The sequence below is a fragment of the Geodermatophilus sp. SYSU D00814 genome (assembly GCF_054050055.1).
On record NZ_JBJGYP010000035.1, the window covers coordinates 1 to 48,314 of the forward strand.

40 protein-coding genes, 2 tRNA genes and 1 pseudogene are annotated in these 48,314 nt (G+C 75.6%); 12 read left to right on the forward strand and 31 right to left on the reverse strand.

Translation table 11 applies throughout. The annotated features are described in order from the left end of the window. Window positions 1–67: 67 nt before the first annotated feature. From ACI780_RS20930 to ACI780_RS20970, 9 genes are all read right to left on the reverse strand, one after another. Window positions 68–382, reverse strand: a complete 315-nt coding sequence (locus tag ACI780_RS20930; protein ID WP_456870429.1) for a hypothetical protein — start codon at window positions 380–382, stop codon at window positions 68–70. Between the two features lie 16 nt (window positions 383–398). Further along, window positions 399–2,078 (reverse strand): sodium:solute symporter family protein, encoded by a 1,680-nt coding sequence (locus tag ACI780_RS20935; RefSeq protein WP_456870428.1) that lies wholly within the window; start codon window positions 2,076–2,078, stop codon window positions 399–401. Window positions 2,079–2,100: 22 nt separating this feature from the next. Then, window positions 2,101–3,279 carry a galactokinase gene (gene galK / locus ACI780_RS20940; protein WP_457005506.1) on the reverse strand — a complete coding sequence of 393 codons (1,179 nt, stop codon included), beginning with the start codon at window positions 3,277–3,279 and terminating at the stop codon, window positions 2,101–2,103. Then, entirely contained in the window at window positions 3,276–4,376 is a 1,101-nt protein-coding gene (gene galT, locus ACI780_RS20945) for a galactose-1-phosphate uridylyltransferase (protein WP_457005508.1), read from the reverse strand. The genes galK and galT overlap by 4 nt, the downstream gene beginning before the upstream one ends. 133 nt (window positions 4,377–4,509) lie before the next feature. Beyond that, a tRNA-Glu gene (locus ACI780_RS20950) sits at window positions 4,510–4,582 on the reverse strand. Window positions 4,583–4,625: 43 nt separating this feature from the next. Then, window positions 4,626–4,697: transfer RNA gene (locus ACI780_RS20955), tRNA-Gln, on the reverse strand. A gap of 62 nt (window positions 4,698–4,759) precedes the next feature. Continuing rightward, a complete protein-coding gene (locus ACI780_RS20960) occupies window positions 4,760–5,995 on the reverse strand; it encodes a CPBP family intramembrane glutamic endopeptidase (protein ID WP_457005510.1) in 1,236 nt (411 codons plus the stop codon). Next, window positions 5,992–7,461: a glutamate--tRNA ligase gene (gene gltX, locus ACI780_RS20965; protein WP_457005512.1), complete on the reverse strand. Its 1,470-nt coding sequence runs from the start codon at window positions 7,459–7,461 to the stop codon at window positions 5,992–5,994. Before gltX ends, ACI780_RS20960 begins: the two co-directional genes overlap by 4 nt. Continuing rightward, the gene (locus tag ACI780_RS20970) at window positions 7,458–8,270 is read right to left on the reverse strand and encodes a fumarylacetoacetate hydrolase family protein (RefSeq protein ID WP_457005514.1); all 813 of its coding nucleotides are present in this window, start codon (window positions 8,268–8,270) and stop codon (window positions 7,458–7,460) included. The genes gltX and ACI780_RS20970 overlap by 4 nt, the downstream gene beginning before the upstream one ends. A 55-nt stretch (window positions 8,271–8,325) precedes the next feature. Here ACI780_RS20970 and ACI780_RS20975 point away from each other — a divergent pair, with 55 nt between their 5' ends. Next, window positions 8,326–8,706 carry a VOC family protein gene (locus ACI780_RS20975; protein WP_457005516.1) on the forward strand — a complete coding sequence of 127 codons (381 nt, stop codon included), beginning with the start codon at window positions 8,326–8,328 and terminating at the stop codon, window positions 8,704–8,706. A gap of 118 nt (window positions 8,707–8,824) precedes the next feature. After that, window positions 8,825–9,154, forward strand: a complete 330-nt coding sequence (locus ACI780_RS20980; RefSeq protein WP_457005518.1) for a putative quinol monooxygenase — start codon at window positions 8,825–8,827, stop codon at window positions 9,152–9,154. A 67-nt stretch (window positions 9,155–9,221) separates the two neighbouring features. Here ACI780_RS20980 and ACI780_RS20985 read toward each other — a convergent pair whose 3' ends face one another. The 4 genes from ACI780_RS20985 to serA form a co-directional block, all read right to left on the reverse strand. Further along, window positions 9,222–10,133, reverse strand: a complete 912-nt coding sequence (locus ACI780_RS20985) for a DUF559 domain-containing protein (protein ID WP_457005520.1) — start codon at window positions 10,131–10,133, stop codon at window positions 9,222–9,224. A gap of 118 nt (window positions 10,134–10,251) precedes the next feature. After that, window positions 10,252–11,856: a citramalate synthase gene (cimA, locus tag ACI780_RS20990; RefSeq protein ID WP_456870419.1), complete on the reverse strand. Its 1,605-nt coding sequence runs from the start codon at window positions 11,854–11,856 to the stop codon at window positions 10,252–10,254. Between the two features lie 159 nt (window positions 11,857–12,015). Next, on the reverse strand, window positions 12,016–13,038 hold the full coding sequence (locus tag ACI780_RS20995; RefSeq protein ID WP_456870418.1) for a 3-isopropylmalate dehydrogenase: 1,023 nt from the start codon (window positions 13,036–13,038) through the stop codon (window positions 12,016–12,018). Between the two features lie 15 nt (window positions 13,039–13,053). Continuing rightward, window positions 13,054–14,652 carry a phosphoglycerate dehydrogenase gene (gene serA / locus ACI780_RS21000; protein ID WP_457005523.1) on the reverse strand — a complete coding sequence of 533 codons (1,599 nt, stop codon included), beginning with the start codon at window positions 14,650–14,652 and terminating at the stop codon, window positions 13,054–13,056. A gap of 186 nt (window positions 14,653–14,838) precedes the next feature. Here serA and ACI780_RS21005 point away from each other — a divergent pair, with 186 nt between their 5' ends. The 3 genes from ACI780_RS21005 (at window position 14,839) to ACI780_RS21015 (ending at window position 16,909) form a co-directional block, all read left to right on the forward strand. Next, on the forward strand, window positions 14,839–15,750 hold the full coding sequence (locus ACI780_RS21005; protein WP_457005525.1) for a hypothetical protein: 912 nt from the start codon (window positions 14,839–14,841) through the stop codon (window positions 15,748–15,750). A 56-nt stretch (window positions 15,751–15,806) separates the two neighbouring features. Further along, window positions 15,807–16,169: a hypothetical protein gene (locus ACI780_RS21010; protein WP_456872403.1), complete on the forward strand. Its 363-nt coding sequence runs from the start codon at window positions 15,807–15,809 to the stop codon at window positions 16,167–16,169. Between the two features lie 119 nt (window positions 16,170–16,288). Further along, window positions 16,289–16,909, forward strand: coding sequence for a hypothetical protein (locus ACI780_RS21015; protein ID WP_457005527.1), 621 nt, complete (start codon window positions 16,289–16,291; stop codon window positions 16,907–16,909). Between the two features lie 67 nt (window positions 16,910–16,976). Here the strand turns inward: ACI780_RS21015 and ilvC are convergent, their stop codons facing one another. The 6 genes from ilvC to ilvD all read right to left on the reverse strand — a co-directional run bounded on the left by ilvC (window position 16,977) and on the right by ilvD (window position 27,883). Further along, a complete protein-coding gene (gene ilvC / locus ACI780_RS21020; RefSeq protein ID WP_456872401.1) occupies window positions 16,977–18,005 on the reverse strand; it encodes a ketol-acid reductoisomerase in 1,029 nt (342 codons plus the stop codon). A gap of 62 nt (window positions 18,006–18,067) precedes the next feature. Further along, window positions 18,068–18,595 carry an acetolactate synthase small subunit gene (ilvN, locus tag ACI780_RS21025; RefSeq protein ID WP_089402463.1) on the reverse strand — a complete coding sequence of 176 codons (528 nt, stop codon included), beginning with the start codon at window positions 18,593–18,595 and terminating at the stop codon, window positions 18,068–18,070. Window positions 18,596–18,607: 12 nt separating this feature from the next. Next, window positions 18,608–20,476: an acetolactate synthase large subunit gene (locus ACI780_RS21030; RefSeq protein WP_457005530.1), complete on the reverse strand. Its 1,869-nt coding sequence runs from the start codon at window positions 20,474–20,476 to the stop codon at window positions 18,608–18,610. Between the two features lie 230 nt (window positions 20,477–20,706). After that, a complete protein-coding gene (locus tag ACI780_RS21035; protein WP_457005532.1) occupies window positions 20,707–23,397 on the reverse strand; it encodes a putative bifunctional diguanylate cyclase/phosphodiesterase in 2,691 nt (896 codons plus the stop codon). Then, window positions 23,390–26,101: a putative bifunctional diguanylate cyclase/phosphodiesterase gene (locus ACI780_RS21040; protein WP_457005534.1), complete on the reverse strand. Its 2,712-nt coding sequence runs from the start codon at window positions 26,099–26,101 to the stop codon at window positions 23,390–23,392. The genes ACI780_RS21035 and ACI780_RS21040 overlap by 8 nt, the downstream gene beginning before the upstream one ends. A gap of 78 nt (window positions 26,102–26,179) precedes the next feature. Further along, window positions 26,180–27,883 carry a dihydroxy-acid dehydratase gene (gene ilvD, locus ACI780_RS21045; RefSeq protein ID WP_457005536.1) on the reverse strand — a complete coding sequence of 568 codons (1,704 nt, stop codon included), beginning with the start codon at window positions 27,881–27,883 and terminating at the stop codon, window positions 26,180–26,182. 83 nt (window positions 27,884–27,966) lie between these two features. Here ilvD and ACI780_RS21050 point away from each other — a divergent pair, with 83 nt between their 5' ends. Then, window positions 27,967–28,803, forward strand: coding sequence for a helix-turn-helix transcriptional regulator (locus ACI780_RS21050; protein WP_456872396.1), 837 nt, complete (start codon window positions 27,967–27,969; stop codon window positions 28,801–28,803). On the opposite strand, the gene ACI780_RS21055 is transcribed toward ACI780_RS21050, so the two are convergent. Further along, the gene (locus ACI780_RS21055) at window positions 28,785–29,165 is read right to left on the reverse strand and encodes a PH domain-containing protein (RefSeq protein WP_456872395.1); all 381 of its coding nucleotides are present in this window, start codon (window positions 29,163–29,165) and stop codon (window positions 28,785–28,787) included. The genes ACI780_RS21050 and ACI780_RS21055 overlap by 19 nt on opposite strands. A 31-nt stretch (window positions 29,166–29,196) precedes the next feature. After that, window positions 29,197–30,156, reverse strand: coding sequence for a 2-hydroxyacid dehydrogenase (locus ACI780_RS21060; protein WP_457005538.1), 960 nt, complete (start codon window positions 30,154–30,156; stop codon window positions 29,197–29,199). Window positions 30,157–30,235: 79 nt separating this feature from the next. Between ACI780_RS21060 and ACI780_RS21065 the strand changes: the two genes are divergently transcribed. Then, on the forward strand, window positions 30,236–31,408 hold the full coding sequence (locus ACI780_RS21065; protein WP_456872393.1) for a PQQ-dependent sugar dehydrogenase: 1,173 nt from the start codon (window positions 30,236–30,238) through the stop codon (window positions 31,406–31,408). Window positions 31,409–31,441: 33 nt separating this feature from the next. On the opposite strand, the gene gatB is transcribed toward ACI780_RS21065, so the two are convergent. The 4 genes from gatB to gatC are packed head-to-tail and all read right to left on the reverse strand — an operon-like array spanning window position 31,442 to window position 34,933. Continuing rightward, window positions 31,442–32,941: an Asp-tRNA(Asn)/Glu-tRNA(Gln) amidotransferase subunit GatB gene (gatB, locus tag ACI780_RS21070; RefSeq protein WP_456872392.1), complete on the reverse strand. Its 1,500-nt coding sequence runs from the start codon at window positions 32,939–32,941 to the stop codon at window positions 31,442–31,444. Then, complete coding sequence (locus tag ACI780_RS21075; protein WP_456872391.1) at window positions 32,938–33,117, reverse strand: hypothetical protein; 180 nt, start codon at window positions 33,115–33,117, stop codon at window positions 32,938–32,940. The genes gatB and ACI780_RS21075 overlap by 4 nt, the downstream gene beginning before the upstream one ends. Then, window positions 33,114–34,607, reverse strand: coding sequence for an Asp-tRNA(Asn)/Glu-tRNA(Gln) amidotransferase subunit GatA (gatA, locus tag ACI780_RS21080; RefSeq protein ID WP_457005541.1), 1,494 nt, complete (start codon window positions 34,605–34,607; stop codon window positions 33,114–33,116). The genes ACI780_RS21075 and gatA overlap by 4 nt, the downstream gene beginning before the upstream one ends. Next, window positions 34,604–34,933 (reverse strand): Asp-tRNA(Asn)/Glu-tRNA(Gln) amidotransferase subunit GatC, encoded by a 330-nt coding sequence (gene gatC / locus ACI780_RS21085; protein ID WP_456872389.1) that lies wholly within the window; start codon window positions 34,931–34,933, stop codon window positions 34,604–34,606. The genes gatA and gatC overlap by 4 nt, the downstream gene beginning before the upstream one ends. A 193-nt stretch (window positions 34,934–35,126) precedes the next feature. Here gatC and ACI780_RS21090 point away from each other — a divergent pair, with 193 nt between their 5' ends. From ACI780_RS21090 to ACI780_RS21110, 5 genes and pseudogenes are all read left to right on the forward strand, one after another. Beyond that, window positions 35,127–35,795, forward strand: a complete 669-nt coding sequence (locus ACI780_RS21090) for an ACT domain-containing protein (protein ID WP_457005543.1) — start codon at window positions 35,127–35,129, stop codon at window positions 35,793–35,795. 61 nt (window positions 35,796–35,856) lie between these two features. Next, window positions 35,857–37,740 carry a DUF222 domain-containing protein gene (locus ACI780_RS21095; RefSeq protein WP_457005545.1) on the forward strand — a complete coding sequence of 628 codons (1,884 nt, stop codon included), beginning with the start codon at window positions 35,857–35,859 and terminating at the stop codon, window positions 37,738–37,740. 107 nt (window positions 37,741–37,847) lie between these two features. Continuing rightward, window positions 37,848–38,003, forward strand: a pseudogene (locus ACI780_RS21100) (class I SAM-dependent methyltransferase); the annotation flags it as partial. A gap of 86 nt (window positions 38,004–38,089) precedes the next feature. Continuing rightward, window positions 38,090–38,608, forward strand: a complete 519-nt coding sequence (locus ACI780_RS21105) for a hypothetical protein (protein ID WP_457005554.1) — start codon at window positions 38,090–38,092, stop codon at window positions 38,606–38,608. 61 nt (window positions 38,609–38,669) lie between these two features. After that, window positions 38,670–39,245, forward strand: coding sequence for a class I SAM-dependent methyltransferase (locus tag ACI780_RS21110; RefSeq protein ID WP_457005556.1), 576 nt, complete (start codon window positions 38,670–38,672; stop codon window positions 39,243–39,245). Between the two features lie 6 nt (window positions 39,246–39,251). Here the strand turns inward: ACI780_RS21110 and ligA are convergent, their stop codons facing one another. The 6 genes from ligA to ACI780_RS21140 all read right to left on the reverse strand — a co-directional run bounded on the left by ligA (window position 39,252) and on the right by ACI780_RS21140 (window position 48,255). After that, window positions 39,252–41,402, reverse strand: coding sequence for an NAD-dependent DNA ligase LigA (ligA, locus tag ACI780_RS21115; RefSeq protein ID WP_457005547.1), 2,151 nt, complete (start codon window positions 41,400–41,402; stop codon window positions 39,252–39,254). Window positions 41,403–41,461: 59 nt separating this feature from the next. After that, a complete protein-coding gene (locus ACI780_RS21120) occupies window positions 41,462–42,487 on the reverse strand; it encodes a methionine synthase (RefSeq protein WP_456872383.1) in 1,026 nt (341 codons plus the stop codon). Window positions 42,488–42,526: 39 nt separating this feature from the next. Next, window positions 42,527–44,410 (reverse strand): bifunctional metallophosphatase/5'-nucleotidase, encoded by a 1,884-nt coding sequence (locus ACI780_RS21125; RefSeq protein WP_457005549.1) that lies wholly within the window; start codon window positions 44,408–44,410, stop codon window positions 42,527–42,529. Between the two features lie 192 nt (window positions 44,411–44,602). Next, window positions 44,603–45,673 (reverse strand): tRNA 2-thiouridine(34) synthase MnmA, encoded by a 1,071-nt coding sequence (mnmA, locus tag ACI780_RS21130; RefSeq protein WP_456872381.1) that lies wholly within the window; start codon window positions 45,671–45,673, stop codon window positions 44,603–44,605. 6 nt (window positions 45,674–45,679) lie between these two features. Next, complete coding sequence (locus ACI780_RS21135) at window positions 45,680–46,861, reverse strand: cysteine desulfurase family protein (RefSeq protein ID WP_456872380.1); 1,182 nt, start codon at window positions 46,859–46,861, stop codon at window positions 45,680–45,682. Beyond that, entirely contained in the window at window positions 46,858–48,255 is a 1,398-nt protein-coding gene (locus tag ACI780_RS21140) for an MFS transporter (RefSeq protein WP_457005552.1), read from the reverse strand. Before ACI780_RS21140 ends, ACI780_RS21135 begins: the two co-directional genes overlap by 4 nt. Between the last annotated feature and the right edge of the window lie 59 nt (window positions 48,256–48,314).

The window sequence follows — 48,314 nt, forward strand, 5'->3', positions numbered from 1 at the left end:
CCGGCGCCGCGTTCCAGCACGTGGAACGCGGCGCCGGCGCACACGCTGCCGTCCGGCGTCGCCGGGCTCAGTGCCCCCGGGCCTGCGGCGTGCCGCTCCCGTCGTCCTCGGGGTCCTGCCGGTCCGGCGGGGCCTCGACGACGATCGGGCGCAGCCGCGACCACAGCACGAAGGCCGCGGCGAAGACGACCATCGCGAGTCCGGCCCACAGGTTGGCGTTGAGGCCGCCGGTCAGCTCCTGCTCTTCCTCGGTGTTGCCGAACAGGCCCACGAGGACCAGCACGATGCCGTAGGCGCCGATGAGGAACGCGATGACGTTGCGGACGTCGAAGGCGCCGGCCGCGTGCGGCGACCCGCCGGTGTGCGAGGTGCTGCTGCTCATGACCGTGCTCCTGACGTCAGCGGAAGATCACGTTGAGGATGATGACCATGACCAGCGCGATGCCGGCGAGCTTGGTCGGCGACTGGTACCACGGCAGCCGGTGCGCGTCGGGGTCGGTGCGCTGCTCCTTGGGCGTCTCGGAGTAGACCAGGCCGGCGAGCTGGGCCACCGGCTTGGGCGCGGTCACCTGGCTGACCGCGACGCTCACGATGATGTCGACGACGAACGCGGCGCTGGCGGCGACGAAGCTCGCGCCCTGCCCGGTCAGCGGGAGCACGCCCACCGACACCGTCCCGAACGCGTCCTCGCTGAGGAAGGCGACGGCGACCGCGGCGAACGTGCCGGACACCAGGCCCGCCCAGCCGGCGGTCGGCGTCATCCGCTTCCAGAACATGCCGAGGATGAACGTGGCGAACAGCGGGGCGTTGAAGAACCCGAACAGCGTCTGCAGGTAGTCCATCAGGTTCGTGTAGCCCGACGCGATCAGCGCCGTCCCGATGGCGGCCACGGTGGCGCCGACCGTCGCCCACCGGCCCACGGCGAGGTAGTAGCCGTCGGGCCGGTCCTTCTTCACGTACTGCTGCCACAGGTCGTAGCTGAAGACGGTGTTGAAGGCGGAGATGTTGGCCGCCATGCCCGCCATGAACGCCGCCAGCAGACCGGCCAGGGCCACACCGAGCAGGCCGTTGGGCAGGGTGTCGCGGATGAGCAGCAGGATCGAGTCGTTGTAGTCGAAGTCGGTCGAGGAGCTCGCGCGGGCCTCGGCGACCTCCGGCACCAGCAGCGTGGCGATCATCCCGGGGATCACGACGATGAACGGGATGAACATCTTCGGGTAGGCACCGATGATCGGCGTGCTGCGGGCCGCGGACATCGACTTGGTCGCCATCGCCCGCTGCACCTCGACGAAGTTCGTCGTCCAGTAGCCGAACGACAGCACGAAGCCCAGGCCGAAGACGATGCCGATCACCGACAGGACGGGGCTCTCGATGCCGGAGAGCTCCGTGGCCGGCCACGAGGTGAGCTCCTCGGCCCGGCCGGAGCTGTTGTACCCGTCGATCAGCCCGCCGACGCCACCGACCCGGTGCAGGCCGATGAGGGTGAGCGGCAGCAGCGCGGCGACGATGACGAAGAACTGCAGGACCTCGTTGTAGATGGCCGCCGACAGCCCGCCGAGGGTGATGTAGCTGAGCACCACCGCGGCCGCGACGATCAGCGACAGCCACAGCGGCCAGCCCAGCAGCGCCTCGACGATCGTGGCCAGCAGGTAGAGGTTGATGCCGGCGATGAGGATCTGCGCCAGGGCGAAGCTGAGCGCGTTGACCAGGTGGGCGCCGGTGCCGAACCGGCGGCGCATGAACTCGGGGACGCTGCGGACCTTCGACCCGTAGTAGAAGGGCATCATCACGACGCCGAGGAACAGCATGGCCGGGACCGCGCCGATCCAGAAGTAGTGCATGGTGGCCATGCCGTACTGCGCGCCGTTGGCCGACATGCCGACGATCTCGACCGCACCGAGGTTGGCCGAGATGAACGCCAGCCCGGTCACCCACGCCGGCAGCGAGCGGCCGGAGAGGAAGAAGTCGAGGCTGTCGGACACCCGCCGCCGCGCCGCGAAGCCGATCATCAGCACCACGCCGAAGTAGGCGGCCACGAGCAGGTAGTCGACGAAGGTCGCGTCGAGTCTCAGGTCCACGGAGGCCTCCAGTCCGGGTCGGTCAGGTCAGGCGCCGGGCACCCGCCGAGGGGACCACGACGAAGGAGCGGGGGGCACTCGCACGTTCGGTGACGGCCGTGCCGACGGCGTCCACGGCGTCGGCGTCGACCAGGGCGACGGCGCTGCCGCCGAAGCCGCCGCCGACCATCCGGGCACCGTGGGCGCCGGCGCCCAGCGCCGCCTCGACGACGGCGTCGAGCGCGGGCACCGAGACCTCGAAGTCGTCGCGCAGCGAGACGTGCCCGGCGGTGAGGACCGGCCCGATCGCGCGCGGGTCGGCGCCGCCGCGCAGCAGCGCGACCACCTCGGCCACCCGCGCGTCCTCGGTCACGACGTGGCGCGCCCGGCGCAGCAGCACCGTGCCCTCCTCGCTGCCGTCGTCGAGCGGGGCGAGGTCGGCCACGTCGTGCACGTCGCACAGCAGCTCGACGCCGAGGCGCCGGGCGGCCTCCTCGCACTGCCGGCGGCGCTCGCCGTAGCCGCTCTCGGCGTGGTCGTGGGTGGTGCCGGAGTCGACGACGAGCAGCGCCAGGCCGGCGGCCTCGAGGTCGAGCGGCACCTGGTCCCAGCTGCGGTCGCGGGTGTCGAGGTGCAGGGCGTGGCCGGCGGTGCACAGCACCGACGCCGACTGGTCGAGGATGCCGGTGGGCGCGCCGACGAAGTCGTTCTCGGCCCGCCGGGCGACGTCGACGAGGTCGTCGGGGCCCAGCCCCAGGCCGAGCAGGTCGCTCACCGCCAGGGCGACGGCGCACTCCAGGGCCGCCGACGACGACAGCCCGGCGCCGGAGGGCACGTCGCCGTCGACGACCAGGCTCAGCCCGCCGGGCACGGACGCGCGCACCTGCTCGACGACGCCGGCCGGGTAGCCGGCCCAGCCGCCGGGCGTGCCGGGGGTGAGGTCGGCGACCGCGACGTCGGCGTCGGACCCCGGGTGCTGCAGGGAGGCGAGGACCAGCCGGCCGTCGTCGCGGCGGGCGACGGCGGCCCGCGTGGTGTGCGGCAGGGCGACGGGCAGCACGTGCCCGCCGTTGTAGTCGGTGTGCTCGCCGATGACGTTGACCCGGCCGGGCGCGGCCCAGACGCCCTCGGGCGCGGCGCCGAAGCGGTCGGTGAAGGCCTGCGCCGCGCGGGCCGCCGCCGTCGCGTCGTCGGGGACGCCGGTGTCGGGGGCGGCGCTCACGGGACCACCACGGCCCGCAGCTGCTCGGCGACGTCCTCGGGGTTGGTGTCGGTGATGAACGCCCCCATGCCCGACTCCGAGCCGGCCAGGTACTTGAGCTTGCCCGGCGCGCGGCGCAGCGAGAACAGCTGCAGGTGCAGCCACCAGTCCTCGCGGCCGGTGTGCACCGGGGCCTGGTTCCAGGCGGCGATGTAGGGCATCGGGGTGTCGAAGCGGTGCGCGAAGCGGCCGAGCACGTCCAGGTAGATCGCGGCGAGGTCGTCGCGCTCGGCGTCGTCGAGGGCGGGCAGGTCGGGCACCCGGCGGGTGGGGAACAGCTGCACCTCGTAGGGCCAGCGGGCCGCGGCGGGCACGAAGGCCACCCACGAGTCGTTGGCCGCCACCACCCGCGGGCCGCTGCGCTCGGCCTCGACCACCTCGGCGAACAGGTCGCCGCCGGTGGCCTCCCGGTGCCGGCGCACCGAGGTCAGCAGCCGCTCGACCCGCGGCGTCACGAACGGGTAGGCGTAGATCTGCCCGTGGGGGTGCGACAGCGTCACCCCGATCTCCTCGCCGGAGTTCTCGAAGCAGAACACCTGCTCGACGCCGTCGATCGCGCCCAGCTCCGCGGTGCGGTCGGCCCACACGTCGACGACCAGGCGCGCCCGGTCGCGGCCCAGGCCGGCGAAGTGCTGGTCGTGGTCGCTGGTGAACAGGACGACCTCGGTGCGGCCCAGCCCGGGGCGCAGCTCGGCCAGCGGGGCCCCGGGCGCGGTCGGCGGGAGGTCGGTGTCGACCCCGGTGGACAGCGACGGGAAGCGGTTCTCGAAGACGACGACCTGGTACTCGGAGTCGGGCACCTCGGTGGGCCGGCCCGGCCGGGAGGGGTCCAGCGGGCACTGGTCGGCCGGCGGCAGGAACGTGCGGGTCTGCCGGTGCGCGGCGACCACCACCCACTCGCCCAGCAGCGCGTCCCAGCGCAGCTGCGAGCGGGTGCTCACCGGCGGCAGGTCGCGGGTGTCCTCGGCGGCGTGGGCGCCCTCGGCGGGAACGCTGCCGTCGGCGTCGAAGTAGATGATCTCGCGGCCGTCGGCCAGCCGGCGAGAGGTCCGGATCACCCTGCGCTACCTCCGTCCACGGGCCCGGTGAGGAGGGGCCCCGCGAACGCTATTCCCCCCGCCGATCACGGTCCACTCGGGCCCGGGGACGGCGAGAGCCCCCGGTCGGTGACCGGGGGCTCTCGCTGCGCTGTAGCCCCGAAGGGATTCGAACCCTCGCTACCGCCGTGAGAGGGCGGCGTCCTGGGCCGCTAGACGACGGGGCCGTGCGGTGGTGCGGTCGTGCTCTGAGGAGGTGGTGCTTCCTCGCTGGGGTACCAGGACTCGAACCTAGACTAACGGAGCCAGAATCCGTCGGGCTGCCAATTACCCCATACCCCAAGGTCTTGGCCGGCACCTCGCGGCGCCGGGGAGAACGATACCCGACGTCCCGGACGCCCGTGTCACCACCCCCGGGCCCGCGGGTCGGGGGCCGGGACGCGCAGGTCCCGCGCGCCGGTGAGCAGCTCGTACCGCAGCCGCCGGCGCGAGCCCGCGACCGCCGCCACGTAGGCCCCCATCGCCAGGACCGTGAGCAGCAGGGACACCAGCCCGACCCCGGGTGCCACCTCGTCGGTGGCCACCCCCTCCCCCAGCGTCCCGGCCAGGATGAACACCACCACGTTGTTGACCGCGTGCAGGACGATCGCCGCCTCCAGCCCGCCGGTGAGCCACACCACGGCCGACGCGGCCAGGCCGAAGACGAACCGGTCGAGGAAGGTGACGACGTCGCCGGGCGCGTGCGCCAGCGAGAACAGCGCGGCGGTGACGACCGCGGCCGTGACCGCCCCGGTGCGCGGGTTCCCGAGCCACCCGGCGATCGCCTGGCTGAGGTAGCCGCGGAACACGTACTCCTCGGCGGCCGACTGCAGCGGCGTGGTGAGCACCACGACCAGCAGCAGCCAGGCGAGGTCGTCGACCGGTCCGGTGGCGCCGGTCTCGCCGAAGGCGAAGCCCAGTCCCACCGACACGGCGATGCCGACGCCGAGGGTGGCCAGCGCCAGCAGCGTCAGCGGCGCGAGCAGCCGCCAGCGCACCCGCGCCAGCACCGACGACGACCAGCCCGGCCGCATCCCGTGGGCGACCACCCACAGCAGCCACACGATGGGGATCGCGACGATCAGCGAGAGGTTGGTGAGGAGCAGCACACCTGGGTCGACCAGGTCCAGCAGCTGCAGGTCGGGCTCGACGCCGGTCAGCAGGACGGCGAGCACGACGACGAACGCCGCCACGGCGTAGGCGACGGTGAACAGCAGCAGGCCCAGCAGCGGCCGCCACCACGCCCAGTCCCGCGCGCGCATGACCAGCAGGTAGGGCACCGGCACGTCGTGCGGTGGGGTGCCCGGCGGCGGCGCCAGCACGACCCCGGGCGGGAACGGGGCGGGCCCGTGCGGGCCGGGCGGGGGTGGTGCCGGCCAGGCGTGGCCCGGCGGCAGGGGCACCGGTCCCAGCGGCCACGGCACCGGCCCGGCGGGGGCGCCGGGACCGGCGCTCGCCCAGGGCGGCAGTCCCGCGCCGAGCGTGCCGGGCACCCGCGCCGGCGCCCCGTAGGGACCGGTGGGCGGCGGGCCGGTGTAGGGCTCGTCGGCCGGGTCGCCGGTCCACGGCCCCCCGGGGAGGCCGCCGGGCGGGGTGCTCATCCGCGGGTGTGGGTCTCGCGGGCGCTCTCCAGGCGGCCGACCGTGCGGTCGCGGCCGAGCAGCTCGATGGACTCGTAGAGCGGCGGGGAGACCGTGCGGCCGCTGAGCGCCACCCGCACCGGCCCGAACGCCTGGCGCGGCTTGCGACCGAGGCCCTCGACTAGCGCCTCCTTGAGCGCCTGCTCGATGCGCGGCGTCGTCCACTCGTCGAGGCCGCGCAGCGCGGCCGCGGCGGCGTCGAGCACCTCGCCGTCCTCGGGCCGCAGGTTCTTGGCCGCGGCCGCGGGGTCGACCTCGACGTCCTCGGTGAACAGGAAGCCCAGCAGGCCGACGGCGTCCGAGAGCACCACCGTGCGCTCCTGCGCCATCGGCGCGATCGCGCGCAGCACCCGGTCCTGCTCGGGCGTGGGCGGGTCGGTGACCAGGCCGGCGCGGGCGAGGAAGGGCACCACCCGGGCGACGTAGTCCTCGACCGGCAGCGCGCGCACGTGCGTGGCGTTGATCGCCTCGGCCTTCTTCAAGTCGAAGCGGGCCGGGTTGGCGCTGACCCGGGTGACGTCGAAGGCCTCGACCATCTCGGCCGGGGAGAACACGTCGCGGTCGTCGGCGATGGCCCAGCCGAGCAGCGCCAGGTAGTTGACCAGGCCCTCGGGCAGGAAGCCCCGCTCGCGGTAGACGTCGAAGTTCGACTGCGGGTCGCGCTTGGACAGCTTCTTGTTGCCCTCGCCGAACACCAGCGGCAGGTGCCCGAACCGCGGGGTGCCCGTCGCGACGCCGACGTCGGTGAGCGCCTGGTACAGGGCGAGCTGGCGGGGGGTCGAGGGCAGCAGGTCCTCGCCGCGCAGCACGTCGGTGACGCCCATCAGGGCGTCGTCGACCGGGTTGGTGAACGGGTAGAGCGGCACGCCGTTGCCGCGCAGCAGCACGAAGTCGGGCACCGACCCGGCGGCGAAGCGCACCTCCCCGCGGATGAGGTCGGTCCAGACCAGGTCGGTGTCGGGCATCCGCAGCCGCAGCACCGGCTCGCGGCCCTCGGCGCGGAAGGCCGCCTTCTGCGCGTCGGTGAGGGAGCGGTCGGCGTTGTCGTAGCCGAGCTTGGGGTCCTGCCCGGCCGCCCGGCGCCGCGCCTCGACCTCCTCGTTGGTGGAGAAGGACTCGTAGACGTGCCCGGCCGCCACCAGCTTCGCGGCGACCTCGCGGTACACCTCGTGCCGCTCGGACTGCCGGTAGGGGCCGTGCGGGCCGCCGACCTCGGGGCCCTCGTCCCAGTCCAGGCCCAGCCAGCGCATGCAGTCGAGCAGGTGCCGGTAGGACTCCTCGGAGTCGCGGGCGGCGTCGGTGTCCTCGATGCGGAAGACGAAGGTGCCGCCGGTGTGCCGGGCGTGCGCCCAGTTGAACAGCGCCGTGCGCATGGCGCCGACGTGCACCAGGCCGGTCGGCGAGGGGCAGAAGCGGGTGACGGTCACCGGGCACCGCCGGCGGTGGAGACGGTGTCGGCGCCGCTGACGCCGTTGACCAGCGAGCCCAGGCCCTCGACGGCGCACTCGACGCGCTGGCCGGGGCGGATCGGGCCGACCCCGGCGGGGGTGCCGGTGAGGACGACGTCGCCGGGCAGCAGCGTCATGACCTGGGAGATGTAGGAGACCAGCGTCGGGACGTCGAAGAGCAGCTGGCTGGTGCGGCCGGCCTGGCGCTGCTCGCCGTCGACGGTGCAGGTGATCTCCAGGTCGGCCGGGTCCTTGCCCAGGCCGCGCAGGTCGGTCTCGATCCAGGGCCCCAGCGGGCAGAAGGAGTCGAAGCCCTTGGCGCGGGTCCACTGCCCGTCGGCCTTCTGCATGTCCCGCTCGGTGACGTCGTTGCCGATCGTGTAGCCGAAGACGGCGGCCGGGACCTGCTCGGGGGTGAGGTTGCGGGCGCCGGTGCCGCCGATGACGACGGCGAGCTCGACCTCGTGGTGGACGTTGGTGCTGCCGGCGGGGATGCGGATGGCGTCGCCCGGGCCGATCACCGACGTCGAGGGCTTGAGGAACAGCAGCGGCCGCTCGGGGGCGTCCCCGGTGTCCATCTCCTTGACGTGCTCGGCGTAGTTCTTGCCGACGCAGACCACCTTGCTCGGCAGGATCGGCGAGAGCAGCCGCACGTCCGCCTGCGCGAAGCGCCGGCCGGTGAAGGACAGGGTGGCGAAGGGGTGGCCCTCGACCTGGGCGACCTGGCCGTCGCCGTCGAGGACGCCGAAGGACAGGCCCGAGGGCGAGGCGAAGCGGACGATGCGCACGCCGTCGAGGCTACTGACCCCGCGGGGCGCCGCCGTGCGGCCTACGGTGACCGTCGTGGCCTGCCGCCTGAGCGAGATCGTCGTCGACAGCCGCGACCCCGAGGCGCTGGCCGCCTGGTGGGCGGAGGTGCTCGGGTACCGGGTGCTCGGCCGGGACGAGGACGGCGCGGTCGAGATCGGCCCGGAGGCCGGGTTCGGCGGTGCGGCACCCACCCTGGTCTTCGCCCCCGTCGAGCACTGGGAGCCGGGGAAGCCGCGGCTGCACCTCGACGTCAACGCCACCGACCGCGACCAGGACGCCGAGCTGCAGCGGCTGCTCGACCTCGGCGCCACCCGCGCCGACGTCGGGCAGAGCGGGGAGGAGAGCTGGCACGTGCTCGCCGACCCGGAGGGCAACCCCTTCTGCCTGCTGCGCCGCCGGCTCGACCCGCTGTGACACTGTCGTCCTCCGGACGACACCGCGGCCAGGAGCCGTCCCCGACCGGGCGGAGCCCCCTCGGCCGCTCCTGCGCGGAGCCCTCCGGGCCCCACTCGGATCGACCACAGGAGATGCCGTGATCCTGATCGTCATCAAGTTCCCCGTCCGCCCCGACCGGATCGAGGAGTTCCGGACGAAGGCCGACGAGTACGCGGCGGCGGTGAACGCCGAGGAGGGCAGCCTCTTCTTCGAGTGGTCGCGCAGCGTGCTCGACCCGAACACGTTCGTCTGCGTCGAGGGCTTCCGGGACTCCGACGCCGGCGCCTCGCACGTGGCCACCCCGCACGCGAAGGCGGCGTTCGACTGGATGTCGGACCTGGTCGCCGAGCAGCCCCAGATCATCTACGTGGACGCGCCGGAGGTCAGCGGCTTCGGCCCGATGGGCGAGGTCAGACCCCGCGGCTGAGTCCCGGGGCCGACTCCGGGTGCGACAGCGTGCGCTCAGGTGCAGGCCGTGCGCTCTCCGCTGCACCTCAGCGCACGCTGTCCCCGCCCAGCAGCCGACGGCGGGCCCGGTACGTCGCCAGGACGTCGCGCCGGCACTCCCCCGGCGCCGTCGTCAGCCTGCGGTAGCCGTAGCGCAGCGTCTGCCAGCCGACCGCCGCGAGCAGCGAGTCGCGGCGGATGTCGGACTCCCGCTGCCGGTTCGAGCCGTGCCAGGCGGCGCCGTCCAGCTCCACCGCGAGCATCGCGTCCTCGTAGGCGGCGTCCAGGACGAACGTCTCCGGCCCCACGGCGATCCGGCGCTGCTGCGTGAAAGCCGGCATGCCCGGCGCGCGCAGCACGTGGAGGCAGCCCCAGATCTCGAGCTCGCTGCGGCACCCGTCGGCCAGCAGGCCCACCAAGCCGGCGAGCTGCGCCCGACCCGGCAACCGCGTGCTCAGGTCCAGCTCGTACGCGAGGTCGGCGGGGCGGCACAGCCGCTGCCGGACCGCGGTGATCGCGGCGGCCCGGACCTCGCTCCTCGCGGGCGGCGGGTCCCCCCACGCGTCGACGACGGCCCGCTCGACCGACGTCACCGGCAGGCCGTCGACGCGCCGTCGGTCGGCCAGGGCCCGGGAGTTCCGGTGCAGCACGACGCCGGCCGACCCCCGGGCGCTGCGGCGGTCCTCGACGGTGACGTGCACCGGGCCCGCCGGCGGGGGCACGAGCCCCCACGGCGCCAGCGCCGTCCCGTGGCTGGCCACCCCGCCGCGGTCGGTGAGCGCCGCCGCCACCCGCACCCGCCACCTCCGGGCCGCTGCGGGCGTGGCGAACACGCCGGGCTGGAGCCGGACCAGCTTCCCGCCGGTCACCCACGCGAAGAGGGTCCGCGCGCTCGTGCGACCGAGCAGTTCCGCCCGGGTGGCCCAGCCTGCGGGCCCGACGACGGCGTCCACGTCCATGCCGGGCACCCTGCGCGAGCACGGCACGCAGGGTGCCCGGCCGGCGGGATCTGTGGACGGCCGGCGACGGTGTGCGCGGCGGTGCGGCACCGGCGCCGGAGGTGCACCAGCGCTGTCGTCAGCGGCAGTGGACGGCGTAGGTGAGGGCGTCGACGAGGGCGTGCCAGGAGGCCTCGACGATGTTGGCGTGGACGCCCACGGTGGTCCACTCCCCCACGCCGTCGGTGGTGTCGACCAGCACCCGCGTGGTGGCGCTCGTGCCGCCCTTCCAGCCCAGGATGCGGACCTTGTAGTCGGCCAGCGAGACGTCGGCCAGCTCCGGGTGGCGGCTCACCAGCGCCTGCCGCAGCGCGTTGTCCAGCGCGTTGACCGGGCCGTTGCCCTCGGCGGTGCTGATCACCCGCTCGCTGGTGCCGTCGGGGCCGGGCAGGTGCACCTTCACCGTCGCCTCGCTGACGACGACGCCGTTGCCCCAGTGCTCGACTGTCGTCCGGTAGCTCTCCAGCGTGAACAGCGGCGCCGGGGCACCGGGCAGCTGGGAGCGCAGCAGCAGCTCGAAGGAGGCGTCGGCGGCCTCGAACGACCAGCCGTCGGCCTCGAGGACCTTGACCCGGTCGACGACGCGGCCGACGGCGTCGGCGTGCCCGGCCAGGTCGACGCCGAGCTCGCGGCCCTTGAGCTCGACGGAGGCCCGGCCGGCCATCTCGGTGACCAGGATGCGCATGTCGTTGCCGACGACGGACGGGTCGAGGTGGTTGTAGAGCTCCGGGCTGACCTTGATGGCGCTGGCGTGCAGGCCGGCCTTGTGCGCGAACGCCGAGGCGCCGACGTAGGGCTGGTGGTCGTCGGGGGCGATGTTGGCCAGCTCGGCGATCGCGTGGCTGACCCGCTGCAGCTCCGCGAGGCACTCCGGGGGCACCACCGGCAGGCCCATCTTGGTCACCAGGTTGGCCACCAGCGCGAACGTGTCGGCGTTGCCCGCCCGCTCCCCGTAGCCGTTGGCGGTGCCCTGCACGTGCGTCACGCCGGCCTCGACGGCGGCCAGCGAGTTGGCCACGGCGCAGCCGGTGTCGTCCTGGCAGTGGATGCCCAGCCGCCCGTCGACGCGGGAGCGGACGTCGGCGACCACCCGGCCCACCCCCATCGGCAGCATCCCGCCGTTGGTGTCGCACAGCACGCCGACCTCGGCGCCGGCGTCGAAGGCGGCCTGCAGCACCGCGACGCCGTGGTCGGGGTCGGCGGCGTACCCGTCGAAGAAGTGCTCGCAGTCGACGAACACCCGGCGGCCGTGCGCGACGAGGAAGGCGACGGTGTCGGAGACCATCGCCAGGTTCTCCTCGAGCGTCGTCCGCAGCGCGTCGCGCACGTGCCGCACGTCGGACTTGGCGACGAGGCAGACCACCGGCGTCTCGGCGTCGAGCAGGGCGCGTACCTGGGGGTCGTCCTCCACCCGGACGCCGGCCTTCCGCGTGGCGCCGAAGGCGACGAGCACCGCGTGCCGCAGCTTGAGCTCGGTGCGGGCGCGGGCGAAGAACTCGGTGTCCTTGGGCAGCGCCCCCGGCCAGCCGCCCTCGATGTAGCCGACGCCGATCTCGTCGAGCAGGCGGGCGACGGCGAGCTTGTCGGCGACGGAGAAGCTGATCCCCTCGCGCTGGGCGCCGTCGCGCAGCGTGGTGTCGAAGACGTGGAGGTCGGCGGGGGTGGCGGGGCGGTCGGTGGCCACGGGTGCTCCCGGGGGTTCGACGGCGATCAGGCCCCTCACACGAGAAAGACCCCCCGGGAACGGGAGGTCTGCGCGCGGTCGGGGAGGTGACCGCGCGCTAGCAGATGATGAGGGTGCTGCCGGTGAGGTGCATCACCGCGGAGTCTAACCCCGGGTCCCTCACCGGCCGGCGAGGGCGGCCAGCCGGTCGCCGACCTCGGTGGTGCGCACCGGGCCGCGGGGGTCGCGGGTGGACAGGTCGAAGGCGACGGCGGCGTCGACCCGGCGCGCGAGGTCGGCGTGGCCGAGGTGCTCGAGCAGCAGCCCGATCGAGAGCACGGTCGCCGTCGGGTCGGCGACGCCCTGCCCGGCGATGTCGGGCGCCGAGCCGTGCACCGGCTCGAACATGGCCGGGTTGGTGCCGGAGACGTCGAGGTTGCCGCTCGCCGCCAGGCCGATGCCGCCGGTGACCGCCGCGGCGACGTCGGTGACGATGTCGCCGAAGAGGTTGTCGGTGACGATGACGTCGTAGCGGCCGGGGTCGGTGATGAAGAACATCGACGCCGCGTCGACGTGCTGGTAGGCGACGGTGACCTCGGGGAACTCCGCGGACACCTCCTCCACGGTCCGCGACCACAGCGACCCGGCGTGGGTGAGCACGTTGGTCTTGTGGATCAGGGTGAGGTGCCGGCGGGGCCGGGCGGTGGCCCGCTCGAACGCGTAGCGCACGACCCGCTCGACGCCGAAGGCGGTGTTGAGGCTGACCTCGGTGGCCACCTCGTGCGGGGTGTCGCGGCGCAGCACGCCGCCGTTGCCCACGTACGGGCCCTCGGTGCCCTCGCGCACGCACAGCATGTCGATCTCGCCGGGCTCGGCCAGCGGGCTGCGGACGCCGTCGAAGAGCCGGGCCGGGCGCAGGTTGACGTGGTGGTCGAGCTCGAAGCGCAGCCGCAGCAGCAGCCCCCGCTCGAGGATGCCCGGCGGCACGCCCGGGTCGCCGATGGCGCCGAGCAGGATCGCGTCGTGCCCGCGCAGCTCGTCGAGCACGGTGTCGGGCAGCAGCTCCCCCGTGCGCTGCCAGCGGGCGGCGCCGAGGTCGTAGGCCGTCGTCTCCAGGTCGGGCGTCACCGCACCGAGGACCTTGAGGCCCTCGGCGACCACCTCGGGGCCGATGCCGTCTCCCGCGATCACAGCCAGGCGCATGGCGAGGACCCTAGGTCAGCGCGGGTCCAGGTCGGCCGAGCGGGCCTCGCGCGCGCCGATGCGGCCGGCGATGTCGCCGAGCAGCTCCGCCCCGACCGGGCTGTCGACGACGACGGCCATGAGCGCCTCGCCGCCGCGGGTGGTCCGGCTGACCTGCGCGCCGGCGATGTTGATCCCGGCCTCGCCGAGCGCCGCGCCGACGGTGCCCACCACCCCGGGCCGGTCCTGGTAGAGGAAGAACAGCAGGTGACCGGACAGGTCGAGGTCCATGTCGAACCCGTCGACCTCGACCAGCTTGGGCACCTGGTTCTTGCCGAAGAGGGTGCCGGCGACGGCGACCTCGCGGCCGTCGGCCATCACCCCGTGCACCCGCACCAGGTTGCGGTAGTCGGGGCTCTCGACGTCGCTGGTGAGCGACACCTCCAGGCCGCGCTGGGCGGCCAGCAGCGGGGCGTTGACGTAGGTGACCTGCTCCTCGACGACGTCGGAGAACACGCCCCGGAGGACGGCGAGCTGCAGCACCGAGGCGTCGAACTCGGCCAGCTTGCCCCGGACGTCGACGGTGACCGACTGCGCCAGCCCGCCGGCGACGGCGGTGAACACGGTGCCCAGCTGCTCGGCCAGCGGCAGCCCGGGCCGGACGTCCTCGGCGACGACGCCGCCGGCCTGCACGTTGACCGCGTCGGGGACGAACTCGCCCTGCAGCGCCAGGCGCACCGAGTGGGCCACGGCGGTGCCGGCCTTGTCCTGCGCCTCCGTCGTCGAGGCGCCCAGGTGCGGGGTGACGACGGTGGTGGGCAGCCCGAACAGCGGGCTGTCGGTGGTGGGCTCCTGCGCGTAGACGTCGATGCCGGCGGCGCCGACCTGCCCGGAGCGCAGCGCGTCGGCGAGCGCGGCCTCGTCGACCAGCCCGCCGCGGGCGGCGTTGACCAGGATCACGCCGCGCTTGGTGGTGGCCAGCTCCGCGGCGCCGATGAGGCCGAGGGTCTCCGGCGTCCTCGGCAGGTGGATCGTGATGAAGTCCGCCTCCCGGAGCAGCTCCTCCAGCGACACCATGCGCACGCCCAGCCCGGCCGCGCGGCCGGGCTGGATGTAGGGGTCGTAGGCGACCAGCGTGGTGCCGAAGGCGGCCAGCCGCTGGGCGACGAGCTGCCCGATCCGGCCGAGACCGACGATGCCGACGACCTTGTCGGCGACCTCGACGCCGGTGAACCGCGACCGCTCCCAGGTGCCACGGCGCAGCGAGGCGTCGGCGGCCGGGATCTGCCGGGCGGCGGCCAGCAGCAGCGCGACGGCGTGCTCGGCGGCGCTGACGACGTTCGACGTCGGGGCGTTGACCACCATGACGCCGCGCTCGGTGGCCGCGGCGACGTCGACGTTGTCCAGGCCGATGCCGGCGCGGGCGACCACCTTCAGGCCCGGCGCGGCGGCCAGCGCCTCGGCGTCGATCCGCGTCGCGCTGCGGACGAGCACCGCCGCCGCGTCGGCGAGGGCGGGCAGCAGCGCGGACCGGTCGGCGCCGTCGACGTGGCGGATCTCGACCTCGTCGCCGAGGACCTGCAGGACGCTCGGGGCGAGCTCCTCGGCGATCAGGACGACGGGGCGCTGGGTCACGGGACCCCAGCGTAGGGAGGAACGCCGGTCCGGGCCGGTCACGGGCCGGTCACGGGCGGGGAACTTCCCGTCCCAGGGGCCACGACACCCCGCCGACGGGGTAGGACCTGTTTGCCGTCGTCCGGGGCGCCACAGCATCCTGGCGGCCAGCAGCGCCGGCACGGGCCGACGCCTCCGGAGGGGACCATGACCGACTTCAGCAAGGACCAGGGCCAGGGCCGGGACCCCGGGCAGGGTGGCGCCTCGCCGTACGGCGGGCAGGACCAGCCGTACCGCGGGCAGGAGCAGCCGACCGGCTCGTCGCAGTACGACCCGCAGGGGCAGTCGTCCGGCCAGACCCCGGACCAGCCCTCCGGGCAGCAGCCGGGGCCGTACGGCCAGCCCGGGCAGTACACCCAGCCCTACACCCGGCAGCCGCAGCCCCCGCAGCAGGAGTACGGCCAGCAGTACGGGCAGGGCGGCTACGGGCAGCAGTACGGCCAGGAGCAGTACGGCCAGCAGGGGTACGGGCAGCAGGGGTACGCCCAGCAGTACGGGCAGCAGGGCTACGGCACCGAGCAGTACGGCCAGCAGTACGGGCAGCAGTACGGCCAGCCCGGGTACGCCCAGCAGTACGGGCAGGGCGGCGTCCCGGCCAAGCCCGGCAGCGTGGTGACGGCGGTGGTCCTCGGGTTCGTCTTCGGTGCCATCGGCGTGCTGTTCAGCCTGCTGCTGCTGTTCGCCGGAGCGGTGACCAGCAGCGCCGGCAGCGACGTCGAGAACGAGATCCCCGGCTTCGAGGCCGTCGCCGGCGCGCTCGGCGGCGTGCTCCTGGTGTTCGGCCTGCTGGCGCTGATCTGGACGGTCCTGATGATCTGGGGCTCGGTGTGGGCGCTCACCGGGCGCAGCCGCGTGCTGCTGCTCGTGGGCGGCGCGATCGCCCTGGCCGTCACGCTCCTGGGGCTGGTCGGGAACCTCGCCGACTCCCAGACCGCGGGGGCCGGCGGGATCATCACCAGCCTGCTGTTCTTCCTGGGCGCGCTGGCGATCGTCGTCCTGCTGTCCATGAAGCCGGCGGCCGCCTTCTTCGCCGCGCACCGCGCCCGCCGCGGCCGCTGACGGTGGGCGGCGGTCCCGTCCCCGGCCCCGGCAGGCCGGTCCCGCGTCCGGGGCCGGTGGTCGCCGCGGGGGCGCTGGGGCTGCTGCTGGCCGTCTACACGCTGGTGTACGCGCTGCTGCTCTTCTCCGCGGTGTCGATCAGCCCCGGGTACGCCGTGTTCGGCGTCGTCTTCCTCGCCATCTCGGGGCTGGCCGCCGGCGGCTCCGTGCAGACGCTGCGCGGCAGGGGCGGCCGGCTGCTGACGGCCGCCGGTGCGGCGTTCGCGCTGCTCACGACCCTGGGACTGGTCACGGCTCTGGTCAGCGGCGGCGTGGGGCTGCTGCCCGTCGCCCTGCTCGCCGTGGGAATCGCCGTCGCGGTGCTGCCCAACCGGCCGGCGTCGCGGTCCTGGTTCGCCGCCGTGCGCGACCGCCGCTGACCGTCCCCCGGAGGAGGGAGCGGCCGCGCCGCGCGCTCCCCACGGATCGTGTCCCCCGCCCTACACTCCGCCGACCGCCGACCCGGCGCCCGTCCCGTCCAGAGGAGATCCGCAGGCACATGACCAGCCCGAGCTTCGACAAGAACACGCCGCCGGGGGGTCAGCCCGGAGCCGGGGCGCCCGGCCAGCCCTACGGCCAGCAGCCCTACGGCCAGCAGCCCTACGGCCAGCAGCCGTACGGACAGCAGCCCTACGGCCAGCAGGCGTACGGGCAGCAGCCCTACGGCCAGGCGGCGGCGCCCTACGGCGGCTTCGGCGGCCCCTCCCCCTCCGGCGGCCCGGCCGGGCAGCGTCCCGGTCAGGTCACGGCCGCGGCGGTCATCGGTGTCGTCATCGGCGGCCTGGGGTCGCTGTTCGGCCTCCTGGCGCTGCTGGGCATCGGCCTGCTGTTCGCGCTGAGCCCGCTGCTCGGGCTGGTCACCCTCCTGGCGATCGCCACCGCCGTGGTGGTGCTCGTGGGCGGCATCCAGGTGCTCACCGGCAAGGGTCCGCGGCTGCTGCTGCTGGGCAGCTACGCCTCGGTCGGCATCCAGCTGCTGACCCTGGTCGTCTCGCTGGCCGTCGGCGGCGGGTTCGAGTTCTCCGCGCTGCTCGGCTTCCTGCTGCCGGGGCTGATCATCTTCCTGCTGCAGCAGCCGCAGTCGAAGCAGTACTTCGCCTCGCGGGGCCTGTCCTACTGAGCCCCCGGGCCCGGACGCACGACGGCCCCCGCTGCCACGGGCAGCGGGGGCCGTTCGGTGTCCGGGCTCAGCCGCGGTCGGCGGTGCCGGTGTAGTCGTCGGAGGCCGACACCCAGCTCATCAGGCCGCGCAGCTGGCGGCCGGTCTCCTCGATGGGGTGCGCCTCGGCCTCGGCGCGGCGGCGCTTGAAGTCGGGGGCGCCGGCGTCCTGGTCGGCGATGAACTCCGCGGCCCAGGAGCCGTCCTTGATGCGGGCCAGGACGTCCTTCATCGTCTCCTTGACGCGCGCGTCGATCACCCGCGGGCCGGAGGTGTAGTCGCCGTACTCGGCGGTGTCGGACACCGACCAGCGCTGCTTGGCGATGCCGCCCTCGTACATGAGGTCGACGATCAGCTTCAGCTCGTGCAGGCACTCGAAGTAGGCGATCTCGGGCTGGTAGCCGGCCTCGGTCAGCGTCTCGAACCCGGCGGTGACCAGGTGCGACATGCCGCCGCAGAGCACCGCCTGCTCGCCGAACAGGTCGGTCTCGGTCTCCTCGGCGAACGTGGTCCGGATGACGCCGGCGCGGGCGCCGCCGATGGCCTTGGCGTAGGACAGCGCCAGCTGGAGCGCCTCCCCGGTGGCGTCCTGCTCGACGGCGACCAGGCAGGGCACGCCCTTGCCGTTCTCGAACTCCCGGCGGACCAGGTGGCCGGGACCCTTGGGGGCGACCATGGCGACGTCGACACCGGCCGGGGGCTTGACGTAGCCGAACCGGATGTTGAAGCCGTGGCCGAAGAACAGCGCGTCGCCGTCCTGCAGGTTGGGCTCGATGGACTCGGTGTAGAGCGTCCGCTGCACGTGGTCGGGCGCGAGGACCATGACAAGGTCGGCCTCGGCGGCGGCCTCGGCGGGGGTGACCACCCGCAGGCCCTCGGCCTCGGCCTTGGCCCGGCTCCTCGAGCCCTCGGGCAGGCCGACGCGGACGTCGACGCCGGAGTCGCGCAGCGACAGCGCGTGGGCGTGCCCCTGGCTGCCGTAGCCGATGACGGCGACGGTGCGCCCCTGGATGATCGACAGGTCGGCGTCGTCGTCGTAGAAGATCTCGGCGGCCATGCGGTGGTGCTCCTCTGGTGTGGTGCCTTCATCGTGCTGAAGGCCGGTTCGGACGGTCGGGTTCAGGCGCTGCGGTCGACCGGGCGCAAGGTACCGGCGCCGCTCATCGAGCGCGGTCCACGGCCCAGGGCGACGGTGCCCGACTGCGCCATCTCCTTGATCCCCAGCGGGGCGAGGACGGCGAGCAGGGCCTGCAGCTTGTCCGGCGTGCCGGTGGCCTCGAGGGTCACCGTGTCGGTGTTGACGTCGACGACGCGGGCGCGGAACAGCTCGGCGGTCTGCAGCACGGTGGTGCGCTCGGCCAGCGGCGCGCGCACCTTGACCAGCAGCAGCTCGCGCTGCACCGCCGCGCCGCCGTCCAGCTCGACGATCTTGATGACCTCGACCAGCTTGTTCAGCTGCTTGGTCACCTGCTCCAGCGGCGCGGACTCGGCGTCGACGACGATCGTCATCCGCGACAGGTCGGGGTTCTCGGTGGGCCCGACCGCGAGGGACTCGATGTTGAACGCGCGCCGGCTGAACAGCGCCGAGACGCGGGCGAGGACACCGGCCTTGTTCTCGACCAGGACCGACAGGGTGTGGCGGGACATGCGCGTACTCCCTCAGACCTGGTTGTCGCCGAAGACCGGGCGCAGGTCGCGCGCGGCGAGGATGTCGTCGTTGCTGGCGCCCGCGGCGACCATCGGCCACACCTGGGCGTCGGCGCCGACGACGAAGTCGATGACGACGGGGGCGTCGTCGATGGCCATGGCCTTCTCGATGACGGCGTCGACGTCGTCCTTGGTCTCGCAGCGCAGCCCGACGCAGCCGAGCGCCTCGGCGAGGGCGACGAAGTCGGGGATGCGCACCGGCTTCGGCGTGCCGTCGGCGTTGCGCGCGTGCAGCCGCGTGTTCGAGTAGCGGCCCTCGTAGAAGAGGGTCTGCCACTGCCGGACCATGCCGAGGTTGCCGTTGTTGATGACGGCGACCTTGATCGGGATGCCCTCGATGGCGCAGGTGGCCAGCTCCTGGTTGGTCATCTGGAAGCAGCCGTCGCCGTCGATGGCCCAGACGGTGGCCTCGGGGCGGCCGTACTTGGCGCCCATGGCCGCGGGGACGGCGTAGCCCATCGTCCCGGCGCCGCCGCTGTTGAGCCAGGTGCCCGGCTTCTCGTAGCGGATGAACTGCGCGGCCCACATCTGGTGCTGGCCGACGCCGGAGGTGTAGACCGCGTCGGGCCCGGCGATCGCGCCGAGCCGCTCGATGACGTACTGCGGCGACAGCGAGCCGTCCTCGGGCCAGTCGTAGCCCAGCGGGTAGCGGGTGCGCCAGTCGTCGAGCTGGGCCCACCAGGCGGTGAGGTCGGGCCGGCGGCCGGCCTCGTGCTCGGCGCGCAGGGCGCCGACCAGCTCGGCGATCGTCTCCTTGGCGTCCCCGACGATCGGGACGTCGGCCCTGCGGTTCTTGCCGATCTCGGCGGGGTCGATGTCGGCGTGCACGACCAGCGCGCCGGGCGCGAAGGTGGACAGCTTCCCGGTCACCCGGTCGTCGAAGCGGGCGCCGAGGGCGACGAGGACGTCGGCCTTCTGCAGCGCGGTGACCGCGGCGACGGTGCCGTGCATGCCGGGCATGCCCAGGTGCTGCGGCGAGCTGTCGGGGAACGCGCCGCGGGCCATGAGCGTGGTGACGACGGGCGCGCCGGTGAGCGCGGCGAGCTCGGCCAGCTCCCCGGTCGCGCCGGCCTTGAGCACCCCGCCGCCGACGTAGAGGACCGGGCGGCGGGCGCCGGCGATCAGCGTCGCCGCCTCGCGCACCTGCTTGCCGTGCGGGCGGGTGGTCGGCTTGTAGCCGGGCAGGTCCAGCCGCGGCGGCCAGGCGAAGTCGGTGGTGGCCTGCAGGACGTCCTTGGGGATGTCGACCAGGACCGGGCCGGGGCGGCCGGTGGCGGCCAGGTGGAAGGCCTCGGCGATCCGCTGCGGGATCTCCGCGGCGTCGGTCACGAGGAAGTTGTGCTTGGTGATCGGCATCGTGATGCCGCGGATGTCGGCCTCCTGGAAGGCGTCGGTGCCGATCGCGGCGCTGGGCACCTGGCCGGTGATGGCCACGATCGGGACCGAGTCCATGTAGGCGTCGGCCAGCGGGGTGACCAGGTTGGTCGCGCCCGGGCCGGAGGTGGCCATGCAGACGCCGACCCGGCCGGTGGCCTGCGCGTACCCGGTGGCCGCGTGGCCGGCGCCCTGCTCGTGCCGCACCAGGACGTGGTGGACGTGCGAGTCGAACAGCGGGTCGTAGGCCGGCAGGATCGCCCCGCCCGGGATGCCGAAGACCACCTCGACCCCCACGGCCTCCAGCGAGCGGACCAGGCTCTGCGCGCCGGTGATGCCCTGCGCGGGCCGGGCGGCGGACTCGGCGATCGAGCGGGCCGTCGTCTCGACGCCGGTGAGGGCGGCGGCGGCCTCTCGGCTTGCGGACTCACTCGGGGTGGTGGTCATGCGGGGCGTCTCCTGGGCCGGACGTGCGGGGGCGTGCGGTTCGGGTGCCAGCTCGGGCAACAAAAAACCCCTCGTGCCGCGGGCACAGAGGGGGACAGCGCGTCGGTCGGGCGACCGGCGCGCTAGGCGACTACGAGGAGCTGGCAGGCGGAGGGCACGACGACACTGTGCGCCTCCGCCGCCGCGACGTCAACCAGACCGTCCCATCCAGTGGGACCGTGTCGGCCGGTTCATGGGACGGCGACGGGGACCGGGACGGCCCCGGCGAGCGGTGCGGGGTCGAACCCGTCGACGAGCGCGGGCAGCTCGGCGGCCGGCACCGGGCGGCCGATCAGCCAGCCCTGCAGGAAGGCGCAGCCCAGCCGGGTGAGCACCGCCAGCTGCGCCGGGGTCTCGACCCCCTCGGCGACGACGTCCATGCCGAGGGTGCGGCCGAGGTCGACGACGCTGCCCACCAGCGCCGCCCCGCGCGGGTCGGTGTCGATGCCGGAGACGAAGCCGCGGTCCATCTTCAGCACCTGCACGGGCAGCCGCGCCAGGTAGGCCAGCGACGAGTACCCCTTGCCGAAGTCGTCGAGGGAGACGATGCAGCCCAGGGCCGACAGCTCGGCGAGCTCGGCGAGCAGCCGCTCGTCGTCGTCCATGAGGACGCTCTCGGTCACCTCGATCATCAGCAGGTGCGCCGGCAGGCCGGAGCGGTGCAGGGCGCGGGTGACGTCCTCGACCAGGCAGCGGGCCTGCAGGTGGCGCACGGAGATGTTGACGCCGAGCTTGAGGTCGCGGCCGCCGGCCAGCAGCCGGGCGTGCTCGGCGGTCGCCGTCTGCAGCACCCAGCGCTGCAGCGGGACGATCAGCCCGTCCTCCTCGGCCAGGCCGATGAACTCCTCCGGGGACACCGGGCCGAGCTCGGGGTGGTCCCAGCGGACCAGCGCCTCGACGCCGAGGACGCGCTGCTCCACGGTGCCGGCGACGGGCTGGTAGACCAGCCGCAGCTGGCCGCCGGTGATCGCGCCGGGCAGGTCGCGGGCCAGCCGGCTGCGGCGGGCGACCTCCTCGACGAGGGCCTCCCCCGACGCCCGCACGCCGTTCCTGCCCTGCGCCTTGACGGTGCGCAGCGCCAGGTCGGCCTCGCGGACGGTCGCCGAGACGTCGGCACCGGGCAGCACCTCGGTGACGCCGACGCTGGCCGAGACGTGCAGCAGCGGGCCGGCCTCGCCGTGGCGGCGGGTGTGGTCCAGCCGGGCGACCAGCCGCTCGGCGAGGACGAGCGCGTCCTCGGGACCGGCGTCGACGACGAGGGCGAACTCGTCGCCGCCGAGGCGGGCGACCAGGTCACCCGCCCGGGCCTCGGCGCGCAGCGCGTCGGCCACCTCGCACAGCAGCCGGTCCCCCGCGTCGTGGCCGGCGACGTCGTTGACGGCCTTGAAGCCGTCGAGGTCGACCAGCAGCACGCAGGCGCTGCGGCCCCGGCCGGCGCGGTCGAGGGCGGCCTCGAGCGCGGCCATGAACCGGGCCCGGTTGGGCAGGCCGGTCAGCGAGTCGGTGTAGGCCATCCGCTCGAGCTCGCGGTGGGTGGCGCGGCGCTCGGTCACGTCGCGCAGGTGCAGCACCAGGCCGTCGCCGGCGCGCCGGTCGCCGGTGCGGGCGGCCCCGGCGACCTCCACGTCGCGCCAGGTGCCGTCCTCGGTGCGCAGCCGGCCGGTGGCGGGCAGGCCCTCGGGGGTGCCGTCGCGCAGCGCCGCGGCGACCCGGACGAGCAGGTCGTGGTCCTCGGGGTGCAGCAGGTCGGCCAGCGCCCGGCCGCGCAGGTCGACCTCGGCGCGACCGAGCTGGTCCTGCACCGGCCCGGTCGCCGAGGTGATGGTGCCGGTGCCGTCCAGGACCACGGTGACGGCGTCGCCGCTGTGGACCAGCGCGCGGAACCAGCCCTCGGTCCGCTCCAGGCGGCGGGTGAGGCGGGCGGCGTCGAGGGCCCAGCACAGCGTGCGGGCGGAGGTGAGCAGGAGCAGGACGGCGGCACCGGCGGCCTCGGCGGCGGTCAGCGGCCGGCCGGCCACCACGCCGGCGCTCAGGCTGACCAGCGCGGCGGTGGCCGCGACGTGCGCGAGCACCCCGCCGCGCAGCGGCAGCGCGCGGCGCCGCCCGCCCTCCGGGTCGGCCGCGCCGGTGCCGGTGCGGTCGGCGGCGGCCGCGCACAGGACGGCGCCGAGCGCCCCCAGCCAGGCCAGCACGGTGAGCACGCCCCACAGCCGGGCCTGCCCGGCGTCGGGGACGGAGCGGAGGGCGGCGTTGCCGAGCGCCCCCGCGGCCATGGCCGCGAAGGCGGTGAGCAGCCAGCCGGCGGAGCGGCGCCGCCACTCGGACACCGCGGTGACGGTGACCAGCCCGACGCCGCACAGCAGCGCCCCGGCCAGGAGGTGGCCGCGGGTGACCAGGCCCGGCCCCGGCGTGCCGACGGTGCGGACGACGCCGGCGAGCAGGACGCCGACGAGCAGCACCACGGAGGCGGTGACGACCAGGCCGTCGAGCAGCACCCGGCTGCCGAGCCGGCGCTGCGCGCGGGGCGGCAGCAGGCAGAACGCCGCGGCGACGGCGACCGGGCCGGCGAGCAGCGTGGCGAGGCCCCCGGCGCCGCCGGTGACCGGGCCGCCGGCCGGGGCGGTGACGGTGAGCAGCTGGCCCAGGGCCAGCAGGCCGCCGGCGGCGGCCAGCACCCGCCACGGCCGGCCCGGCCGGCCCGGCCGGCGGCCGGCCGACCCGGCGAGGACGGCGGCGACGGTCCCCGCGGCCAGCGCGAGCGCGCCGTGCACGAGCGCGGCGCTCCCGGGGGCACCGGTCAGCTGGACGGTGGTCGCGCCGGCGGCCAGCAGGGCGAGGAGTCCCAGCGCGGCGGGGACAGCGCGCGGGCGCGGGTCAGGCACCGCGGACCACCGGGACCACCCGCGTCTCGTCCCCGTCGGCCGACAGCCCGACCAGGCCGGGCCACAGCGCGCCGGCACCCTCGCTCAGCACCTGCACCAGCTCGGCCGGCGGCAGCGGGCGGGACAGCAGGAAGCCCTGCGCGAAGCCGATGCCCAGGCCGCGCAGCACGCCCAGCTGCGCGGGGGTCTCCACGCCCTCGGCGACGACGTCGAGGCCGAGCGTGCGGCCGATGGTCACCACCGACTCGCACAGCGCGCGGCTCTGCCGGTCGCGGTCGACGCGGGAGACGAAGGCGCGGTCGAGCTTGAGCACGTCGATGGGCAGCCGCACGAGGGTCACCAGCGAGGACGAGCCGGTGCCGAAGTCGTCGAGCGCCACGTGCACGCCCATGAGCCGCAGCGCCTGGATGTCGCCGGCCGCCGGACCGTCGTCGGCGAGCACGGTCTCCTCGGTGATCTCCAGGACCAGCCGCTCGGGCTCCAGGCCGGCGGCCGACAGCGCGGCGGCGACGTCCTCGACCAGGGTGCGGGCGGCGACGTGCGCGGCGGAGATGTTGACGCCCAGCCGCAGCGGCAGGCCCTGCACGAGCGGCAGCGCGGCGGTGACCGTGCAGGCCTCCCGCAGCGCCCAGCGCTGCAGGTCGGCGATGACGCCGGCGCGCTCGGCGACCGGGACGAACTCGCGCGGCGGCACGTCGCCGAGCTCGGGGTGCCGCCAGCGCAGCAGCGCCTCGACGCCGGTGACCCGCTGCTCCTCCATCGACACGATCGGCTGGAAGGCCACCCACATCTCGCCCCGTCCGGCGGCGCCGGCGACGTCCTCCCGCAGCCGGTCGCGGCGGACGGCGGCCGCGCCGAGCGCCGGGGTCCACACGGTGGCGCGGGCCGAGCCGGAGGTGCGGGCGGTGGCCACGGCCAGCTCGGCGCGGGCGGTGAGCTCGGCGACGTCGAGGCCGGGCTCGGCGAGGACGACGCCGACGTCGCCGGTGAGGTCGAAGACGCCCGCGGGCGTGGGCACCGGCTGCTCTACCACCGCCAGGCAGCGGTCGGCGAGCAGGGCGGCGGTGTCGGACGGGCCGGCGGCGAGGACGCCGAACGTGCCGCCGGCGATGCGCGCGACCACCTCGTCGCCGCGGACGGTGGCGCGCAGCCGTCGGCCGAGCTCGACCAGGACGGCGGACACCGTGTCGCGGCCGGCGTCCTCCCGCACGGCGTCGAGTCCGCGGACGTCGACCAGCAGCACGGCCGGCCGGGGTCCGGTCGGCTCGGCGGTCAGGGCGGCGGTCAGCGCGGCCTCCCAGCCGGCCCGGTTGGGCAGGCCGGTGAGCCCGTCGGTGTAGGCGACCTCCTCCAGCGCGCGCTCGCGGGCCTCGCGCTCGGTGACGTCGCGGCAGTGCAGCACGACCACGGCGACGGCGTCGTCGGCACGCAGGTCGGAGACGCTGGCCTCCAGGTGGCGGGTGTCCCCCGCGGCGTCGCGCAGCCGCAGCAGGACCAGCCCGCCGGTGCCGTCGGAGGCGCCGTCGAGGGCGCGGCGAAGCCGGGCGGCGTCCTCGGGGTCCATCGTCCCGGGCCGGCCGGGGGCGCCACCGAGCAGGTCGCGGCCGGCCAGCTCGCCCGGCGCGACACCCAGCAGCTCGGCCAGCGCCGGGGACGCCCAGTCCACGCGCAGCCGGCGGTCGAGGACGAGCACCGCCTCGCGGGTGGAGTGCAGCAGGTTGCGGAAGTAGGCCTCGTCGTGGCGGAGCCGGGCGCTGCGCTGGTGGTCCTCGCGGGCGGTGACCCAGCGGTGCGCCGCCGACAGCGCCACGCACAGCAGCGCGCCGGCGAGGGTGACCCAGGTGGGCCCCGTACCGAGGGCGAGCGACCCGACGACGATGGCGACCACCACGACCAGGGCGAGCTGGGGCAGCACCGACCGCAGCTGGACGGCGGGACCGCTGAGGGGCACGCGGACCGCGTCGGGGTCGGCGGCCGGGCCGGTGTCGAGCGAGCGGGCCAGCACCAGCAGCGCCAGCCCGACGACGACGGCGACGCGGGTGGCCGCGACGACGTCGGGCGCGCCGAGCAGCGCGGCGGAGGTCCCGGCACCGCGGGCGCTGGCGAGCAGGACCAGCGCGCCGAGCAGCACGGCGGCCATGCGCTGGCGGTGGGCCTCCACGGCCCCGAGGACGGTCAGGGCGGCGGCCATGACCGCGCCGGTGGCCACGACGGCGGCACCGAGGACGAGCTGCGCGCCGAGCGAGAGGGCGGTCCAGCTGTTGCCGGGGCCGACCATGAGCACCTGCATGACCACCAGCGCCGCCGCGCCGAAGAGGGCCAGCTCGAGCACCGTGCGGGGGTCGGTGCGGCGCAGGCCCGCGCGCCCGGCCATGCCGAGCAGCGCGGCGACGGTGACGACGTAGCCGGGGACGGTCGGCAGCCAGCGCAGCACGACCTGGTGCAGCACGGTGTCCGGCTGCACCGTCCACGAGACCAGCAGCGCGAGGACGGGGAACAGCGGCGCGAGGGCGAGCAGCCGCCACGGGCGGTCGGCGGCCTCGCCCGAGCGGCTGGCGGCCCACAGCGCGGCCGCCGTCGCGACCCCGGCGAGGCCGGCGACGACGTCCCCGGACAGGTGCAGGGCCGGGTCCACGGCGGCGGCGACGCACACCGCGACGGCCGGCACGGCCGCCGCGAACAGCCACCTCGTCCGTCGGTCCACACCCGGGGTGTCGGCACCCCGGCCGACCGGGGACACCCGCCGGGGCGCCCGCTCACCCCAAGGAGGGGGTGGCGGGCCCTAGCCGCAGATGGCGCCCGAGGCCGCCGAGCCGACGAGCTTGGCGTACTTGCCGAGGACGCCGGTGGTGTAGCGCGGGGGCAGCGGCGCCCAGTCCGCGCGGCGGCGGGCCAGCTCGTCGTCGTCGACCAGCAGGTCCAGCGTGCGGGTGGTGAGGTCCAGGCGCACCGGGTCGCCGTCGCGGACCAGCGCGATCGGGCCGCCCTCGGTGGCCTCCGGCGCGACGTGGCCGATGCACAGGCCGGTGGTGCCGCCGGAGAAGCGGCCGTCGGTGAGCAGCAGGACGTCCTTGCCCAGGCCCGCGCCCTTGATCGCGCCGGTCACGGCGAGCATCTCGCGCATGCCCGGTCCGCCCTTGGGGCCCTCGTAGCGGATGACGACGACGTCGCCGGCCCGCAGCGTGCCCTCGGTGACCGCGTCCATGGCGCCCTGCTCGCCGTCGAAGACGCGGGCGGTGCCCTCGAAGACGTCGCGGTCGAAGCCGGCGGACTTCACCACCGCGCCCTCGGGCGCCAGCGACCCGCGCAGGATCGTCAGCCCGCCGGTCGTGTGGATCGGCTGGGACATGGCGTGGATGATCGCGCCGTCGGGGTCCGGCGGGGCGATCTCGGCGAGGTTCTCGGCCATCGTCCGCCCGGTCACGGTGAGCGTGTCGCCGTGCAGCAGGCCGGCGTCGAGCAGCGCGCGCAGGACCACGGGGACGCCGCCGATGCGGTCGACGTCGGTCATGACGTAGCGGCCGAACGGCTTGACGTCGGCCAGGTGCGGGGTGCGGTCACCGATCCGGTTGAAGTCGTCGAGGGTCAGCTCGACGCCCGCCTCGTGCGCGATCGCCAGCAGGTGCAGCACGGCGTTGGTGGAGCCGCCCAGCGCCATGACCACGGTGATCGCGTTCTCGAACGCCTCGCGGGTCATGATCTGCCGCGCGGTGATCCCCTTCCGCAGCAGGTTGACCACGGCCTCGCCGGAGGCGACGGCGAAGGCGTCGCGGCGGCTGTCCGGCGCCGGCGGTGCGGCGCTGCCGGGCAGCGCCATGCCCAGCGCCTCGGCGACGCTGGCCATGGTGTTGGCGGTGTACATGCCGCCGCAGGAGCCCATGCCGGGGCAGGCGGCGCGCTCGACGGCGCCCAGCTCCTCCTCGGTGATCAGCCCGCGGGCGCAGGCGCCGACCGCCTCGAAGACGTCGATGATCGTGATGTCGTCGCGGTCGCCGAGCCGGCCGGGCAGCGTGGACCCGGAGTAGAGGAAGACGCTGGCGAGGTCGAGTCGCGCGGCGGCCATGAGCATGCCCGGCAGCGACTTGTCGCAGCCGGCGAGCAGCACGGTGCCGTCGAGTCGCTCGGCGAACACCACCGTCTCCACCGAGTCGGCGATGACCTCGCGGCTGACCAGCGAGGCGCGCATGCCTTCGTGGCCCATGGAGATGCCGTCGGAGACGGAGATGGTGCCGAACTCCAGCGGGAAGCCGCCGGCGGCGTGCACGCCCTCCTTGGCGCGCTTGGCCAGCCGGTCCAGCGAGAGGTTGCAGGGGGTGATCTCGTTCCAGGACGAGGCGACGCCGACCTGCGGCTTGTCCCAGTCGTCGTCGCCCATGCCGACCGCGCGCAGCATCGCGCGCGCCGGGGCGCGGGTGATGCCGTCGGTCACCTCCCGGCTGCGGGGCTTGACGTCGGCGGTGGCGCGGGGCTCCTCCACGGTGGTCACGGAACAGCAGGGTAGGCCGGTCGGCGGGGCCGTCCCAGGCGCGCTTGATACTGGTACCGGTACCACCACCGAGGAGGCCGGCCGTGCCCACTCCCGCCCGCCGGGAACTCGCGGAGTTCCTCCGCTCCCGCCGCCGGCAGGTCGACCCGCGGGCCGCCGGGCTGCCGGCGTCCGGGGCGCGCCGGACGCCGGGGCTGCGCCGCGAGGAGGTCGCGCTGCTGTCCGGGGTGAGCCACACCTGGTACACGTGGCTGGAGCAGGGCCGCGACATCCACCCGTCCCGTCAGGTGGTCGACGCGCTGGCCCGCACGCTGCGGATGTCCCCGGCCGAGCACGGCTACGTGCTGGGGCTGACCGGGCACGGCGGCCCCGCCCCGGACGGCACCGCCGGGGGGATGCCCGGGCACGTGCAGCGGCTGCTCGACGCGCTGGGCCCCTCCCCCGCCTACGCCATCACCGCGGACTGGTCGATCGCTGGGTGGAACCGCGCCTACGAGCGCCTCTACCCCGGTGTCGCCCGCGTCCCCGCCGCCGGGCGCAACCTGCTGTGGCTGGTGTTCACCGACCCCGCGGTGCGCGCGCTGCTCGGCGACTGGGCCACCGACAGCCGCCGGTTCCTCGCCCAGTTCCGCGCGGAGGTCGGTCCGCGGCTGGCCGACCCCGCCGTCGTCGACCTGGTGTCCCGGCTGGAGGCGGCCAGCCCGCACTTCCGCGCCGGGTGGGCCAGCCACGACGTCGACCGGTTCAGCTCCGCCGAGCGCCGCTTCGAGCACCCCGAGGTGGGCACGCTGTTCCTGGAGCACCACCAGCTCGCGCCGGCCGACGCCCCCGGCCTGCAGGTCGTCGTCTACACCGCGGCCGAGGGCAGCCGGACCGCCGCCCGGCTGCAGGTGCTCGCCGGTCAGGCCGACGGCGGCTGAGGGACGTCGAAGCGGCCGCCGGACCACCCGGCCAGCCGCGGCAGGTCGCGGGCGCGCAGCACCGGCAGCGGCACCTCGCCGCCCTCGCGGGTGACCAGCCGCAGCCGCGCGTTGCGCCCGACGCGGATGCCGGCCAGGTCGTCCCACGCCACCCGGCGCTGCCCGAGCAGCCCGCGGGTGGTGATGCCGGCGTCGTCGACGTCGACCCCGACCCGCAGCACCCACGCCGCCGCGGCCAGCGGCAGCAGCAGCACGAGTGCGGCGGCGGGCGACGCGGCGGCGAACGGCAGCACGCAGACGGCGAGGAAGACGACGGGCAGCAGCGCGACCTTGCTCAGCCGCAGACGTGCGAGGACAGCCACGTCTGCCGATCATCCCCGCTCGGCCGGCGTCTCAGTACGCGTCGACGACGTCGGCCAGCGGCTCGCCGGCCAGCACCCGCCGCAGCTGGGCGAGGACGGCGGCCTGCGCCCGGGGGCCGGCGTCGGGCACCGTGCCGGCCACGTGCGGGGTCAGCAGCAGCCCGGGCGCCGACCACAGCGGGTGGCCCTCGGGCAGCGGCTCGGGGTCGGTGACGTCGAGGGCGGCGCGCAGCCGGCCGGCGGTGAGCTCGGCGAGCAGGGCGGACGTGTCGACGACGACCCCGCGCGCGGCGTTGACCAGCAGGGCACCGTCGGGCATCGCGGCGAGGAAGGCGGCGTCGACCAGGCCGGTGGTCTCGTCGGTGACCGGCACGAGGACGACCACGACGTCGGCGTGCGGCAGCAGGCCCGGCAGCTCGGCGGTGGCGTGCACGCCGTCGCGGGCGGTCCGCCCGACGTAGGTGAGCTCGACGTCGAAGCCGGACAGCATCGCGCCGACCCGGCGGCCGATGTCGCCCGCGCCGACGACGAGCACCCGCGCCCCGACCAGCGAGGAGAAGGTGCGCGGCGACCACCGCCCGGCGTCCTGCTCGCGCACCAGGTCGGGCAGCCCGCGCTGTGCGGCCAGCGTCGCGGCCACCACCCACTCGGCCGTCGCGGGGGTGTGCGCGCCGCGGGCGTTGGACAGCGCGATGCCGTCGGGCAGCCGGCCGGCGAAGCGCTCGGCGCCGGCGCTGAGCAGCTGCACCAGCCGCAGCCGCGGCAGCGCGTCGAGGAACTCCGGCGGGGGGACCGACCCGCCGAAGGGCGGCACCCAGACCTGCGCCTGCGCGGCCTCCCCGGTCGGCGGGCCGTCGCCGGGGTCGGCGACCAGCGCGCGCACCCGCGGGGACAGCGCGCCGGCGGCGTCGGCCAGCTCGGGGGTGGGGACCAGGACGGTGAGCGTCTCGTCGGGTCCGGCGACGTCGGTACCGCGGATCTCGGGGGCCACGGCACCCGAGACTGGCACCCGCCGCCGCGGGCCGCCCGGTGGCACCGTGGCGCCGGGATCCGCCCGTACTGTGGACCGGGTGAGGCGGCAGCGGGGACGGCGGGCGGCCGGCGCCGCCTGCGCGGTGGCCCTGACCCTGGTCCTCGCCGGCTGCGGCGACGACGGCTACGAGCCGCGCGGGCCGTTCCGGCCGCTGCCCGAGGGCGCCCCTCCGGAGGTCGGCCCGCCCACCGAGTCCTCCCCCGCCCCGGCGCCCGGTGAGCCCGCCGAGCCCGGCTCCGGGCAGACCGCCGGCGACCCCAACGTCGTCGCCACCGACCTGACCGTGCCCACCGGGCTGGTCGTGCTGCCCGACGGCAGCGCGGTGGTCGGCGAGCGGGAGACCGGCCGGCTGCTGCAGGTGTTCCCCGACCGCTCCCCCCCGCGCGAGCTGATGGTGCTGCCGGGGATCGACACCGCCGGCGACGGCGGGCTGCTGGGCCTGGCGCTGTCGCCGACGTTCGACGAGGACGGGCTGTTCTACGCCTACGTCTCGACCGCGACCGACAACCGCGTCGTCCGCTTCCCGATGGGCGGCACGCCCAACCCGGTCTACACCGGCATCCCGCGCGGGGAGACGCACAACGGCGGCGGCCTGCAGTTCGCCCCCGACGGCACGCTCTACGTCGGCACCGGGGACACCGGGAACCCGGCCCTGGCGCAGGACCTGACGTCGCTGGGCGGCAAGGTGCTGCACATCGACGTCTTCGGGCAGCCGGCCAACGCCGCGGGGCCGGTGTTCAGCAGCGGCTTCTCCGACGTCACCGCCGTCTGCCTGACCGGCGACCAGCCGACCGTCGTCTACGCCGTCGACGAGTCCGCGGCCGGGCCCGACGAGCTCAACCGGCTCAGCGAGGGCACCGACCACGGCTGGCCCACCCCCGGTGCCGCGACGGTCCCGCCGGTGCACACGGTCGACAACGGCGCCGGCGGACTGGGCGGGTGCGCCGCCGCCGGCACCACGGTGTTCCTCGGCGCGCTCGACGGGCAGCGGGTCTACGCCGTGCAGGTCGACGGCCAGGGCGGCGTCGTCGAGGTGCCCGAGGAGCTGCTCGGCGGCCGCTACGGGCGGCTGCGCACCGTCGTCCTCGACGGCGAGGGCGCGCTGTGGATCACGACGTCCAACCGGGACGGCGTCGGCACCCCCGCCGAGGACGACGACCGGGTGCTGCGGATCCTCCCGCCGAGCTCGACCGGCTCCAGCCCGGTCTGAGCGGGTGCGCCCGCCGGGCGCACCCGCCCGGACTCAGCTCCCGAGCACCCGCTCCTCGAGCATCCGGCGCACCGTGGCCGCGTCGGCCTTGCCGCGGGTGGCCTTCATGACCGCGCCCACGAGCGCGCCGAGGGCCTGCACCTTGCCGCCCTGCACCTTGGCGACGACGTCGGGGGCGCCGGCGATCGCGGCGTCGACGGCGGCCACCAGCTCGTCGGACTCCCCCAGCACGGCCAGCCCGCGCGACTCGACGACGGCGCGCGGGTCGCCCTCCCCGGCCAGCACGCCGTCGAGCGCCTGGCGGGCCAGCTGGTCGTTGACGGTGCCCTCGGCGACCAGCGCGCTGAGCTCGGCGACCTGCCGCGGGGTGACCGCCAGCGCGGTCAGCTCCACCCCGGCGTCGTTGGCCCGGCGCGCCAGCTCGCCCAGCCACCACTTGCGCGCGTCGGCCGGCGAGGCGCCCGCGGCGACGGTCTCCTCCACCACCCCGAGGGCGCCGGCGTTGACCAGCCAGGCCATCTCGGTGGCCGACAGGCCCCACTCCTCGCGCAGCCGCGCGCGGCGGGCGGCCGGCAGCTCGGGCAGCCCGGCGGCGAGCTTCTCCACCCACTCGGCGTCGGGGGCCAGCGGGACGAGGTCGGGCTCGGGGAAGTACCGGTAGTCGGTCGCCTCCTCCTTGCTGCGCCCCGGCGACGTGCTGCCGGTGTCCTCGTGGAAGTGGCGGGTCTCCTGCACGATCCGGCCGCCGCCGTCGAGGACCGCGGCCTGCCGGCGCATCTCGTAGCGCACGGCCCGCTCGACCGAGCGCAGCGAGTTGACGTTCTTCGTCTCGGTGCGGGTGCCCCACTCCAGGCTGCCGACCGGGGCCAGCGAGGTGTTCACGTCGCAGCGCAGGCTGCCCTGCTCCATGCGCACGTCGGAGGCGCCGAGGGTCTGGATGATCTCGCGCAGCTCGGTGACGTAGGCGCGGGCGACCTCGGGTGCCTTCGCGCCGGCCCCGGCGACCGGGCGGGTGACGATCTCGACCAGCGGGATCCCGGCCCGGTTGAAGTCGACCAGCGAGTACTCGGCGCCGTGGATGCGGCCGGTGGCCCCGCCCACGTGCAGGTTCTTGCCGGTGTCCTCCTCCAGGTGCACCCGCTCGATCTCCACGCGGTAGGTCTCGCCGTCGACCTCGACGTCGAGGTGCCCGGCGGTGCACAGCGGCTCGTCGTACTGGCTGGTCTGGAAGCCCTTGGGGATGTCCGGGTAGAAGTAGTTCTTCCGGGCGAAGCGCGACCAGGAGGCGATCCGGCAGCCCAGGGCCAGGCCGATCCGGATGGTCGACTCGACCGCGGCGGCGTTGGCCACCGGCAGCGAGCCGGGCAGGCCCAGGCACACCGGGCAGGTCTGGGTGTTGGGCTCGGCGCCGAAGGCGGTCGTGCAGCCGCAGAACATCTTCGACTCGGTGCCCAGCTCGACGTGGGTCTCCAGGCCGATGACCGGCTCGTAGCGGGTGAGGACGTCGTCGAAGTCGACGAGGGGCTCGCTCACGGGGTGCGGTCTCCCTTCGGGGTGGTGCGCCCGGTCAGCCAGGCACCGACGCCGGTCAGCAGGCCCAGGACGATGAAGACGGCGAAGACGGCCTCGCCGGTGACCAGCCACAGCACCAGCCCGGCCAGCACCACGAAGGCGGTCAGCCCCCACGCGGCCTTGAGCGCGCCGTTCACGCGGCACGCTCCAGCAGGCGGTCGGTGAGCGGCGCGCCCAGCGCGGCCTCGACGGCGGCCGCGACGCGGTAGCAGCGGTCGTCGGCCAGCGCCGGCGCCATCACCTGCAGGCCGACCGGCAGGCCGTCGGACAGCCCGCACGGCACCGAGATCGCCGGGACGCCGGCGAGGCTGGCCGGCAGCGTGCACAGGTCGGCGGCGTACATGGCCAGCGGGTCCTCGACGCGGGCGCCGATCGGCCAGGCCACGGTCGGGCTGGTCGGGCTGACGAGCACGTCGACGTCGTCGAAGGCCGCGCTGAAGTCGCGGGTGATGAGCGTGCGGACCTTCTGCGCCTGCCCGTAGTAGGCCTCGTAGTAGCCGGCCGACAGCGCGTAGGTGCCGAGGATGATCCGCCGCTTGACCTCGGGGCCGAAGCCCTGCTCGCGGGTCAGCGCCATGACCTCGTCGACGTCGTGGCCGCCGTCGTCGCCCACCCGGATGCCGAACCGCATGCCCTCGAAGCGGGCCAGGTTCGACGACGCCTCGCTGGGGGCGATGAGGTAGTAGGCCGGCAGCGCCAGCCCGAACGACGGGCACGACACCTCGCGCACCTGCGCGCCGGCGGCCTCGAGCAGCGCGACCCCCTCGGCGACCCGGTCGAGCACGCCCTGCTCGTAGCCCTCGCGGGCACCCTCGCCGCCGAGCTCGCGGACGACGCCGACGCGCAGGCCCGACAGGTCGCCACCGGCACCGCGGCGGGCGGCCTCGACGACGGTGGGCACGGGCGCGTCGATGCTCGTGGAGTCGCGCGGGTCGTGGCCGCCGATGGCCTCGTGCAGCAGGGCGGCGTCCAGGACCGTGCGGGCCATCGGGCCGGCCTGGTCCAGGCTCGAGGAGAAGGCGATCAGCCCGTAGCGCGACACCGAGCCGTAGGTGGGCTTGTGCCCGACCAGGCCGGTGACCGCCGCGGGCTGGCGGATCGAGCCGCCGGTGTCGGTGCCCAGCGCCAGCGGCGCGAGCCGGCCGGCCACCGCCGCGCTCGACCCGCCGGAGGAGCCGCCCGGGATCCGGTCGTGGTCCCACGGGTTGCGGGTCACCGCGTAGGCGGAGTTCTCGGTGGACGACCCCATGGCGAACTCGTCCATGTTGGTCTTGCCGAGGAGCACCGTGCCGGCGTCGGCGAGCCGGCTCGCGACCGTCGCCGAGAAGGGCGGCCGCCAGCCCTCGAGGATCCGCGAGCCGCTGGTGGTGGGCACGCCCTCGGTGACGAAGACGTCCTTGAGGGCGACCGGGATGCCGGCCAGGCCGGTGCCCGCGGTGCCCGAGGCGTCGACCTCCGCGGCCCGGGCGAGCGCGGCGTCGGCGGTGACGTGGAGGAAGGCGCCGAGGGCGCCGTCCTCGGCGGCGATCCGGTCGAGGTGCGCGCGGGTGACCTCCACCGAGGAGGTCTCGCCGGCGGCCAGGGCCGCCTGCAGCTCGACGGCGGTGAGGGCGGTGAGGTCGCTCACTCCTCCTCCCCCAGGATGCGCGGGACGCGGAAGCGGCCGTCCTCGGCGGCGGGGGCGGCGGCCAGGACGGCGTCGCGCGGCAGGCACGGGGTGGCGACGTCGGCCCGCAGGACGTTGGTCAGCGGGACGGCGTGCGTGGTGGGGGCGACGTCGCCGACGTCGGCGCGCTGCACCTGGGCCACCGCGTCGAGGACGGCCCCCAGCTGGCCGGCGAAGCGGTCGAGCTCCTCGTCGGTGACGGCGAGCCGGGCCAGCCGCGCGAGGTGCGCGATGTCCTGGCGGCCGAGGGCGGGTGCCGCTCCGGGTTCGGGGGTCGTGGTGCTCATGACTGGGGCGGGACTCCTGTCGTCGGCGCCGCGCCGGCGCCAGGGACGCAACCCGGTCACTGTACGCGGGCCGCCGTGGGCCCCGGCCGGGCCGGGGAGCGCGCTCGACCGCGGGGTGCCCGGTGGGGGAAGCTGCTGGCGCCACTCGATCGACGCCGATCGGCTGCCCCTCGACGTCGTCAGCGGAGGAACCGTGTCCTATCTCCTGCGGCTGGTCGTCCCCGACCGCCCCGGCCTGCTGGGTGCGGTGGCGACCGCGCTGGGCGACGCGGGGGTCGACATCGTCTCCGTCGACGTCCTCGAGCGCGGTGGCGGGGTGGCCGTCGACGACGTCGTCGTCGACCTGCCGCCCGGCCGGCTGCCCGACAGTCTCATCACCGCCGCGCAGGCGGTGCCGGGGGTGCAGGTGGAGTCGTTGCGGCCCTTCGCCGGCGCGCTGGACACCCACCGCGAGCTCGACCTGCTCGAGGCCCTCGCCCGCGCTCCCGAGGGCACCGCGGTCAAGATCCTCGCCGTCGAGCTGCCGCGGGTGTTCCACGGTGGCTGGGCGGCGGTGGTGCAGGCCGACGGCGCCGGCGGCGGCGAGGTGCTGGCCGCCTCCGACGCCGCGCCCGCCCTCGAGGGCCTGGCGCTGCCGTGGCTGCCGCTGTCGACGCCGCGGCTGCTGCCCAGCGAGGACGACTGGCTGCCCGAGCGCTGGCGGGAGATGGCCATCGAGATGATGGCGGCGCCCTTCGGCGACCCCGCCACCGCCGTGGTCCTCGGCCGCTCGGGGGGTCCCGCGTTTCGCCGCTCGGAGCTGCTCCGGCTGACCCACCTGACGGGTATCGCCGCCACGGTGGCGCACCTCCCGCCGGTCTGACCTGCCGGTTTGCCGTCCACAGGACTTGATTACATCCGTGTTCGAACGTATGATCGAACACGTGACGGAGGTGCTGGCGGTCGACGAGCCCGTGGTGGGCCGGGCGTCGGGGCCGCTGGGTGCGGTGCAGGCCGCCGATCGCGAACTGTCCCGGCAGACGGCGTTGCGGGCGCGGGCGATCGCGGCGTTCGCGGAGACGCGGCCCGCCTCGGCCGACCGGCCGCCGGGCTCTCCGGGTGCGATGGCGGCCGAGCGGTGGGCGGCGCGGGCCGAGGTGCTGCGGCCGGTGAGTGAGTGGGCCACCGCCGAGCTGGCGATCGCGTTGAACGTGACCGCGCAGCGGGCGGAGGAGGAGCTGGTCCGCTCCCTCACCCTGGTGCACCGGCTGCCTGGCGCCCTGGCCGCGCTGCAGGCGGGGCGGCTGCATCCCGGGCACCTGTGGTGCCTGCTCGAGCACGTCGCGCCGATCGCCGACCACGCGCTGCGCGCCCGCCTCGAGACCGAGCTGCTGGCCTGGCTGGCCGGCCGGTCGGTGACCACCCCGGCGCAGCTGGGCGACAAGGTGCGCCGGGTGGTGCTCGCCCACCGCGCCCGCGACGCCGCCCGCGACCTGGCCCGCGCGCTGCGCCGGCGCGGGGTATCCGCCCGCCCGGACCGCACCGCCGGGATGAGTGTGGTGTCGGCGTTGTTGACCACCCCGGAGGCCGCCGCGCTGCTCGCGGCGCTGGGCGCGCACGCCGACGCGCTGCCCGCCGATCCGGCCGATGGCCGCAGCCGCGGGCAGAAGATGGCCGACTGCCTGCTGGACCTGGTGCTGCGCCCCGGTGAGACCGGCCCGCCCCCGGTGCAGGTCGCCCTCACCGTGGTCGCCCCGGTCGGGGCGCTGCTGGGCGGGGATGCCCCGTGCGAGATCGACGGCCAGGTGGTGCCCGCCGAGGTGGTGCGCGCCCTGCTCGCCGCCCTCACCGGTCACGCGGCCGCCACCGACACCGAGCCCACCGACACCGCGCCGACCGACACGGCATCGATCGAGTCCGAGTCCGAGCCCACCGACACCGAGCCGGCCGCAATGGCGGGCACATCCGCGGTGGTGTCCGAGGAGGAGGACTTCGCGCGCTGGTCGGAGGAGCTGGAGCACCGCGTCCTGGCCGGGGAGTTCGACGCCGAGCCGGCCCCCTGCTATCTCGACGAGGACGGGCCACCACCCGACTGGCTCCACGACTCACCGCCTACCGCCCCACCACCCGGGCACCGCCCCGGCCCGGCCGTGCCCGACGGGTGGTGGGCGCGCGCCGACCACGCCGTCGACGACGCCGGCACCGCCCTGCTCACCCTCCAGCGCGCTCTGGGCCACGCCCGCCGGCTGGTGGCCACCGCCGAACGCGCCGACACCGCCGACGAGGCCGCCTGGGCGGCGAGTGCCGCCGGCCGGGTCTCGGCCGCACCCGACGCGCTCACCGCCCTGGCTGCCGCTGGCGCGCACGCCCGCGCCGACCTGGCCGACCTGCTGGCCCGGACCGCCGGCGGCGGGCTGGCCGACCGGCCCCGCCTCGCCCTCACCGATGCGGTCACCGGCGCGCTGCTCGCCCTCACCGACCTGCCCGGACTGCAGCAGGCTGCCCGCGCCGACGCCGGAGTGAGCCCCCCGGGCGAGAGCCCCGGCTACCGGCCCACCGCGGCACTGGACCGGTTCGTGCGCGCCCGCGACCGCCGCTGCCGCTTCCCCGGCTGCCGCCGCCCCGTCCCCCGCCACGGCGAACTCGACCACCACACCCCCTGGCCCGCCGGGCCCACCGCCGCGGGCAACCTGGCCGGTTACTGCACCGGTCACCACCGCGGCAAGCACCAGGCACCCGGCTGGACCCACCACATGGCCCCCGACGGCACCCTCACCGTCACCACCCCATCCGGCCTCACCGCCATCACCACCCCACCGCCGTACTGACGGCCACACTGGCCGGCGTGAGCGACCTCGGGTGGGACTGGGACCCGTCGCTGTACCGCGGGAGCGCGGCCCACTACGTCCAGGGCCGCGTGCCGTATCCGTCAGAGGTGGTCGACGCCCTGGTCGACGAGCTCGCCCTCGACGGCACCGGCCGGCTGCTCGACGTCGGTTGCGGGCCGGGCTCCCTCACCCTGCTGCTCGCTCCCTGGTTCGAGCGGGCGACCGGCCTGGACGCCGACGCCGAGATGCTCGCCGAGGGGGCGCGCCAGGCCGCAGCCGCCGGGATCACCACCGTGGACTGGCTGCACCTGCGGCCGAGGACCTGCCCGCCGACCTGGGACCGTTCCGCGTGGTCACCTTGGCGCAGTCCTTCCACTGGATGGACCGGGAGCGCGTGGCCCGCCTGCTGCACGGTGCACTCGCCCCCGACGGCGCCCTGGTGCACGTGCACGCCACCACGCACACGGGGATCGACGGCGACCTGCCCCTGCCGCATCCCAGGCCGCCGCGGCGGGAGATCGACGAGCTCGTCCGGAGCTTCCTCGGCCCGCACCGCCGCGCCGGCCAGGGGACCCTGCCCGAGGTCGCATCCGCCGACGAGGAGCTGGGCGCCCGCGAGAGCGAGGTGTACCCGGCCGCCGGCTTCACCGGCCCGACCCGCATCGAGGTCCCCGGTCGCGTGGTGGTCCGCAGCGCCGACGACGTCGTGGCCAGTGTGTTCTCCCTATCGAGCGCAGCTCCCCACCTCTTCGGGAACCGGGTCGGCGACGTCGAGGCCGGGCTCCGGCAGCTCCTCGCAGCGGCCGGTCCCGACGGACGGTTCAGCGAGCAGATGGCCGGCACCACGGTCGACGTCTGGCGCCGGTAGCAGTCCGGCGACGCCAGGAATCCGGTGGCCCGGGGACCAGGACAGGCGGCACCGTGGCGCCGTGCCCGTCGACCACTTCGCCGGAGCCGTCGCCGAGCGCTACGACGAGGCGTCGGCCGACATGGTCGCCCGACTGCGCGCCAAGCCGGGCGGCGAGCGCATCCCGGTCACCCTCGGCGACGTCGCGTCGGCCACCGTCGACGGCACCTTCGCGCTGGTCTACCTGGTCTTCAACACGGTGATGAACCTGACCACCCAGCGCGAGCAGGTGGCCTGCTTCCGCAACGCCGCCCGTCACCTGCGCCCGGGCGGGGCCTTCGTCGTCGAGGTGGGCGTCCCCGACCTGCAGCGCCTGCCGCCCGGCGAGCGCGCCCGGCCCTTCCGGCTCTCCCGCACCCGGCTCGGCTTCGACGAGTACGACGTCGCCACGCAGCGCCTGGTGTCGCACCACTACACCGTCACCGACGGGCACCTGGACGTCGTCTCGGTGCCGTTCCGCTACGTGTGGCCCGCCGAGCTCGACCTCATGGCCGCCCTGGCCGGGCTCGAGCCGCACGCCCGCTGGGAGGACTGGCACCGCCGGCCGTTCACCTCCGACAGCCGGGCGCACGTCTCCGTCTGGCGGACGCCGGCCTGAGCCGCCTCACTCCCCCGCGGGCGGGCTGCCGTCGCCGATCGTCGCCACCTCGCGGGCGGCCTCCGGCCCGTCCTCGAGGAGCACCCGCAGCCCGTCGTCGTCGAGGATCGGCACCTTGGCCGCCACGGCCTTGTCGTACTTGCTGCCCGGGTCGGCCCCGACGACGACGAAGCCGGTCTTCTTCGACACCGAGCCGGTGACCTTGCCACCGCGCTCCTGCACCGCGGCGATCGCCTGGTCGCGCGAGAGGTCGCGCAGCGAGCCGGTGATGACCACGGTGACGCCGGTCAGCGGCCCGGGCGGCGCGTCCTCCCCGGCGTCGGCCAGCCGCACGCCGGCGCGGCGCCACTTCTCCACGACCCCGCGGTGCCAGTCGACGGCGAACCAGTCGCGCACCGACCGGGCGATCGTCGGGCCCACGCCGTCGGCGGCGGCGAGCTCCTCCTCCGACGCCTCGGCGATCCGGTCGAGCGAGCGGAAGTCGCGGGCGAGCGCCTGCGCGGCCGTCGGCCCGACGTGCCGGATCGACAGCGCCACGAGCACCCGCCACAGCGGGACGTCCTTGCGGGCCTGCAGGTTGGCCAGCAGCCGCTGCCCGTTGGCCGAGAGCGTGCCGTCCTTCTTGGTGAAGAAGCTGGTCTGCGACAGCGCGTCCTCGGTGAGGTCGAAGACGTCGCCCTCGTCCTCCAGCAGGTGCTCGGCCAGCAGCGCGATCGCCGCCTCGTAGCCGAGCACCTCGATGTCGAAGGCACCGCGGCCGGCCACGTGGAAGACCCGCTCCCGCAGCTGCGCCGGGCACGACCGCGCGTTCGGGCAGCGGATGTCGGCGTCACCCTCCTTCTCGTGCCGCAGCTCCGTGCCGCACTCGGGGCAGTGCGTGGGCATGACGAACGGCCGCTCGTCGCCGGTCCGCGCGGCGACCACCGGGCCGAGGATCTCGGGGATGACGTCGCCGGCCTTCCGGATGACGACGGTGTCGCCGATCAGCACGCCCTTGCGCTGGACCTCGCTGGCGTTGTGCAGGGTGGCCAGCTGCACGGTCGACCCCGCGACCTTGACCGGCTCCATGTAGCCGAACGGCGTCACCCGGCCGGTGCGCCCGACGTTGACCCGGATGTCGAGGAGCTTCGTCGTCGCCTCCTCCGGCGGGTACTTGAAGGCGATGGCCCAGCGCGGCGCCCGCGCCGTCGACCCGAGGCGCCGCTGCAGTGCCACCTGGTCGACCTTGACGACGACGCCGTCGATCTCGTGCTCGACCGAGTGCCGCTGCTCGCGGTAGCGCTCGACGTAGGCCCACACCGCCTCGAGGTCGTCGACCACCTGGAACCGGTCGCTGACCGGCAGGCCGAGCGCCCGCAGCCGCTCGTAGGCCTCCGACTGGCGCTCGGCGTCGAACCCGCGGCGCGCGCCGAGACCGTGCACGACCAGCCGCAGCGGCCGGGAGGCGGTGATCCGCGGGTCCTTCTGCCGCAGCGAGCCCGCGGCGGCGTTGCGCGGGTTGGCGAAGGGCGCCTTGCCCTGCTCGACCATGCCGGCGTTGACCTCGGCGAACCCGCTCACCGGGAAGTAGATCTCGCCGCGCACCTCGAGCAGCTCCGGCAGGTCGTCCCCGGTGAGCTGCTGCGGGACGTCGCGCATGGTGCGGACGTTGGCGGTGACGTCCTCCCCCGTCGTGCCGTCGCCGCGGGTGGCCGCGCGCACCAGCCGGCCCCGCTCGTACACCAGCGCGACCGCGACGCCGTCGACCTTGAGCTCGCACAGCCAGGCCACCCCGGCGCCGGCGTCGCGGGCCACCCGGTTCGCCCACGCCGACAGCTCGTCGCCGTCGAAGACGTTGTCCAGGCTCTGCATGCGCTCGAGGTGGGCGACCGGCGCGAACGTGGCGGTGAAGCCGCCGTTGACCTTCTGGCTCGGCGAGTCGGGGGTGACCAGGGCCGGGTGCTGCGCCTCGATGGCCTTCAGCTCGGCCATCAGCTCGTCGTACTGGCCGTCGCTGACCAGCGGCGCGTCCTGCACGTAGTAGGCGAACGCGTAGCGGTCGAGCTCCTCGGAGAGGTCCCGGTGGCGGGTGCGGGCATCGTCGGGGACCTCGGTGAGGTCCTCCCGCTCGGCGACCGCGGCGACCTGCGGGGTGTCCAGCTCGGCGTCCGTGCTCACGCCTGGACGGTATCCGCCGGATACGACGCCGACCCGCGCACTGCCCGATCGGGTGTCGGTCACTCCGGCAGGAGATACCGGGCGGCCTCGCGGACGTGGGTCATGGCCGCCCGGGCGTAGCCGGGGCTCGCCCCGGCCAGGCCGCACGCGGGAGTGAGGGTGACCGCGGCGTGTAGGTCGTCGGCGGGGAACCCCAGCTCCCGCCACCAGGCCCGCAGCCGCGAGGCCGTCGCCCTGGGCGCCGGGAGCGGGGCGTCGGTGCCGGGCACGACGCCGGTGAACAGGTGGGTGCCCGCCTCCACGGCGGACCCGAGCGCGTCGAGGTCCTGCACCAGGCCGAGGTCGAACGACAGCGCGGCCGCGCCGGCGGCGCGCAGCAGGTCCAGCGGCGCCCGGTTCGCGCAGCAGTGGACGACGACCGGCCCGGGGACCGCGGCGACGACGGCGGCCAGCTCGGACTCGACGTCGGGCGCGGCGACGACGGGCAGCCGGCCGAACCCGCTCGCCGTCGGCAGGGCCCCCTGCAGCACCGCGGGCAGGGAGGGCTCGTCGAGCTGGACGACGACCCGCGCGCCGGGCACGCGGGCGGACACCGCGGCGACGTGCGCGGCGATGCCCTCGGCCAGCGACTGCCCCAGGTCCCGCCGGGCGCCGGGGTCGACGACCGCCCGCTCGCCGCGCTCGCGCTCCAGCCCCGCGGCCAGCGTCCAGGGGCCGGCCGCCTGCACCTTGAACGGCCCCCGGTGGGCCTCGGCGACGTCGTGGAGGGCGTCGAGGTCGCGGGCCATGAGCTCCTGGGCCCGGCGCAGGTCGATCCCGCCCCGCGGCACCAGCCGCCAGCCGCCGGGGGTGAGGTCGACGGCGAGGTCGACCAGCAGGGCGGCGCTGCGGCCGATCAGGTCGGCGCCCGGGCCGCGCGCGGGGAGCTCCGGCAGGTGCGGCAGCTCAGGCAGCTCGCCGAGGACGACCCGCAGCGCCTCGGCCGGGTCGGTGCCGGGCAGCGACCCGACGCCCGAGGCCGGCCCCCAGGGTGCGGGGACCGGCCTCGGGTCGGGAGTGGTCTCGGGCTCGGTCGGGGTGGCCACGGCGGCGACGCTATCCCGACGCCGTGACACCCCCGTGGGTCAGACGGTGCAGGGCCCCCGGCCGGAGCGGTCGTCGTCGAACGGCTGCGCCGGGTCCAGCGACGTGGCGCGGGTGAGCGCCGGAGGAGCGACCGCGGTGTCCTGCGCGGCGAGGTAGGCGTTGAACGCGTCCACGTCGTTCGGCCCGGTCACCGCGGTCTCGCCGGCCGGACGGGCGGTGCGGAACGCGGTGAAGGAGTCGCCGCCCTCGATGAGGAACGAGTTGGCCACGACGGTGTAGGTCGCCCCGAGGTCCAGCGGCGCGTCGCCGATCAGGATCGACGCCGGGTCGATCCGGTCGCCGACCGGGCGGCGCGGGTCGAAGGAGTACGTCAGGCCCGACACCGAAAGCTGCAGGAAGCTCGCCGCGCCGCTGCGAGTGGCCCACTGCTGCTCGAGCACCTGCTCGATCCCCGCGCCGGTCAGCGTCACGGAGTTGACCGTGTTGCTGAACGGCTGCACCGCGAAGGTCTCCGCGTAGGTGATCGTCCCCACGGGCGTCCCGGCGGCACAGTTGATGTCCGCACGCAGCCCCCCGGGGTTCATGAACGCCACGTCGGCGTCCGGGAACGCGGCGAGCTGCGCGTCGGCCACCAGGTTGCCCAGCGAGGACTCCGAGTCGCGCACCGGCGCACCCGCGCGGTAGGCACGGTCGAGGTCGGCGGACTGCCGCCCGACCGGCACGTTGCCGGCCTCGGCGGCGCGGGCCTCCCAGTAGCTGACGATCGAGGCGATCTCCGGGTCCGGCGAGGTCTGGCGGACCGGGACGTTCGTAGCCGTCGCGGTGCTGCGGACGACGTCGCCGTCGCTGCCGAGCCGGAACCGGATGTCGGTCAGCGCCTTGCCGTAGAAGCCGGCCTGCGTGACCAAGCGGGGGTTGCCGGCCGGGTCGGGCAGCACGCAGTCGTAGGGCACGTGGGTGTGCGCGCTGATGATGACGTCGACCGACGGCGCGACGGCGGCGTTGATGGCGCCGATCGGCGTGCCCGCCATGTCGCCCACGCAGCGGTCGAAGCCGCCGCCGGCGCCCTGGGTGCCGCCCTCGTGGACCATCACGACGATCGCCTGGACGCCCTGGGTCTGCAGCTCCGCAGCGTACCGGTTCACGGCGGTGGCCTCGTCGCCGAAGGTCAGCCCCTCGATCCCGCTGGCGGCGACGATGTTCGGGGTGTCGTCGGTGACGACGCCGATCAGGCCGACCCGGCGGTTGCCGGTGGTCTGCACGATCTCGTACGGCGGCAGGATCGGCTTCCCGGTGGCGGTGTCGGTCACGTTGGCCGCGAGGTAGGGGAACTGCGCGCCCTCGAAGGCGTGCTCGCCCTCGCCGAAGCAGCCGTCGACACCCACCGTGACGCCCTCGCAGGCCTCGACGTCGTCGGAGAACTGCCCGTCGGTGGCGCCGGAGATCCGGTAGAGCTCCTCCTGGCCGCGGTCGAACTCGTGGTTGCCCACCGCGGAGAAGTCCAGCCCGAGGGCGTTGAGCACCTCGATGGTCGGCTCGTCCTTGAAGACGCTGGAGTTGAACGGGGAGGCGCTGACCAGGTCACCGGCGCCGACGAAGAAGGTGTTCTTCTCCGGTCCGCCCCAGTCCTCGCGGATCCCGGCGAGCGTGGTGGCGATGTTGGCGGCGCCACCCACCTTCTCGACGACGTTGTCCGCGGCGGTCGTGTAGTCGCCGTCGGGGCCGGGCGAGGTGACCAACTCACCGTCACCACCGGACTGGGGGCTGATCCGCCCGTGGAAGTCGTTCATGGCGATCAGCTGAACGGGCAGGCCGCCGTTGCCGCTGCCGGGAGCGGCCTGCGCCGCGGCGGGGACGGCCAGCAGGCCGGCCGTGGTCGCCACCGCGGCGGCGGCGGCGAGGGGGAGGCGCGTTCGGCGCAAGGGGGTCCTCCGGAGGACGGGTGGGTCCGGACCGCCGGGGGCGACGGCCGGGGCAGGGTTCCGAGCCGGGCTGCACACGCGCAGGTCGTGGCTCGCCGCACACCGTAGGTGACGAACCGTTCCGGCACCAGGTCTCTCCGGTGACGCCGCGGGAACGTCTCGGGAACCCCTCGGGGGCCCCTCGGGGACCGCTCAGGGACGCGCGACCGCCGCCTGGCCGAGCACCAGGTCACCGCGGACCGGATCGGGAGAGTAGAGGACGGCCGACTGCCCGGGAGCGACGCCCCGCTGCGGCTGCGCCAGGGCGAGCACCAGCCCGCCGCCCGGGCCGGCGGTGACCTCGCAGCCGACCGGGGCGCCGTGGGCCCGCAGCTGCACCTCGGCCCGCAGCGGCAGCTGCGGCGGCGTGCCGGTCCAGGTGGGCCGGCCGGTACGGACGACGTCGACGCCGGCGAGGTCGGCGGTGCCGACGGTGACCGTGCGCGTCACCGGTTCGATGGACAGCACGTACCGCGGCCGCTGGTCACCGACGGCGACACCGAGCCCCCGCCGCTGGCCGACGGTGAACCCGTGGGTGCCCTCGTGCGTGCCGAGGGTGGCCCCGGTGGCGGCGTCGACGACGGGGCCCGGCCGGGCGCCGAGCCGCCGGGTGAGGAAGCCGCGGGTGTCGCCGTCGGGGATGAAGCAGATGTCGTGGGAGTCGGGCTTGGCCGCCACGGCGAAGCCACGCTCGGCGGCGATCGCCCGCACCCGCTCCTTGGTCATCGAGCCGAGCGGGAACGCCGCGCCCGCCAACTGCTCGGCGGTGAGCACCCCGAGGACGTAGGACTGGTCCTTGGCCGCGTCGACCGAGCGGCGCAGCCGGCCGCCCTCGAGCCGCGCGTGGTGGCCGGTGACGACGGCGTCGAAGCCCAATGCCCGCGCCCGATCGAGGACCGCGGTGAACTTGATCCGCTCGTTGCAGCGCAGGCACGGGTTGGGCGTGCGGCCGGCGGCGTACTCGGCGACGAAGTCGTCGACGACGTCCTCGGTGAACCGCTCGGCGAGGTCCCAGACGTAGAACGGGATGCCCAGCTCGTCGGCGACCCGGCGCGCGTCGTGGGCGTCCTCGACGCTGCAGCAGCCACGGGCGCCGCTGCGCAGCGTCTGCCGGTCCGGCGAGAGCGCCAGGTGGACGCCGGTGACGTCGTGGCCGGCGTCGACGGCCAGGGCGGCGGCGACGGCGGAGTCCACGCCGCCGCTCATCGCGGCGAGCACGCGCACCGGCCGCTACCTCCCCGCCCGGCGGGCGCGCTCGACCACGGGGGCGATCACGGCCAGCAGGGCGGCGACGTCGTCGTCGGTGCTCGTCGTGCCGAGGCTGAACCGCAGCGAGCTGCGGGCCCGGTCGGCCTCCGCGCCGACGGCGGTGAGCACGTGGCTGGGGCGGGCGACGCCCGCGCTGCAGGCCGAGCCGGTGGAGCACTCGATGCCGCGGGCGTCGAGGAGCATGAGCAGCGCGTCGCCCTCGGCGCCGGGGAAGGACAGGTGCGCGTTGCCGGGCAGCCGGCCCGGGCCGCCGGCGACGACGTCGTCCAGCGGGGCGCCGTTGAGCTGCGCGTCGGGCACCTGCTCGAGCACGCCGGCCACCAGCCGGTCGCGCAGCGCCGCCAGCCGCGCGGCCCGCGCGGTCCGGGAGGTGACGGCGGTGGTGGCGGCGACGGCGAGGCCGACGATGGCCGGGACGTCGAGCGTGCCCGAGCGGACGTCGCGCTCCTGGCCGCCACCGTGCAGCAGCGGCGTGCACTCGGCCTCGCGCCGCAGCAGCAGCGCGCCGGCGCCCATCGGGCCGCCGAGCTTGTGCCCGGTCATGGTCAGCGCGTCGACGCCGCTGGCGGCGAAGTCGACCGGCACCTGGCCGACGGCCTGCACCGCGTCGGTGTGCAGCGGCACCCCGACCGCGTGCGCGACCTCGGCCAGGGCCGCGACGTCGCTGACCGTGCCGATCTCGTTGTTGGCCCACATGACGCTGGCCACCGCGACGTCGGACCCGTCGCCCAGCGCCTCGGCCAGCGAGTCGGGCGTGACCCGCCCGGTGGGCTCCAGGCGCAGCCAGGTGACCTCGGCGCCCTCGTGCTTGGCCAGCCACTCGGCGCTGTCGAGGACGGCGTGGTGCTCGGCGGGGCTGACCACCAGCCGGCGGCGGCGGGAGTCGGCCTCCCGCCGCGCCCAGAACAGGCCCTTGACGGCGAGGTTGTCGCTCTCGGTGCCGCCGCCGGTGAAGAGCACCTCCGACGGGCGGGCGCCGAGGACCTCGGCCAGCCGCTCCCGGGACTGCTCGGCTTCCCGTCGCGCGGCGCGGCCGGCGGCGTGCAGCGACGAGGCGTTGCCCACCCGGCCCCACTGCTCGGTCATGGCGGCGAGCACCTCGGGGAGCACCGGCGTGGTCGCCGCGTGGTCGAGGTAGGTCACCGGCCCAGGTTAGTCGCGCGCGAGGAACCCGCCCGGGCGAGCGCGACCGTGCGCCCGGCCACCCGGGCGCCCAGCAGCGCCGGGAGGGTCAGCACGGCGACCGCCGCGAGCACCGCGGGCCACAGCGGGCCGCCGGCGTCGGCGGCGCCGGCCACCAGGACGCCCGAGAGCCCGACGCACAGCGCCGACGCGGTCACGTCGGAGATCTGCAGGGCGGCCGAGTTGGCCCCCCGCTCGGCCTCCGGCGACTGGTCGAGCAGCAGCACCCCGACGCTCGGCATGCCCAGGCCCATGCCGACCCCCGCCAGTGCCCACGTGAGGTACGCCGGCCACCCGCCCAGCGCGGGGACCGCCGTCGTCGCCGTGGCGGCCAGGGCCGCCGCGAGCACGAGGCACCCCAGCCGGAGCACCCGTTGGCGCGGGACGTCGGGCCGCCGCCCCTGCAGCTGGGCGGCGGTCACCCAGCCGACGGCGCCGGCGGTCAGCGGCAGTCCGGCCGTGGCCGCGCTCCATCCGTGCTGCTCGGTCAGGACGAGCGGGAGCAGGGCGTCCATGCCGAAGAAGGCACCGGCCATCAGGCCGCGTGCGGCGACGACGGCCGGGATGCCGGGGCGGGCCCGGACGGTGCCGCGCGGCAGCAGCCGGCGCAGCGCGGCGGCCAGGCCGGCCGCGCCGAGGACGGCGATGCCGACGGCGGGGAGGTCCAGCCGCTGCGCGGCGTACTGCAGCGCGGCGATGCCGCTGCCCGCGAGCAGCGCCCAGGCGATGCGGCCGTGCCCGCGCCGGGCCGCCTGCGCGACGGCGGGCGCCTCCCCGGGACCGGCCGTGAGCAGCAGCACGAGACCGGCCGCGACGAGGGGCACCAGCCCGAGGAAGACCGCCCGCCAGCCGACGGCGGTGGTCACCAGCCCGGCGATCAGCGGCCCGACGAGTGCCGGCAGCACCCAGCCCGCGGCGAAGGCGCCGAACAGGCGGGGGCGCAGCCGCGAGGAGTAGGCCTGCCCGGCGACGACGTAGAGCAGCACGATGACCACGCCGGCCCCGAGCCCCTGCACGGCGCGGCCGAGGACGAGCACGGCCATGTGCTGGGCGAGGCCGGCGACCACCAGGCCCGCGGCGAAGGTCACCACGCCGGCGAGGACGCCCGGTCCCGGTGGCCGCCGGTCCCCCACCTCGCCGCCGAGGACCATCCCGACGACCGAGGCGACCAGGAAGGCGCTGAACGGCCACGCGTACCAGGCGACGCCGTCGAGCTCGGCGACCGCGCGCGGCATCGCCGTCCCGACGGCCATCGCCTCGAAGGCGACGAGGGTGACGAGGGTCAGCAGGCCGATCGTCGTCCGTCGGTGGGCGGCGTCCCAGATGCTCGCCCCGGCTGCGTCCCGCCCGTCCACGTCCGCCCGTCCTCGGTCCCGTCCCCGCAGAACGCGTCGAGCGCCGGCCCCGTGGGGCC

Bases quoted from the DNA above. Each gene is read 5' to 3' on its own strand.
- ACI780_RS20930 (WP_456870429.1), bottom strand. From the start codon at position 382: ATGAGCAGCAGCACCTCGCACACCGGCGGGTCGCCGCACGCGGCCGGC.
- ACI780_RS20960 (WP_457005510.1), bottom strand. From the start codon at position 5,995: ATGAGCACCCCGCCCGGCGGCCTCCCCGGGGGGCCGTGGACCGGCGAC.
- ACI780_RS20985 (WP_457005520.1), bottom strand. From the start codon at position 10,133: ATGGACGTGGACGCCGTCGTCGGGCCCGCAGGCTGGGCCACCCGGGCG.
- ACI780_RS20995 (WP_456870418.1), bottom strand. From the start codon at position 13,038: ATGCGCCTGGCTGTGATCGCGGGAGACGGCATCGGCCCCGAGGTGGTC.
- ACI780_RS21005 (WP_457005525.1), top strand. From the start codon at position 14,839: ATGACCGACTTCAGCAAGGACCAGGGCCAGGGCCGGGACCCCGGGCAG.
- ACI780_RS21015 (WP_457005527.1), top strand. From the start codon at position 16,289: ATGACCAGCCCGAGCTTCGACAAGAACACGCCGCCGGGGGGTCAGCCC.
- ilvC (WP_456872401.1), bottom strand. From the start codon at position 18,005: ATGGCCGCCGAGATCTTCTACGACGACGACGCCGACCTGTCGATCATC.
- ilvN (WP_089402463.1), bottom strand. From the start codon at position 18,595: ATGTCCCGCCACACCCTGTCGGTCCTGGTCGAGAACAAGGCCGGTGTC.
- ACI780_RS21030 (WP_457005530.1), bottom strand. From the start codon at position 20,476: ATGACCACCACCCCGAGTGAGTCCGCAAGCCGAGAGGCCGCCGCCGCC.
- gatC (WP_456872389.1), bottom strand. From the start codon at position 34,933: ATGAGCACCACGACCCCCGAACCCGGAGCGGCACCCGCCCTCGGCCGC.